Origin of the sequence: Paraburkholderia bonniea, assembly GCF_009455625.1 — a bacterium.
Lineage (GTDB): Bacteria > Pseudomonadota > Gammaproteobacteria > Burkholderiales > Burkholderiaceae > Paraburkholderia > Paraburkholderia bonniea.
In genome coordinates this window covers 2,414,627-2,471,959 of record NZ_QPEQ01000001.1, presented here as the reverse complement: position 1 = coordinate 2,471,959, position 57,333 = coordinate 2,414,627, and the positions used below count along the sequence as shown (strand labels likewise).

49 protein-coding genes, 1 other RNA gene and 1 riboswitch (1 of these 51 running past the window's edge) are annotated in these 57,333 nt (G+C 61.2%); of the genes, 26 read left to right on the top strand and 24 right to left on the bottom strand.

The genetic code is table 11. The features are described from left to right. From cysD to GH656_RS10890, 5 genes are all read left to right on the top strand, one after another. Positions 1-447 carry the end of a sulfate adenylyltransferase subunit CysD gene (gene cysD / locus GH656_RS10910; RefSeq protein WP_153075896.1) on the top strand. 552 nt of this gene lie to the left of the window's left edge, so only the last 447 of its 999 coding nucleotides appear in the window; its start codon lies off the left edge, out of view; it ends in the stop codon at positions 445-447. A 45-nt stretch (positions 448-492) separates the two neighbouring features. After that, entirely contained in the window at positions 493-1,809 is a 1,317-nt protein-coding gene (locus GH656_RS10905) for a sulfate adenylyltransferase subunit 1 (RefSeq protein ID WP_153075895.1), read from the top strand. A 118-nt stretch (positions 1,810-1,927) separates the two neighbouring features. Beyond that, entirely contained in the window at positions 1,928-2,695 is a 768-nt protein-coding gene (cobA, locus tag GH656_RS10900) for a uroporphyrinogen-III C-methyltransferase (RefSeq protein WP_153076648.1), read from the top strand. Positions 2,696-3,312: 617 nt separating this feature from the next. Beyond that, positions 3,313-4,617 carry an MASE1 domain-containing protein gene (locus GH656_RS10895; RefSeq protein ID WP_153075894.1) on the top strand — a complete coding sequence of 435 codons (1,305 nt, stop codon included), beginning with the start codon at positions 3,313-3,315 and terminating at the stop codon, positions 4,615-4,617. Then, positions 4,574-5,431, top strand: coding sequence for an alpha/beta hydrolase (locus GH656_RS10890; RefSeq protein WP_246184303.1), 858 nt, complete (start codon positions 4,574-4,576; stop codon positions 5,429-5,431). Before GH656_RS10895 ends, GH656_RS10890 begins: the two co-directional genes overlap by 44 nt. 127 nt (positions 5,432-5,558) lie before the next feature. Here GH656_RS10890 and GH656_RS10885 read toward each other — a convergent pair whose 3' ends face one another. The 3 genes from GH656_RS10885 to lptF are packed head-to-tail and all read right to left on the bottom strand — an operon-like array spanning position 5,559 to position 8,200. After that, positions 5,559-5,930, bottom strand: coding sequence for a sirohydrochlorin chelatase (locus GH656_RS10885; protein ID WP_153076647.1), 372 nt, complete (start codon positions 5,928-5,930; stop codon positions 5,559-5,561). Between the two features lie 17 nt (positions 5,931-5,947). Then, a complete protein-coding gene (lptG, locus tag GH656_RS10880) occupies positions 5,948-7,096 on the bottom strand; it encodes an LPS export ABC transporter permease LptG (protein ID WP_153075893.1) in 1,149 nt (382 codons plus the stop codon). A gap of 3 nt (positions 7,097-7,099) precedes the next feature. Then, the gene (gene lptF / locus GH656_RS10875; protein ID WP_153075892.1) at positions 7,100-8,200 is read right to left on the bottom strand and encodes an LPS export ABC transporter permease LptF; all 1,101 of its coding nucleotides are present in this window, start codon (positions 8,198-8,200) and stop codon (positions 7,100-7,102) included. Between the two features lie 171 nt (positions 8,201-8,371). Between lptF and GH656_RS10870 the strand changes: the two genes are divergently transcribed. From GH656_RS10870 to GH656_RS10860, 3 genes are read left to right on the top strand one after another with little or no spacing between them, the layout of a single operon-like run. Beyond that, positions 8,372-9,883 carry a leucyl aminopeptidase gene (locus tag GH656_RS10870; RefSeq protein ID WP_153075891.1) on the top strand — a complete coding sequence of 504 codons (1,512 nt, stop codon included), beginning with the start codon at positions 8,372-8,374 and terminating at the stop codon, positions 9,881-9,883. Positions 9,884-9,899: 16 nt separating this feature from the next. Further along, positions 9,900-10,334, top strand: a complete 435-nt coding sequence (locus GH656_RS10865) for a DNA polymerase III subunit chi (RefSeq protein WP_153075890.1) — start codon at positions 9,900-9,902, stop codon at positions 10,332-10,334. A gap of 55 nt (positions 10,335-10,389) precedes the next feature. Continuing rightward, positions 10,390-10,869 (top strand): DUF2486 family protein, encoded by a 480-nt coding sequence (locus tag GH656_RS10860; protein ID WP_153075889.1) that lies wholly within the window; start codon positions 10,390-10,392, stop codon positions 10,867-10,869. 33 nt (positions 10,870-10,902) lie between these two features. Here the strand turns inward: GH656_RS10860 and GH656_RS10855 are convergent, their stop codons facing one another. Together GH656_RS10855 and ilvD are read right to left on the bottom strand one after the other, a co-directional pair. Beyond that, complete coding sequence (locus tag GH656_RS10855; protein ID WP_153075888.1) at positions 10,903-11,232, bottom strand: c-type cytochrome; 330 nt, start codon at positions 11,230-11,232, stop codon at positions 10,903-10,905. 149 nt (positions 11,233-11,381) lie between these two features. Continuing rightward, positions 11,382-13,055, bottom strand: coding sequence for a dihydroxy-acid dehydratase (gene ilvD / locus GH656_RS10850; protein WP_153075887.1), 1,674 nt, complete (start codon positions 13,053-13,055; stop codon positions 11,382-11,384). Between the two features lie 147 nt (positions 13,056-13,202). On the opposite strand from ilvD, the gene GH656_RS10845 reads away from it, so the two are divergent. Both GH656_RS10845 and lgt read left to right on the top strand, forming a co-directional pair. Further along, positions 13,203-14,156, top strand: coding sequence for a LysR family transcriptional regulator (locus tag GH656_RS10845; RefSeq protein WP_425495879.1), 954 nt, complete (start codon positions 13,203-13,205; stop codon positions 14,154-14,156). A gap of 63 nt (positions 14,157-14,219) precedes the next feature. Then, entirely contained in the window at positions 14,220-15,122 is a 903-nt protein-coding gene (gene lgt / locus GH656_RS10840; RefSeq protein WP_153075885.1) for a prolipoprotein diacylglyceryl transferase, read from the top strand. Positions 15,123-15,296: 174 nt separating this feature from the next. Here lgt and GH656_RS10835 read toward each other — a convergent pair whose 3' ends face one another. From GH656_RS10835 to GH656_RS10815, 5 genes are all read right to left on the bottom strand, one after another. Beyond that, positions 15,297-16,025 (bottom strand): SIMPL domain-containing protein, encoded by a 729-nt coding sequence (locus GH656_RS10835; protein ID WP_153075884.1) that lies wholly within the window; start codon positions 16,023-16,025, stop codon positions 15,297-15,299. A gap of 157 nt (positions 16,026-16,182) precedes the next feature. Beyond that, positions 16,183-16,650: an EVE domain-containing protein gene (locus tag GH656_RS10830; protein WP_153076646.1), complete on the bottom strand. Its 468-nt coding sequence runs from the start codon at positions 16,648-16,650 to the stop codon at positions 16,183-16,185. 107 nt (positions 16,651-16,757) lie between these two features. Then, positions 16,758-16,938, bottom strand: a non-coding RNA gene (gene ssrS, locus GH656_RS10825) — 6S RNA. Between the two features lie 86 nt (positions 16,939-17,024). After that, entirely contained in the window at positions 17,025-17,339 is a 315-nt protein-coding gene (locus GH656_RS10820) for a cell division protein ZapA (protein ID WP_153075883.1), read from the bottom strand. Next, the gene (locus GH656_RS10815; RefSeq protein WP_153075882.1) at positions 17,336-17,698 is read right to left on the bottom strand and encodes a DNA topoisomerase IV subunit A family protein; all 363 of its coding nucleotides are present in this window, start codon (positions 17,696-17,698) and stop codon (positions 17,336-17,338) included. The genes GH656_RS10820 and GH656_RS10815 overlap by 4 nt, the downstream gene beginning before the upstream one ends. Before the next feature lie 177 nt (positions 17,699-17,875). Then, a riboswitch (cobalamin riboswitch) is annotated at positions 17,876-18,138 on the top strand. 110 nt (positions 18,139-18,248) lie between these two features. On the opposite strand from GH656_RS10815, the gene GH656_RS10810 reads away from it, so the two are divergent. From GH656_RS10810 to cobC, 6 genes are all read left to right on the top strand, one after another. Then, entirely contained in the window at positions 18,249-20,195 is a 1,947-nt protein-coding gene (locus GH656_RS10810) for a TonB-dependent receptor plug domain-containing protein (protein WP_153075881.1), read from the top strand. A gap of 83 nt (positions 20,196-20,278) precedes the next feature. Continuing rightward, positions 20,279-21,325 carry a FecCD family ABC transporter permease gene (locus tag GH656_RS10805; protein ID WP_153075880.1) on the top strand — a complete coding sequence of 349 codons (1,047 nt, stop codon included), beginning with the start codon at positions 20,279-20,281 and terminating at the stop codon, positions 21,323-21,325. Continuing rightward, positions 21,322-22,221: an ABC transporter ATP-binding protein gene (locus GH656_RS10800; RefSeq protein ID WP_153075879.1), complete on the top strand. Its 900-nt coding sequence runs from the start codon at positions 21,322-21,324 to the stop codon at positions 22,219-22,221. The genes GH656_RS10805 and GH656_RS10800 overlap by 4 nt, the downstream gene beginning before the upstream one ends. A 363-nt stretch (positions 22,222-22,584) precedes the next feature. After that, a complete protein-coding gene (cobT, locus tag GH656_RS10795) occupies positions 22,585-23,700 on the top strand; it encodes a nicotinate-nucleotide--dimethylbenzimidazole phosphoribosyltransferase (RefSeq protein ID WP_153075878.1) in 1,116 nt (371 codons plus the stop codon). Between the two features lie 34 nt (positions 23,701-23,734). Continuing rightward, complete coding sequence (locus GH656_RS10790) at positions 23,735-24,523, top strand: adenosylcobinamide-GDP ribazoletransferase (RefSeq protein ID WP_174769786.1); 789 nt, start codon at positions 23,735-23,737, stop codon at positions 24,521-24,523. Further along, positions 24,508-25,113: an alpha-ribazole phosphatase gene (gene cobC, locus GH656_RS10785; RefSeq protein ID WP_153075877.1), complete on the top strand. Its 606-nt coding sequence runs from the start codon at positions 24,508-24,510 to the stop codon at positions 25,111-25,113. The genes GH656_RS10790 and cobC overlap by 16 nt, the downstream gene beginning before the upstream one ends. Positions 25,114-25,335: 222 nt before the next feature. Here the strand turns inward: cobC and GH656_RS10780 are convergent, their stop codons facing one another. Together GH656_RS10780 and cobU are read right to left on the bottom strand one after the other, a co-directional pair. Further along, on the bottom strand, positions 25,336-26,280 hold the full coding sequence (locus GH656_RS10780; protein WP_153076644.1) for a cobalamin-binding protein: 945 nt from the start codon (positions 26,278-26,280) through the stop codon (positions 25,336-25,338). Between the two features lie 88 nt (positions 26,281-26,368). Next, entirely contained in the window at positions 26,369-26,935 is a 567-nt protein-coding gene (gene cobU / locus GH656_RS10775; protein WP_153075876.1) for a bifunctional adenosylcobinamide kinase/adenosylcobinamide-phosphate guanylyltransferase, read from the bottom strand. Between the two features lie 325 nt (positions 26,936-27,260). Between cobU and GH656_RS10770 the strand changes: the two genes are divergently transcribed. Beyond that, positions 27,261-28,466, top strand: coding sequence for a hypothetical protein (locus GH656_RS10770; protein ID WP_153075875.1), 1,206 nt, complete (start codon positions 27,261-27,263; stop codon positions 28,464-28,466). Between the two features lie 438 nt (positions 28,467-28,904). Next, positions 28,905-29,531: a ParA family protein gene (locus GH656_RS10765; protein WP_153075874.1), complete on the top strand. Its 627-nt coding sequence runs from the start codon at positions 28,905-28,907 to the stop codon at positions 29,529-29,531. A gap of 196 nt (positions 29,532-29,727) precedes the next feature. On the opposite strand, the gene panD is transcribed toward GH656_RS10765, so the two are convergent. The 4 genes from panD to GH656_RS10745 form a co-directional block, all read right to left on the bottom strand. Next, positions 29,728-30,114: an aspartate 1-decarboxylase gene (gene panD / locus GH656_RS10760; protein WP_153075873.1), complete on the bottom strand. Its 387-nt coding sequence runs from the start codon at positions 30,112-30,114 to the stop codon at positions 29,728-29,730. 60 nt (positions 30,115-30,174) lie between these two features. Further along, positions 30,175-31,008, bottom strand: coding sequence for a pantoate--beta-alanine ligase (panC, locus tag GH656_RS10755; RefSeq protein WP_153075872.1), 834 nt, complete (start codon positions 31,006-31,008; stop codon positions 30,175-30,177). 240 nt (positions 31,009-31,248) lie between these two features. Continuing rightward, positions 31,249-32,133, bottom strand: coding sequence for a segregation and condensation protein A (locus GH656_RS10750; RefSeq protein ID WP_153075871.1), 885 nt, complete (start codon positions 32,131-32,133; stop codon positions 31,249-31,251). A gap of 2 nt (positions 32,134-32,135) precedes the next feature. Continuing rightward, on the bottom strand, positions 32,136-32,321 hold the full coding sequence (locus GH656_RS10745) for a DUF3460 family protein (protein ID WP_153075870.1): 186 nt from the start codon (positions 32,319-32,321) through the stop codon (positions 32,136-32,138). Between the two features lie 367 nt (positions 32,322-32,688). Here GH656_RS10745 and GH656_RS10740 point away from each other — a divergent pair, with 367 nt between their 5' ends. Further along, the gene (locus tag GH656_RS10740) at positions 32,689-34,485 is read left to right on the top strand and encodes an autotransporter assembly complex protein TamA (RefSeq protein WP_425495878.1); all 1,797 of its coding nucleotides are present in this window, start codon (positions 32,689-32,691) and stop codon (positions 34,483-34,485) included. A 56-nt stretch (positions 34,486-34,541) separates the two neighbouring features. Beyond that, on the top strand, positions 34,542-38,738 hold the full coding sequence (locus tag GH656_RS10735; protein WP_153075869.1) for a translocation/assembly module TamB domain-containing protein: 4,197 nt from the start codon (positions 34,542-34,544) through the stop codon (positions 38,736-38,738). Between the two features lie 89 nt (positions 38,739-38,827). Here GH656_RS10735 and GH656_RS10730 read toward each other — a convergent pair whose 3' ends face one another. The 3 genes from GH656_RS10730 to GH656_RS10720 all read right to left on the bottom strand — a co-directional run bounded on the left by GH656_RS10730 (position 38,828) and on the right by GH656_RS10720 (position 43,256). Next, positions 38,828-39,325, bottom strand: a complete 498-nt coding sequence (locus tag GH656_RS10730) for a hypothetical protein (protein ID WP_153075868.1) — start codon at positions 39,323-39,325, stop codon at positions 38,828-38,830. A 633-nt stretch (positions 39,326-39,958) separates the two neighbouring features. Then, positions 39,959-42,127, bottom strand: coding sequence for a methionine--tRNA ligase (metG, locus tag GH656_RS10725; protein ID WP_153075867.1), 2,169 nt, complete (start codon positions 42,125-42,127; stop codon positions 39,959-39,961). A 481-nt stretch (positions 42,128-42,608) separates the two neighbouring features. After that, positions 42,609-43,256, bottom strand: a complete 648-nt coding sequence (locus GH656_RS10720) for a YiaD family glycine zipper/OmpA-like lipoprotein (protein WP_153075866.1) — start codon at positions 43,254-43,256, stop codon at positions 42,609-42,611. 302 nt (positions 43,257-43,558) lie between these two features. On the opposite strand from GH656_RS10720, the gene apbC reads away from it, so the two are divergent. From apbC to GH656_RS10695, 5 genes are all read left to right on the top strand, one after another. Beyond that, positions 43,559-44,650, top strand: coding sequence for an iron-sulfur cluster carrier protein ApbC (gene apbC, locus GH656_RS10715; RefSeq protein ID WP_153075865.1), 1,092 nt, complete (start codon positions 43,559-43,561; stop codon positions 44,648-44,650). Positions 44,651-44,770: 120 nt separating this feature from the next. Then, positions 44,771-45,304 (top strand): superoxide dismutase family protein, encoded by a 534-nt coding sequence (locus tag GH656_RS10710; RefSeq protein WP_153075864.1) that lies wholly within the window; start codon positions 44,771-44,773, stop codon positions 45,302-45,304. Positions 45,305-45,478: 174 nt separating this feature from the next. Beyond that, a complete protein-coding gene (gene dcd, locus GH656_RS10705) occupies positions 45,479-46,048 on the top strand; it encodes a dCTP deaminase (RefSeq protein WP_153075863.1) in 570 nt (189 codons plus the stop codon). A gap of 107 nt (positions 46,049-46,155) precedes the next feature. Then, positions 46,156-48,438 (top strand): arginine/lysine/ornithine decarboxylase, encoded by a 2,283-nt coding sequence (locus tag GH656_RS10700; RefSeq protein ID WP_153075862.1) that lies wholly within the window; start codon positions 46,156-46,158, stop codon positions 48,436-48,438. Positions 48,439-48,446: 8 nt separating this feature from the next. After that, positions 48,447-49,136, top strand: coding sequence for a lysozyme inhibitor LprI family protein (locus GH656_RS10695; protein WP_246184247.1), 690 nt, complete (start codon positions 48,447-48,449; stop codon positions 49,134-49,136). 145 nt (positions 49,137-49,281) lie between these two features. On the opposite strand, the gene fumC is transcribed toward GH656_RS10695, so the two are convergent. From fumC to GH656_RS10670, 5 genes are all read right to left on the bottom strand, one after another. Further along, positions 49,282-50,700, bottom strand: coding sequence for a class II fumarate hydratase (gene fumC / locus GH656_RS10690; RefSeq protein ID WP_153075861.1), 1,419 nt, complete (start codon positions 50,698-50,700; stop codon positions 49,282-49,284). A 50-nt stretch (positions 50,701-50,750) separates the two neighbouring features. Then, positions 50,751-52,406, bottom strand: coding sequence for a phospholipase D family protein (locus GH656_RS10685; protein ID WP_153075860.1), 1,656 nt, complete (start codon positions 52,404-52,406; stop codon positions 50,751-50,753). A gap of 271 nt (positions 52,407-52,677) precedes the next feature. Next, a complete protein-coding gene (panS, locus tag GH656_RS10680) occupies positions 52,678-53,649 on the bottom strand; it encodes a ketopantoate/pantoate/pantothenate transporter PanS (RefSeq protein WP_153075859.1) in 972 nt (323 codons plus the stop codon). Positions 53,650-54,226: 577 nt separating this feature from the next. Next, positions 54,227-55,612: an MATE family efflux transporter gene (locus tag GH656_RS10675; RefSeq protein WP_153075858.1), complete on the bottom strand. Its 1,386-nt coding sequence runs from the start codon at positions 55,610-55,612 to the stop codon at positions 54,227-54,229. Between the two features lie 555 nt (positions 55,613-56,167). After that, complete coding sequence (locus tag GH656_RS10670) at positions 56,168-56,398, bottom strand: RNA-binding S4 domain-containing protein (protein ID WP_153075857.1); 231 nt, start codon at positions 56,396-56,398, stop codon at positions 56,168-56,170. A 299-nt stretch (positions 56,399-56,697) separates the two neighbouring features. On the opposite strand from GH656_RS10670, the gene GH656_RS10665 reads away from it, so the two are divergent. Beyond that, positions 56,698-57,075 (top strand): hypothetical protein, encoded by a 378-nt coding sequence (locus GH656_RS10665; protein WP_153075856.1) that lies wholly within the window; start codon positions 56,698-56,700, stop codon positions 57,073-57,075. Positions 57,076-57,333: the final 258 nt, after the last annotated feature.

Below are 57,333 nucleotides of genomic sequence, written 5' to 3'. Positions count from 1 at the left end.
TTCGGCCAATGGGATCCGAAGGCCCAGCGCCCGGAACTCTGGAGCCTGTATAACGCCCGCCTGCATAGCGGTGAGCATCTGCGCGTATTCCCGATTTCGAACTGGACCGAACTCGACGTCTGGCAATACATCGCGCGCGAGCAACTCGAACTGCCGTCGATCTACTACGCGCATCAGCGCGAGATCGTGCGCCGCGACGGCCTGCTGGTGCCGGTGACACCGCTTACCCCGATGCGCCCAGACGAGACCAGCGAAAACGCACGGGTGCGCTTTCGCACCGTGGGCGACATCAGTTGCACCTGCCCCGTTGAAAGCGATGCTGATGATCTCGAGAAGATCATTGCCGAAACCGCCGTGACCGAAATAACCGAGCGCGGCGCGACCCGGATGGACGATCAGGCTTCCGAAGCAGCGATGGAACAGCGCAAAAAGCAGGGCTATTTCTAGGCCTGCCATTCGCCATTCGCTATCCGATATTCGAGGAACAAAATCATGAGCATTCATCAAGCGGAAGATCTCGGCGTGCTGCGCTTCATTACGGCGGGCAGCGTCGACGACGGTAAAAGCACGCTGATTGGCCGTCTGCTGTACGACAGCAAGGCGGTGTTGTCCGACCAGTTATCCGCGCTGTCACGGGTGAAAAACAAGCGCACCGCAGGCGATGAGATTGATCTCTCGCTGCTGACGGATGGCCTTGAAGCTGAGCGTGAGCAGGGCATCACGATTGACGTCGCGTATCGCTATTTCGCCACCGCGCGGCGCAAGTTCATCATTGCCGACACCCCTGGCCACGAGCAGTACACCCGCAACATGGTCACCGGGGCCTCGACCGCGCATGCCGCGATCGTGCTGATCGATGCCACGCGCATTACGTTCGACGCGCAGGGTGCCGCGCAACTGCTGCCGCAAACCAAACGCCATAGCGCGCTGGTCAAGCTGCTGGGCTTGCAACATGTGATCGTTGCGGTCAACAAAATGGATCTGGTCGATTACAGCGAAGCGCGTTTCAACGAAATCCGCGCCGCGTATGTGACGCTGGCCAACCAGCTTGGGCTGGCCGATGTGCGCTTTGTGCCTGTGTCGGCGCTGAAGGGCGACAACATCGTCAAGGGCAGCGAGCGCATGCCGTGGTACGGCGATGCCCCGTTGCTCGACGTGCTTGAAGCGTTGCCCGTTGAATTGCCGACGGGCCAGGCGTTGCGCTTTCCGGTGCAATGGGTCGCGCGCCAGGACGGCAGTCAGGCGGATGATTTTCGCGGCTATATGGGTCGCATCGAGGCGGGCGAGGTGAAACGCGGCGACGCGGTCGTGGTGCTGCCCGCGAACCGGCCCGCGACGATTGCCGAGATCATCGCCCCAGTGCCAGGGGGCACAGCCCAGGTTGAATACGCGTCGGCGGGCCAGACGGTGACGCTGCGGCTGGCGGAAGATGTCGACGTCTCGCGTGGCGATACCTTTGTGCTGGCTACGGATGCTCCCGAGCCGGCGAAGAAGCTCGAAGCCGATCTGTGCTGGTTTGACGAAGCCCCGCTCTCGACGCAGCGCAAATACCTGCTGAAGCAAACCACCAGCACCGTGTTTGCCCGCATCGGCGCGATCCGCGAGGTGCTCGACGTGCATACGCTGTTGCAGGCCACCGACCGCACTGAACTGGCGATGAACGACATTGGCCGCGTCGCGCTGACCTTGCAAAAGCCGCTGGTGTGCGATCTCTATGATTCGCATCCCGGCACCGGCGCGTTCGTGCTGATTGATGAAGCGACGCATCACACGGTGGCGGCGGGTATGATCCGCGCGTTTTCCGCCTGATATTTTTTGCCTTTTGTTGTTCGTCTTTTGCCATTCGTCACCCTGAAGCCTGAGCCCGCGTATGCCCGACACTCTCTCTGAGCACCCCGCTCCCCCCGAACCCATGGCCGCCACGCCGATGGGCAAGGTGTACCTGGTGGGCGCGGGCCCGGGCGCGGCTGATTTGATTACGGTGCGCGGCGCGCGTTTGCTGGCAACGGCCGGGATCGTGCTGCACGATGCGCTGGTCGAGCCCGAGATGCTTGAGCACGCGCCACAGGCACGCAAGGTCGCGGTGGGCAAGCGTTGCGGCCAGCGCTCTACGGCGCAGCAGTTTATTAACCGGCAGATCGTCGATGCCGCGCGGCGGCACGCGGTTGTGGTGCGGTTGAAGGGGGGAGACCCGATGTTGTTTGGCCGTGCGGACGAAGAAATGCGTGCGCTCGAAGCCGCTGGCATTGACTATGAAGTCGTGCCGGGCATCACGGCAGCGCTGGCGGGGGCGGCTTCGCTGCAGCGCTCGCTGACCTTGCGCGGGGTAGCACGCAGCGTCGCGCTGGCAACGCATAGCCGGGCGGCGGATACCGAGGCGATCCGTGAGCAGGTGAAGGCGGATTCGCTGGTGTTTTATATGGGCCGTGACAGCGCGCCCGAAATCGCGCAGCAATTGCTTGACGCGGGGCGGCCCGGCACCACGCCGGTGGCGCTGGTCGAAGCGTGCAGCACGCCACGCGAGCGGACCTTGACCTTGACGCTGGCCGCGCTCGCGGCAGGCGAGGCGCAAACCTGGCTGGACCCGTCCCAGCCAAGCCTGCTGATGATCGGAGAGGCGTTTGCCGAACGGGCGCAGGCTGCGGCTGGCATGACCGTGCAGGCTGGCACAGCGGCGTTACAGCAAGCGGCTTAAGCGCTGCCGGCACAAGCTATCAACGAAGCGTGAGCTGGTGATGGCGGCAGCAAGAGGGCACTAGTCCGTATTAATATCGGGACGGCGCTGGAAACGCATGCGCCGTTCAACCGGCATCAGCCAATCAGATATGCCTTGCGTTCGACGATTCAGTTGGATGGCCCAGCGATGCTGTCCGGGTTGCTTGCTGCTTTCTCCACCGCGACAGGCGATACGAGTCTTGATCCCGCGTAGCTTCAGGTACCGCTGGTAACGGGCAAAGTCATGGTCTTTGTCTGCCGGCAACTTGCATGGATAGGGCGGGGCTGGCTTGGCCTGGCTGTTCAAGCCCGGTACTTGCCGCTATGACATCGTGCGTGGCTTCGAGCGTTAGCGGGTTTTCCTGGGCGTGACATGACGTCGTTGCCGACTTCGTGACCCAACTGCTCTCCGGCAGCGAGGCGAAACGAAGCGAAGCGAGGCACCCGAGCCCGAGCGCAGATATCGACTTTTGCTGGCGTCAGGCAGAACCCGCTAAAGGGCTCATGAGCCGCTAGTGGTTCCGCTTAACTCACCTCGCCGCTCTTTGCGGCGCTTTCGCGCGGTCTATTGCCATGCGCGCATGACGGGAATCTAGAATGCTGCCGACAGTCACTTCACTAGCGAAGTCGAGACTCATCACGCTGCTTTTCTGGGCGCTGTTGTACTTCTTTAGCGGATGTATTTCGCACCAACTCAATGGGCCTGTGCGCGGCAGCGGCTATATCTGGCTGCCTGCGGGCGTGGTGGTGGCGGCCTTCATGTTGCGGCCCGTGCGTCAGTGGCCGCTGGTCAGCGTTGTGTTCCTCGTTGCGCAGCTAGCTTTGAGCGGTGCCGAGCACGGCAACCTCTTCACCGCATTCCTGTTCGCCATCGACGAAATCGGCGCGGCGGCCCTCGCGGTCTGGCTGGTGCAACGTGTGCGCTTTTCGCTCGAAGGCCTGTATTTTCTTCGCTCGGTGATCCTGTCCGGCGCGCTTGCGGGTATGTTGGGTGCGCTCGGCGGCGGGCTCTGGTATGCGCTGGTGAAAGACGAGCCGTTCTGGGATGTCTGGTGGGTGTGGGCCGCGTCGGACTTTGTCGGTGTGATGCTCGTGACACCTGTGCTGGCGTCGTGGTCGCGTTTTCGCGCACATCGCTCGGGCGATCACGAACGCTTTGACATCGTGCTCGGCATCGCGTCGTTCGCGTTGCTCGCTGTGCTCGCCATGCTGATCTTTGCGGGTGATAACGCTGAGCAGTTCGGCATCGGCGTTGGTTTCGCGCTGACCTACATTCCGCTGTTCCTGACAGTAGTCGTGACGGTGCTTCTTGGTGGGCGCACGGGCTCGTTGTCGGTACTCATGCTGGCGGTCATCGTCATTTTGCAGACGGCTCAGGGCGATGGCGTGTTCGCCATGCTCGACGAACATCGTGGCCGTTCTCTGCTGGAGGCCCAGCTCTATCTCGCGGTGGCATCCCTGCTGGTGCTGACCGTGAGCACGCTCAAAACCACGCGCGAACGGATGCATCACCGGGTGGCGATATTGCAGAACAACATGGAGCTCGCGTTAGCGAGCGCCGGGCAACTGGCCTATGTTCTCGATCCGGCGACAGGCCGGATCGAATGGAGTGGCGATGTCCAGCAAGTGTTCGGCCAGGGCACCGATGCCGCGATGCTTGCCAGTGTGCCGCAGGTGCTTGAGCGCCTGCATCCGGACGATCGGGCGGTGCTGCGAGACTGCTGGAGCGCCGCAGCGGTGGACGAGGTTTGCAAAGTGTTGCCGTTGCGCATCGTGCAGCCTGACGGCGGCAGTCGCAGGGTGCTGGATCGCAGCGCGCCGTTACTGGATTCGAACGTTGACGTGGCTGTCGTTGCGGGTGTCTGGCAAGTTGAACGAGCCTGCGCGGACACCGGGGCGTAAGCATGACTGGGCGGACTGGGGTTCTGCTGATTCATGGGCTTGGCGGCACGCAATACGATCTTGGCTCGCTACACAAGGCCGTGCGGCGCGCGGGGGGGAGCCGCATATGGTGACCTTGTCCGGCCACGGCACGCAGCCAGAAGATTTGATCGGAGTGCGTGCAGAAGCATGGCTTGATGCCGTCACCGAGCAATACCGCGAACTGGAAAAACAATACGACACCTTGCATGTCGGAGGCATGTGCATGGGGGCGCTCGTTGCGTTGCTGCTATGTCACCGCGTAGAGCACACACGCGGCAAGCTCGCGCTGCTCGCGGCACCGGTGTTTATCGACGGCTGGTCGACACCGTGGTATCGCATGCTGCGTCATGTGCTGTATCACGTGCCAGGCATGGCAGAGCGGATCAGAGTGGAAGAGGAGGAGCCGTTCGGCCTGAAAAACACGCTCATCCGCGCGATCGTAAAAAAGAAGCTCGAGCGTGGCGATAATTTCCACTATCCGTGGGTGCCGCTGTCCTGCGTGCAGCAAGTGGACCGGATGCGCGACTGGGTGCGCACGGCGGCACCTGCTACACGCTGTCCCACGCTGATCGTGCATGCACGCGAGGACGAACTGACGAGCTTGCGCTCAGCGGAGTTTCTGCAGCGTTCGATGGACGATGCACGCAGTGTGGTGGTCGAGAATAGCTACCACATGATTTGTGCCGACAATGATCGTGATCTGGTTGCGCATCATGTGCTTGAGTTCTTCGGCTTCGATCCCGTTCATGCAGTCAGCCCTGTGGCGAGGCAGCGGGCGCAGTCGGCATTGTGATTGCGCCGCGCCTGGCCGCACCGGATGAGGCTAACCGTGAACTGGGCGCTGTGTCCCGGCCAATGACCAGGCAGCGGATATAAACCCTGGTGCCGATACCAGCACCAATGCGCGTTCAGGTCTGGCGTTAGAGCTGACGCAGGCAATAGCCTGCGAGCGCGTCAAGCACCGCGTCGTCTTCGCCGACGGCCAGCGCGCAATGAATGACCACTGCCGGGTGCGCTAAGCGGCATTGTTCGAGCACGGCGGGCAGATCGCGCCGCACATGCCCGCCTTGGCCGAAAAACACCGGAATCACCGTAATTTCACGGCAACCGTCAGCGACTTGCGCCGCGATAGCGCCAGGCAAGTCCGGCTGCATCAGTTCGAGAAACGCCAGCGAAACCGGCCCGGCATCACCGCGCGCGGCGCGCAGTTTATCCGCGAGCCGGGCAAAAGGTTCAGCCCAGCGTGGCTCGCGGGCACCATGACCAAACAGGACGATGCCGTGTGGCGTGATGGAGTTTGCTGCGGGCGTCAATGCCGGTCTACCCATCTCAGACCGATTAGCCCGAGCGCGAGATAGATCAGCCCAGGGGTTGCCGCCGTGATCGGCGCGGGCCAGGTGTTGAGCGTGCCGATATGCGAGAACAGCGTGTTGATTAACTGAAAACTCATGCCCAGCATGATGCCGCCGAACACTTTCATGCCTACGACGCCCGCGCGCGTATGCAGATAGGCAAACGGCAGCGACAGCACCAGCATCACGAAAACCGCGAACGGATATAGCAGCTTGCGCCAGAGCGCGATTTCGTAGCGCTGGGTGTCCTGGTGGTTTTCGGTCAAATGCTGGATGTAGCGAAACAAGTTGAACATCGACATGCGTTCCGGCGAAACCAGCAGTACCGACAGAATTTGCGGTGTCAGCTCGGAGCGCAGCGAGTATTCGGGCAGCACCACTTGCCGCGCTTGATACACCGGGCTTAGTGCGTCGGTGGGTTTGCCTTGCAGCGGCGCGACGTCAAGCAGTTGCGTATCGGTTACGCCGGTTAGCTGCCAGTGGCCAGGCGGCTGGTACTTGCCGCTGTCGGCGATGCGCACATTCGACAGGCGGAATTGCGCATCGAATTCATAAATACGCACCTTGCTGATGGTCGCATCGGGCCGGAGTTCGCCGACATTGACGAAGCGTGTGACTTGCACGCCATCGGCGCGCGTGCTGAGTGTGTCCTTGACCCAGACTCCGGATTCGAAATTGCCCGACACGGTCGAGCCCATCGCCTCCAGCCGCACCCGCTCGGAAAGCTGGTCGGTGTAGGGCCCGATGACTTCGCCGATCAGATAAGTGAGAAACACCAGCGGAATACCGATTTTGAGCAGCGAGCGCAGCGCCTGGTTGGTGGCGAGACCCGACACGCGAAAAATTGTGTATTCGGAATTGGCCGCCATCTGGGCAAATACATAAATTGCGCTGATGAGCGCGGCGACCGGAATGATTTCGTAAAAACGCGAAGGGGTTTGCAGCGCGACGCGCAATACCGCGTAACCAAAACGGTAATTGCCGTGGCCGACGGAGTTCATCTCGTTGATGAGGTCAAAGAAGAAGAACAGGCCGGAAAACGCAAACAGGATGAACAGAAAGGTCAGATAGATCTGGCGCGCGAAATATTTTTCGTACAGACGCATCGCTCAAGCCTCCCGCGACGCACGCTGAAACAGCGCACGCGAAAAGAGCGGCCGGTTGCGCACCCGCAGCCAGAAAATAAACACCACCACGGCGCTGACGATCAGATGCAGCCCCACCAGCCCGACACCGAACGACAGCCGGCCTTGCTCAATCCACGATTGCACGACATTCAGCAAGTTCGAATAGGTCAGATAGATCAGCACCGCCATCACCAGGTTGATCGTGCGGCTGCGGCGCGGGTTCTGGTGCGCGAGCGGGATGGCCAGCAGCATCAGGTTGATGGCGATGAGCGGCAGGCCGGCGCGCCATGCGAACTCGGCGAGATTGTCGCGGGTTGGATTGCGTAGCAGATCGAGGGTTGAGGTGCCCGTGGTGCTGGGGGCATTGACGACCGGCTGGCTCTGGATTTTCACGCCGTAGCGCTCGAACTCCATGATGCGGAAGTCGGGGTGGCCCGGCTCGCCATCGTAGCGGCGGCCATTTTCGAGCACGACAAAGCGGTCGCCGTTTTTACGGGTTTCGGTATGGCCGTTTTTGGACACGACCAGGTTGACCTTGCCGTGTTCGGTGCTGGTGACGAAGACGTTTTCGACATGTCCCTGGTCGGGCGACATTTTCTCGATGAAGAACACCCGATGGCTGGACGCTGATTCACGAAACTGCCCCGGCGCGAGCAGCGAGACTTCATCGCGTTGCTGAAAGCGCGCGCGGATCAGCTTGCTTTGCTGGTTCGACCAGGGCCAGCCGACGAACACGAAAAATATGATGAGGATGATGAGCGGCGTGGCAAACACGCCGATGGGCTTGATCAGACGCGTCAGGCTGACACCCGAGGCCAGCCAGACAACCATTTCGGAATCTTTGTACCAGCGGGTTAGCACAAAGAGGATGGAGACGAACAGGGTGGCGACCAGCATGATCGCCAGATAGCCGATGACGGTGAGACCAATGAGCACCAGCACATCGCGCGGATCGATTTCACCAGAAGCGGCGAAGCCGACGATGCGGATCATCATGGTGGTGAGCACGAGGGTGAGAAGCACCATGAACACGGCACCAGCCGTGTACGCGAGTTCGCGCTGGAGGGAGCGTTCGAAAATCATTCTGGGTGGAGAGAGGGGCTCGTCTGAAGATGCCTGGAGGCATCTGGAAAGTGTCTGAACGATTGCGCTGGGGCTTGGGCCCACGTGCCGTCCGGGCCGCCGCCGGGGAGAAAAATAGCGGATAATCGCGGCTTTCATTCCAAGCCCAGATCTTATCCGAGGACAAGCGCGATGGACTTTAGCATAAAAGCCTGTGACTGGAACAAAGGCCCGGCAAACGGTTTTAGCACCGCAAAATCCGATTGCATCGTGATTGGTGTGTTCGAGTCGCAGCCGCTCTCCGGCGCTGCACGCGAGATCGACAAGGCTACTCAGGGCCTGCTTAGCCGCATCATCAAAGCAGGCGATATGGACGGTAAAAACGGCAGCACGCTGCTCTTGCACGAGGTGGCTGGCATCGGCGCTGCACGCGTGCTGCTGGTGGGTCTCGGCAAGCAGGCCGCCTTCACCCAGAAAGCCTACGGCGACGCCGTGCGGGCTGCATGGCGCGCGTTGCTGACAACCAAAATCGCCCAGGTGGCCTTCACGCTGGCGCAACTGCCGGTGCAGGAGCGCTCCGCCGACTGGTGTGTGCGCGCAGCCATCATTGCGCTGCGTGACCTGTCGTACAAATTCACCCAGATGAAAAGCCTCGCCGATCACGGCGCACGCGCGCTCAAGCGCGTCGTGTTCAGCGTCGATCTGGCTGACGAAAAGCGTGCCCGCATCGGTGCCAAACATGGCGCGGCGCTGGGCAATGGGATGGACCTCACGCGTGATCTCGGCAATTTGCCAGGCAACGTCTGCACGCCCACTTACCTGGCGAACACGGCTAAAAAGCTCGCAAAAGACTGGGGGCTGAAAGTCGAAGTGCTGGGGCAAAAGCGCCTCGAAGCATTGAAGATGGGGTCGTTTTTGTCCGTGACCCGGGGCTCGGTTGAGCCGCCGCAATTCATCGTGCTGCAGTATCAGGGCGCAGCGGCCAAAGCCGCGCCGGTGGTGCTGGTTGGCAAGGGCATTACGTTCGATAGCGGTGGCATTTCACTCAAGCCTGGCGAAGGCATGGACGAGATGAAGTACGACATGTGCGGTGCCGGTTCGGTGCTGGGCACGTTGCGCGCGGTGGCCGAAATGGGGCTGAAGCTGAATGTTGTCGGCATCATCCCGACTTGCGAGAACATGCCTGCGGGCAATGCCACCAAGCCGGGCGATATCGTGACCAGCATGGCTGGCCTGACGATCGAAGTGCTCAATACCGATGCTGAAGGCCGTTTGATCCTGTGTGATGCGCTGACTTACGCCACGCGCTTCAAGCCTGCCGCCGTGATTGACATCGCCACGCTGACGGGCGCGTGCATCATCGCGCTGGGCCATCACAACAGCGGGCTGTTTTCGAAAGACGATGCGCTCGCGGGCGAATTGCTCGATGCGTCAAAAGAAGCGTGCGATCCGGCATGGCGTTTGCCGCTTGATGACGAATATCAGGAACAGCTCAAGTCGAATTTCGCCGATCTGGCGAATATCGGCGGCCGTCCGGCTGGTAGCGTGACGGCGGCGTGCTTCCTGTCGCGTTTCACTGAAGCCTATCCATGGGCTCACCTCGACATCGCGGGCACCGCATGGAAGAGCGGTGCGGCCAAGGGTGCGACGGGCCGTCCGGTGCCGTTGCTGGCGCAGTTTCTGATCGACCGCGCCGGACAATGACGCAGCGGAGCCAGGTGTGACGCGAATCGACTTTCATTCCAATGTGGGCGATGCGCTGCTGTATGCCTGCCGTCTGGTGCGCAAGGCGTATCAGGCGGGCCAGCCTCTGGTCGTGCTGGCCGAAGGCCCGCGGCTGCGGGCTTTCGATGAGCAGTTGTGGACCTTCGCGCCACTCGATTTCGTGCCGCATTGCATGGCAGACAGCCCGCTGGCGGCGCACACGCCGGTGGTGCTGGCTGAACAGCTTGATGGCGCGCCGCAATACCCCATCTTGCTGAACCTCGGTGCTAGCGTGCCGCTCCAGTTCGCGCGCTTTGAGCGCTTGCTGGAAGTGGTGGGCAATGCCCCCGACGAGCTTGCCGCTGGCCGCGACCGTTATCGTTTTTATCGTGACCGGGGCTATGTGCTGAACAATTACAAACAGGGTAATCAGGCCTCAGCGCACGCGTAGGCTGGTGCGCTGAGTTCGCTTATCGGCTCGTCCGATTCATCGACGGAGTTTATTTGTGTCTGATTCGACTGCTTCTTCTTTTGATTCTTCTATTCCGGTTCTGACCGACGTGCTGGTTGCAGGCGCTCCCGAGCGCCATGTTGCCGGAGCCAGTGCCAGTGCTAGCGTTGCGAGCCCCCGAGCCACTGAGCCCGCCGGGCTAGAGCAGAATGCCGCCGCTGGTTTGGCTGCCGAGGCGTTTGAAGTGCCTGAAGCATTGATTTCTCCTTCCGACGATCTCTATCTCGCGCTGAATGCTGATTTGCTGGCTGAGCGTCTGAAAGGCCGTTGCGTGAGTTATCTGACCGGGGAGGGGCGCAGCCTGGTCGAAACGCGTTGCCGTGATGCGCTGCAAGGCCAGATGACGTGGCTCGTTAATCAGGTCACGCGTGAAGTGGCGCTGTCGCTTGAAGCGCAGATGGGGAACTGGGTGCGTGAGGCGGTGCGGGAAGAGCTGGGTTTGCGTGCGGCTGAAACGCCTGGCGGCCGGGGTTGAGCGTCTGGCGGCGTGGGCATTTGTTTCTGTGTTTCAGCGCTTTAGCGTCATGATCCAGCTAGCCAGCGTGGCGGCCTGTTCTGGCGTGAGCTGTGTGTTTGCGGGCATGGGCACGGGGCCCCAGACCCCTGAGCTGCCCTCGATGATCTTGTGTGCCAGATAGCCTGGCGCGTCGTCACGCGCGGCATATTTTTGCGCTATTTCACGCAGTGATGGGCCCATCGAGACCCGTTCGACCGTATGACAACTCATGCAGTTTTGCTGCTGGGCGAGCGGCAGGCCTTGTGCCACAGCAGCCCTTATTACAGCGTCTGGCAGTAAAACACTCGCCAGCGTGAGCGCAGCAAACAACATTGATTTCATTGTGCTTCCCCGCCGTGGCACAGGCCCGGCTTAACATCGGCGCATTATAAAAGCAAAGGGAACCCGCTCTGGATAATTCAGCGGGTTCCCCTTTTATTTTGGGCCGTTCTGGCCCGTGCTGCCGGGGCCTTCAGCCCGTGAGCGACGCGCTAGCCGGTGACCGCCCCTTTGTGGGCTGGCAGCGCCAGCGCGGCGTACTTGGCGAGCACGCCACGCGTGTAACGTGGTGCGGGCGCTTTCCAGGCTGCGCGGCGGCGTTCCAGCTCGGCCGGATCGACGTTCAGTTGCAGCAGCAACTGGTGCGCATCAATCGTGATCGAGTCGCCTTCGTGGATCAGCGCAATCGTGCCGCCGATAAACGCTTCCGGTGCGACGTGACCGACCACCATGCCCCATGTTCCGCCCGAGAAGCGGCCATCGGTAATCAGCCCGACAGTTTCGCCCAGACCTTTGCCGATGATGGCCGAGGTGGGGGCGAGCATTTCTGGCATGCCCGGGCCGCCCTTCGGCCCGAGATAGCGCAGCACGATCACATCGCCTGCCTGGATTTTGTCGGCGAGGATCGCTTCGAGGGCGCTTTGTTCGTCGTCGAAAACCCGGGCTGGCCCGGTGATGACCGGGTTTTTCAGGCCAGTGATCTTGGCGACCGCGCCATCAGGTGCCAGATTGCCCTTCAGGATGGCCAGGTGGCCTTCCTTGTAAAGCGCTTGAGCAATCGGGAAGATCACTTGCTGATCGGCACGCGGCACCGATGGCACATCTTTGAGTTCTTCGGCCAGGGTTTTGCCAGTGATGGTGATGCATTCGCCATGCAGCAGGCCTGCGTCGAGCAAAATCTTCATGACCTGCGGCACGCCGCCTGCCCGGTGCAGATCGGTGGCGACAAACTGGCCTGACGGCTTGAGATTGCAAATCACCGGCACGCGCCTGCGGATACGCTCGAAGTCGTCAATCGACCATTCGACTTCGGCCGCATGCGCGATGGCCAGGTAGTGCAGCACGGCATTGGTGGAGCCGCCGGTGGCCATGATGACCGCGACCGCGTTTTCAATCGACTGCCGGGTGATGATGTCGCGCGGCTTCAGGTCGCGCTTCACTGCTTCGACCAGCACCCGGGCCGATTCAGCGGCCGAGGCGACTTTTTCGTCGTCCGGGTTGGCCATCGTCGATGAGTACAGCAGCGACATGCCGAGCGCCTCGAACGAGGAGCTCATGGTGTTGGCGGTATACATGCCGCCACATGAGCCTGTTGAAGGACAGGCATTTTTTTCGACCCCTTCAAAATCTTCCTGTGACATCCGGCCTGCGGTGAATTCGCCCACCGCCTCGAACGAGGACACGATGGTCAGATCGACGCCTTTCCAGTTGCCGGGGCGGATCGTGCCGCCATAAACATAGATGCCAGGCACATTCATGCGCGCCAGGCCGATCATGCCGCCGGGCATGTTCTTGTCGCAGCCGCCGATCACGACGACGCCATCCATCCACTGGCCCTGCACGCAGGTTTCAATGCTGTCGGCGATGACTTCGCGCGACACCAGCGAATACTTCATGCCTTCGGTACCCATCGACATGCCATCGGAGATGGTCGGGGTGCCGAAAATCTGCGGGTTGGCGTCCGCGCCCTTGACCGCTGCCACGGCGGCATCGGCTAGCCGTTGCAGGCCCGCGTTGCACGGCGTGATGGTGGAGTGGCCGTTGGCGATGCCGATCATTGGTTTATCGAAATCGTCTTTTTCGTAGCCGAGGGCGTAGTACATCGAACGGTTCGGCGAACGGGCCACGCCTTGCGTGATGTTTTTGGAACGGCGGTTATACGGCATGGGGGAACTCCATCCAGATTATTTTTGGTGAAAACGTATTGGGGGCGGCTTGAAGCGAGTTCAGACGCGCCGCGCAAGCATGCAGTGTCTCTATTTGCGTGTCCAATATATTATTTATGGCTTATTAGGTCGCAAAATATATCAATGATGCCAACTTTGACTACCACCCCTGATTTACGCCAGCTTCGTTATTTTGTTGCGGTGGCGGAAGAAAAGCATTTCGGCCGGGCGGCGGCGCGTTTGTCGATGACGCAGCCGCCGTTGTCGCAGGCGATCCGCGCGCTGGAGGAGACCTTGGGCGTGACGCTCTTTGCCCGCACCAAGCGCTCGGTTGAACTGACGGCGGTGGGGGCTGATTTGCTGCCGGAAGTGCAGCGGCTGCTGGCTAGCGCCGAGGCGTTGCGGCCGCTGGCTCAAAGTCTGGCGCATGGCGAAGCGGGGCGGTTGTCGCTGGCGTTTGTTTCGACCGCCGATTACGGGCTGCTGCCGTTACTGCTGAGTGACTTCGGGGCGCGCTATCCTGGCGTGCGCCTGCAACTGGCGGAAGCCACCAGCGATGTGCAAATTGATGAGCTGATCGCGGGCCGGATTGATGCGGGCCTGGTGATTGCCCCGCTGCCGCCGCGTCATGCCGCGCAACTGTCGTGGCTGGCGCTCGCGCGGGAGCCGCTGGTGATCGCGTTGTCGCTGGAACATGCCACGCGCCTGGGGCTTGCAGGACCTGCCGGGGCTGAGTGGCACGAAACCCCGGTCAGCTTGCGCGACGTCGCCGACATGCCGTTGGTGATCTTCCCCAGACGTTTGGCCCCAGGCTTTTATGACATCATCATGGATTGCTACGGCGTCGCAGGCCTGACGCCCCGCATTGGCCAGGAAGCGATTCAGATGCAAACCATCGTCAGTCTTGTCTCAGCGGGCATGGGCGTCGCGCTGGTGCCGCAATCGCTGCGCAACCTGCGCCGCACCGGGGTGGTGTACCGGCCGCTGAGCGAATCCGTTCCCGCGATCGAAACCGGGCTAGTCTGGCGCACCGCACACGTGAGCCCGGTGCTGGCCGGTTTCATCAAGATCGTGCAAGCTCACGCGGGCCGTATGGCTTGAGCCGGCGCAGGATCTGAGCCCGCGCATCTGCGCTATCGAACCCCTAACCTTTCCCATTCCACGATGCTCATTCATCCCAATTTCGATCCCATTGCCATTCATCTAGGGCCGCTGGCCGTGCGCTGGTATGGCTTGATGTATCTGGTGGCCTTTATTTCGGCGATTGTCGTCGCGCGCTTGCGGCTGCGCTTGCCGTTTGTGGCGGCGCAAGGCTGGACCCGCAAGGATATCGACGACATGCTGTTTTACGGCGTGCTCGGGACGGTGCTGGGTGGCCGGCTGGGCTATGTCCTGTTTTACAAAGCGAGTTATTACTTCGCTCATCCGCTCGATATTCTCAAGGTCTGGGAAGGCGGCATGTCGTTTCATGGTGGCTTTCTGGGGGTGACGCTGGCGATGGTGCTGTTTGCCCGTCAGCGTCAGCGCACCTGGCTGCAGGTGACCGATTTTGTCGCGCCGATGGTGCCGGCCGGGCTGGCTGCGGGGCGGCTAGGCAACTTTATCAACGGCGAGTTATGGGGCCGTGTGACCGATCCCGCTGCGCCTTGGGCCATGCTCTTTCCGAGCGCCGCTCAGGAAGACGCGGGCTGGCTTGCCAGCCATCCGCAGTTGGCTACGCAATGGAATCTCGGCGCGGTATTTGAGCAATATCATTTGCTGCCGCGCCATCCGTCGCAACTGTATGAGATCGCGCTTGAGGGGGTGGTGCTGTTTCTCGTGCTGTGGTTTTTCTCGCGCAAGCCGCGCCCGGTAGGGGCGATTTCGGCGGTGTTTCTGATTGGCTATGGCCTGGCGCGTTTCACGGTCGAATTCGCCCGGGAGCCAGACGATTTTCTTGGCTTGCTTGCGCTGGGGTTTTCGATGGGACAGTGGCTGTCGTTGCCGATGATCCTGGCGGGCATCTTGATGCTGCTTTGGGCTTACCGGCGCGGCAGGCAAACCCCTGGCGCTGTGACGCCAGGCTGAGCGGCTTGATGGGTGCGCAATGTGCTGTCCGGAGTGGCGGCGTATTGCGTTGCACTGCAGCGCGCTGCATCAAGGCAAAACGCCACGGTCATTTGAATATGACCGTGGCGTTTTTTTGCGCCTTGACCGGAAGGGCGGAATGGGCTGTGTGCGAGCCGGTTCCGCAATCCGGGCTTACTTCATCTGGACGGAACCGGACACGTTGACGGTGACGGTTGTCGTGCCACCTTCAATCGGTACCGGTGCGGATTTGGCGCTGTCGCTCATCATGCGGGCGCTCATCATCATCATCGGACGTGGCGAGATGCCGTTATGTCCGAGATTCACTTCGCGGATGGAGAAGCCGCTGTAACCGAAGGCTTCAGCGGCTGCGCCCGCTTGCTGGCGGAACGAGGCGATGGCCTGGCCGGTCAGCTTTTGCTCGGCGGCGCGCTGGGCTTCAGGCGAGAGCGAGAACTGGACGTCGCTGACTTGCATCACTGAACCCATCTGGCCCGCGAGCTTTGATGCTGCGGCGAAGTCGTGCGATTCGAGCACGACTTCGGTGCGGCCGCGCCAGGCGGAGATACGGCCATCGCGGTCGGTTGACGGGCCAATCGAGAACGCGCCGGTGCGTGCAGTGACGCCTGCGACGCCCTTGGTTTTTTGCAATGCGGCGTCAGCGCGCTGGTTGAGCGAGGTGGTCAGCGTGGAGGGGTCTTTGGCTTCCTGTTCGTAGAACAGGGTGATGTGAACGACATCCTGTGGAACTTCAGTGCTGGCCTGGGCATTCAGCGACAGCACGCCAGCTGGTTGAGCTTGCGCCGCGCTTTGCGCCTGGGCGGTGGCGGGAACGAGTGCCAGCGCGAGCGGGGCAGCAGAAGCGATGGCAAGTGCGAAGGCGAGTGCAGTTTTTCTGGTCATTCTTGAGTTCCTTGCGTGAACGGTGGTGGGCGCGGTGGCGAATTAATCCGTGCCATGCGCTGTCCGTGCCATGCGACACCGGAGCGGCGCATATGGTACCTGATGGCGTGGCTGGCGCTTTGCATTGGGGCCGTTTCAGCTCCTGCCCTGGGACGCATCAAGCGGGAGAGACAAGTTGTCCGGTAATGAAGCGCCATTCGGTGGCCGTGACCGGTGTGATCGACAGCCGGTTGCCTTTGGCTAGCACTTGCATGTGTGCGAGCGCGGGATGTTCGCGCAGCGTGGCCAGCGGGATCAGGGTGATTTTTTGTTTAAACACGACATCGACCAGTTGCCAGCGCGGCGTTTGCTGGGTTGCTTTGGGATCGAAGTAAGGGCTTTGCGGATCGAACTGGGTGGGGTCGGGATAGGCCGTTGATGCGACTTCCGCGAGCCCGGCGATACCCGGCGCGGGGCAACTGGAGTGATAGAACAGCACGCCGTCGCCGATTTTCATGGTGTCGCGCATGAAATTGCGCGCCTGATAGTTGCGCACGCCAGTCCAGGGCAGCGTTTGCTGAGGCGCTTGTGCGAGATGGTCGATGCTTGCTTCGTCCGGTTCGGACTTCATTAGCCAGTAGCGCATGAGTCGGAGTGAACGTTGAGTTGGCAAACGGCCGGTGGTGTGGCCGGGCGTGGGTGAGGTGCTGCCGAAAAAAAGCGGCACCGGGGAATGCCCGGTGCCGCTGGAATTAAGTCCCCGCCATAGCCGCTAGGCCGGCATCCTGAACCAGGGTTCAGAATTGGTCGCAGTTAGTAACACTTCGGGTACATCAGACAGAGTGACGCGCACACCAGTGCTACAAATTTCCACAACCGTGCACAAGGCATTGGTTCAAGGAATATATGACCTTGGCGAACCAGGCAGGGAAGCTAACTAAACAAGCTGGCTAAATTCAGCCAGCCTGATAAAACAACACAACGCAGAAAAACAGGACTTGTTTGCTGCGTTGTTTTTATTTACTGCGCCCGGTACTGCTCAATAACTGTGCCGAGCTGTTCGTTCATCTGCTGCATTGTACGCCGGATTTCTTCGGCGGGAAAAGATTCTCCGTGACGCACGCTGGCTTGCAGCCGGATTAATTCCGAGGCCAGTGAGAGCGCTGCCATCACGGCCACACGGTCGGTGCCACGCACTGTGCTGTGACTGCGGATTTTCGTCATTTCCGCGTCAACTCGCGCCACGGCTTCCAGCAGCGCCGCTTCGGTTTCGGGGGAGCAGGCGAGGCGGTAGGGCTGGTCGAGAATGGAGACTTCGATCTGCTTGGTGGTCATGACTGCGCTCCGGAACGGGGGTTGCTGGCGGAATCATCGGGCTGGTTTTTCTGCTGGGATGGGGCGAGCAGATCCAGCTGATGGTCGGTGCCGGAGGTGTTTTTGCTGTGAGGCAGTTTTTCAAGGATGGCGTTGAGCCGGACCTGGGCATCGTCGATTTTCGCTGACAGCGTGTCGCGTTCAGCCTGCAAGGTGTCGCGTTCGGCCCTGATCTGCTCGAGTTCGGCTCGTGCGGCGACGCATTCGGCCTGCTTGTGGGCAAGCTGGGCTTCGAGGGCGACGCGCGCTTCATGGTGCTGCCGGCTGATCGAGATCAGCCGGCCAATATTCTGGGAAAGTGTTTCGAGTTCGGTGAGCATCTGCTGCGTCCTCTATAGACGGCGCATTTTAGCGCGGAATACAGAAGGGTCTTAAAGAGTCTGGTTTCGAGACGTAACAAAACGCAATCAGCGACGCACGTTAGCGGTGAAATCGCCCTTGATGAGGCCATTTTGGCTGCGATTCTGGCCTTTCTTGACGGGTTTCATGAGCGCTCCTACACTTGCGGCACTTTTGGTGCCCGCGCAGGCTTTTCCATAGCGTGCGCAGTTAAACGGGAAGCAGGGAGCGAAGTCCGCCCGGACGAGCCAACCTGCGCTGCCCCCGCAACGGTAAGCGACCGCATTTCGATGCAGATTGACCTGATACGCGTGTCCTGTTTCTGGACGCGCGAGTGCGCCACTGTGCAGGCAGCATGCTGCGCGGGAAGGTGGGTCGATCAGTCGCCAGCCCGGATACCGGCCAGAGTGAGAGGGTGTGTTGAGGTTGCCGCATATGGCCTGCATGGCCCGCGCGCTTCCGGCTGCGCCCTTTGTTACGCAATGGCCTGCGGGGAGCAGGCCGCGCATGCTATCCACAGGAAACCATCTGATGTCCACCTCCATCGCCCGCGCGATGCTGTGCTCGTTCGCCTGCTTGCCACTCGCCGCGCTGGCTCAAGCCGCTGACGTTGTTCCCGCTGTTGTTCCCACCGCTGTTCCCGTTATCCCTGATGCGGCATCGACCTCGACCTCGGCAACTGCCGTGGCGAGTGCGCGGCCAGTGGTGCCGGAGACCGAGTCGCTTGCGCCGATTGTGGTGACTGCCGGACGCGCGCCGCAGCGTCTGGCCGAAGCTATTCCGCAAACCACGCTGTTCGACCGTCAGGCGATTGCCGATACGAGCGCACGTGATTTGCCCGGTCTGCTCGAACTTGCTCCTGGAGCGCAAATCGTGCGCAATGGCGGTCCGGGTGCGCCTGCGAGCCTGTTTTTGCGCGGTGCTTCGTCAACTCAGTCGCTGGTGCTGATTGATGGTGTCCGGGTTGATTCGGTGAGCTTGGGGGGAGCGCAACTGGCGCAGATTCCGCTCGATCAGGTTGATCGTGTCGAGGTAGTCAATGGCAACGTGTCGGCGTTGTATGGCTCAGGGGCGATTGGCGGTGTGGTGCAGGTGTTCACCAAAGATGGCGGGAATCATCCGCCGCGGTTTAATTTCGCGCTGGAGTACGGCAGCTATCACACGCAGCGTCAGCAAGCGGGGGTGAGCGGGGCGCTGGATAGCGAGGGCAAAACCACGTTTAGTCTGTCGTTGGCACGGGCTAAGGACGATGGGTTTTCGTCGATCAATCCGGCGCTGGCACCCAACGCCAATCCCAACGCGAACGGTTACTTGAACGAAAGCATGACGGCGATGCTCAAGCATAAGTTCAATGACCAGTGGGACGCAGGGCTGCGGTATTTTCAGTCGAATGGCAACGACAGCTATGACAATCCATTCGGCATGCCAGGGGATCTGAACAATATCTATAGCAAGGTGCAGCAGATGTCGGCGTTTGCCAATGGGCGGCTGACCGACTGGTGGAGCACGCATTTCGTTGTCGCGGCAGGTAATGACCGCAGTCAGAATGCACTCAACGATGTTTATAGCTGGCAGTACAACACCAATAACCATCAATACACGTGGCAAAACGATTTTGTGCTGGCGCCGCAGCAAAAAATTCAGGTGGGTTACGAGCGTCTTGACCAGAGCCTTGAATCGAACCAGTACAGCGCGCCAGACCGGCATGTCAATTCAGGCTTTATCGGCTATACCGGGCGCTTTGGCGGTAGCCAGTTTCAGGCGAATCTGCGGCGTGACCAGTATTCCGATTTTGGCGGTGCCAATAGCTACTACCTGGGCTATGGCTACGATTTCAATGAAAACTGGAAGGTCACAGCGAGCTGGTCGAATGCGTTTCGCGCGCCGAGTTTCAACGATCTGTATTTCCCCTATAGCGGCAATGCGCTGCTTCAGCCTGAGCGCAGCCATTCGGTCGAGGCGGGCGTGCAATACACGTCGGATGCAGTAGGGGTGGTACGGCTCACGGCGTTTCAGACGCGCTATTCGAATCTGATTGATTACGCTCAGACCAGCCCGGGCGTGTTTGTCGCACAAAACATTGGCCGGGCCAAGGTGCAGGGTCTTGAAGGTGCATGGAGTGGGCGTTTGGGTAAGACCGATGTGCGCGCGGCATTGACGTTCCAGAACCCGGTCGATGAAGACACGCACATGGATCTGAATCGACGGGCCCGGCATTTCGCTTCGCTGTCGGCTAACCGGTCGATTTCAGGCTGGCGAGTGGGGGGCGAGTGGCTGCTCAGCGGCGAGCGGAACGACAGCGGGAATGCGCTGAGCGGCTACGGCATCGTGAACCTGTCGGCGCGCTACAACTTCACGAAGGCGTGGTACGTTGCCGCGCAAATCCAGAACCTCTTCAATAAAGACTATGAACTGGCTTACACGTACAACACGCCAGGGCGTGGCGCGTACTTCACGCTGGGCTGGCAGCAGCAATGACAGGCGTGGCAGGTGTAACAAGCGTGGCAAGCGTGCGTCTTGCGGCTGCGATGCGTATCAGCCGCGCGATGGGCTGAAGCCGTATGTCTGAGCCCCGAACCGTACTGGCACGTGGCATGAACGCGCAGCGGGCGCGCTGGGTCTGGTGCGCGCTTGGCGCGCTGGCGGGTGGGGTGCTGCTGGTGTCGCTGGTGGTAGGGAGTGTGGGGTTGGCACCTGGGAGGATGCTGGCGGTGCTGCTGTCGGTCGCCGGGCCGGAGGGGCAGCAAGGTGATCTGGCGCGCGACATCATCCTGACGCTGCGTTTGCCGCGTGCGCTGGCGGGTTTTGGCTGCGGCGCGCTGTTGGCGCTGGCGGGGGCGCTGCTGCAAGTGCTGTTGCGTAATCCGCTGGCCGAGCCGTATGTGCTGGGGGTTTCGGGTGGCGCGGCGAGTTTCGCGCTGCTGGCGATGATGGGCGGCGCGGCGTGGTGGCTGGTGAATCTCAGTGCGTTTGCCGGTGCGCTGGTGTCGATTGTGCTGGTGCTCGGGCTGGCTCGCCGTGCGTTATGGCGAGGTGAGGCGCAAGAGGCTTCGCCGCGTCTTTTGCTGACGGGGGTGGTGGTGGCGGCAGGCTGGGGCGCGTTGATTACCTTGCTGCTGACTCTCGCGCCGGACAGCCGTTTGCGCGGCATGTTGTTCTGGCTGACGGGTGACCTGAACACCGGCGGCACTCCCTGGGTAGCGCTGGCTGCATTGCTGGCAGCGCTGGTGCTGATCGTGCCGGTTGCCGCGCAGTTGAATGTGCTGCTGCGCGGTGATTTTGCCGCCCAGGCGCTTGGGGTTCCGGTCAGGCGTTTGCGTTTGCGGGTTTATCTGGTGGCGTCGCTGGCGGCCGCGGCTGCGGTGACGACGGGCGGCACGATTGGCTTTGTCGGGCTGGTGGTGCCGCATCTGCTGCGGCTGCTGTTAGGCAATGACCAGCGGATGTTGCTGCCTGCGGCGGCCCTGGGCGGGGGCATGGTGGTGATGGCGGCTGACCTGGTGGCGCGCACACTCATCGCTCCCGCGCAATTGCCGGTGGGCGTGATTACCGCGCTGGCTGGGGTGCCGCTGTTTCTCTGGATGCTGTTACGCAGGCGGCACGGATGACATTTCTTTCTGGCTGGTTTGCTGTGGCATCAACTGCGTCGTCTGTTGCGTCATCTACGGCGTCGCCTGCTGCACCGCTGGCGGGATTGGCGGCGACTGCGGCGCTGGAGGTACGGGATCTGACACTGCGCGCGGGTGAACGCACGTTGCTTGAGCGCTTTAGCCAAACCTTTGAGGCGGGGCAGATCTGGTGCATCGCGGGTCCGAATGGTGCGGGCAAGACAACGCTGCTGGCAACCCTGGCTGGTTTGCTGGCACCGGCGGCAGGTCAGCTCGAACTGGATCGTGTGGCGCTGGCGCGCTGGCCTGCGGCAGCGCTGGCCCGGCGGCGCGCGCTGATGCCGCAAAGTGCGCACGATGCGTTCAGCATGAGCGTGCTGGAGAGCGTGTTGCTCAACCGCTTTCCGCATCTGGCGGGCTGGGGCTGGGAGCAGCCCGCCGACCATCAGGCGGCGCACGCGGCGCTGGCCACGCTCGGGTTGACGGAGCTGGCCGCGCGCGATGTGTGTTCACTGTCTGGCGGTGAGCGGCAGCGGGCCGCACTCGCAGGGGTGCTGTGCCAGGGCGCGCCGTTGCTGCTGCTGGACGAACCGCTGGCGCATCTCGACTTGCATCACCAGATCGCTTGCCTTGAGGCGCTGTGCGGATGGGTCCGTGAAGCGGGACGAAGCGTCATGTTTTCGTGCCATGACCTGAACCTTGCGCGCCGTTTTGCCACTCATGCAGTGCTGCTCGATGGCGTGGGCACGGCCCATGCTGGGCGAGTGCAGCAGGTGCTGACTCCCGAGCGGGCCAGCCGCGCCTTCGGTTATCCGCTGGTGCTGATCCGCGAAGGCGGTCATGAGGCGCTGGTGCCGGTTTTGCGTGCTGGGGGTGGCGGGGTGCCAGTTGGGTGAGGCTTTGTGAGGGGGCGTGAGGCGTATGAAGCTTGTAAGGCGCATAAAGCTCATGGGGCGCATAGGCTCTCATAGGTCCGCATAGGTTGGTAAGGAACTGAAGTTCGTGAGGCTTAGAAGTCCATGAAGCCGGTAAGGCGCATGAAGCCCATGAGGCTCGTGAGGCGTATGAGGCGTATGAGGTTCGTAAAGCGTACGAATCCCATAAAACCCATAAAACCCATAAAACGACGAAGACCCATGAACCACGCGTCACCACCGCCACTAGCCATACCCGCCATACCGCAGTGCTAAGCCGATATCACTTTGCTCGCCGCGCATGAATTGCTACTGCGCCGATTTCTTCTTTTCCTCCGGACTGCCATGAATTTTTCCTCCGCTCTGCCCCTTGTCGAGCCGCTGGACCAGAGCTTGCGTGCCGAGCTGCAACACCGGATTGATAACAAGACCAAGCCGCCGGGCAGCCTCGGACGGCTGGAAACTCTCGCGCGCCAGATGGGCCTGATTCAGCGCAGTCTTCAGCCGGTCATCGTGCGGCCGCTGATGATCGTGTTCGCGGGCGATCACGGCATTGCCAGCGAGGACGTGAGCTCGTATCCCCAGGCCGTAACCGCGCAAATGGTGGCGAATTTTCTCTCCGGAGGCGCGGCGATCAATGTGCTGAGCCGGGTCAATGACGTGCTGCTCGAAGTCGTGAATGCGGGAGTCGCCACGCCGCTTGCGGCGGCAGAAGGGCTGATCAATATCCCGCTGGCACCTGGCACGCGCAACTTCGCCCATGAGCGGGCGATGACACGCGACCAGGCGCTGGCGGCGCTGGCAGCCGGTGCGGCACGGGTTCGGCATCACGCCGCGCTGGGCACGAATGTGATCGGCCTAGGGGAGATGGGGATTGCGAATACATCGGCGGCAGCGTGTCTGATGAGCCGTTTGTGCGGCGTGTCGATTGACGAATGCGTGGGCCGGGGCACCGGGCTCGATAACGCGGGGCTAGCAAAAAAGCGCAATGTGCTGGCGGCCGCGCTGGCGTTGCATGCGGCTGACGCGGGCTCGCTTGAGTCACCAGAAGCATCGCAGGCACCAGGCCCGCTGGAAGCCTTCGATGCGCTTGAGACCTTCGGTGGCTTTGAAATAGCGATGATGGTTGGCGCGTATCTTGCGGCGGCTGAGGCAGGTATGACGATTCTGGTCGATGGCTTTATCGCGGGCGCGGCGCTGTTGGTGGCCGATGCGCTGGCACCTGCCGTGCGTGAGTACTGTGTGTTCGCGCATGCGTCAAATGAAGCGGGGCACCGGCGCATGCTCGATTACTTCGGCGCGCAGCCGTTGCTGACGCTGGATCTGCGGCTAGGGGAAGGCACCGGGGCAGTGCTGGCGGTACCGCTGCTGCGCGCCGCACTGGCGATGCTCAACGAGATGGCAAGTTTTGCCTCGGCGGGTGTCGCGGGCCGGGAGGTGCAAACCGATGCGTGGAGATGAAGAGCTGCGCGGCACGTGGCGCAGACGAGGGCAGATGCGGTTGCGGTTGTTATTACGGTGGCTACGGCCGTTGCTGATGGAGCTGCGTTACCTGTTGAGCGCGATGGGGTATTTCACGCGGATTCCGGTGCCGCGCTGGGTGGGGTATGAGGCGTATTACCTGAATGCATCGGCGCGGTATTTTCCGCTCGTGGGCGCGCTGGTTGGGGCGCTGGGCGCGGTGGTCTATCTGGGGGCGCTGCGGCTGTGGCCGGCGAACGTGGCGGTGCTGCTGTCACTGGCCGCGACCTTGCTGGTGACCGGCGCGTTTCATGAAGATGGCCTGGCGGATAGCGTCGATGCGTTCGGTGGGGCGTATACCCGTGATGACACGTTGCGCATCATGCACGACTCGCGCATTGGCGCGTTTGGGGCGCTAGCGTTGCTAGTGGTGCTGGGATTGAAGTGGCAGGTGCTAGCGGCGCTGCCGCCTGCGCGTGCCGCGTGGCTGATGATTGGCGCGCACGCCGCGAGCCGGATGGGGGCGATCAGCTATTTGCTGACGCTGGATTACGTCCGTCCCGAGGGGCGGGCCAAGCCGGTGGCGCAGCGTCTGTCGTGGCGCGCGATGGCGTGGGCGGGCAGCACGGGCGGGTTGTGGCTGCTTTGGCCTGACTGGCGCATGGGACTCGTCGCGTTGCTGGTGCTGCTGCTATTGCGCATCGGGCTAGGGCGTTATTTCGTGCGGCGGCTGGGCGGGTATACCGGCGACTGTCTGGGCATGGCGCAGCAGGTGTTCGAGCTGGCGATTTATCTGGTGGGGCTGGCGTGGATCTCATCTTGATGCGGCATCCGCCGCTCTCGGTTGAGGCTGGCGTGTGCTATGGCGGCACCGAGGTGCCGCTGGCCATGTCAGCCGAATCTGGTGCTCACGCGCTGGCGCAGCGGCTAGAGCAGCTTGGCGTGCCGGCAGTGCAGCGGCTGTTGTCGAGCCCGCTGACGCGTTGCGCCACGGTTGCGGCATGGCTGGCGCAGCAGTGGGGTTGCGCGTGGCAGGCCGATGAGCGTTTGCGCGAAATGCATTTCGGTGTCTGGGAGGGGCAGCGCTGGGACGCTATCGCCCGGTCCGAACTGGACGCATGGGCTGTTGATTTCATGACGGCTTGTCCGCATGGCGGCGAAAGTGTGGCGCAGTTTGCTGCGCGGGTAGCACAGTGGCTGGAGGCGTTGCGCCAGCCATTGCAAGAGGCTCAACGAAAGGTCGCGCCAGTGCATGTCGTGACGCATGCGGGGGTGATGCGCGCGGTAGCCGCGCAAGTGCTGGCGCTGCCGCTTGAACGGTGCCTGTCGTGGTCGCTGGAGATGGGCAGCGTGGTCTGGTTGCGCTGGGATGAGGCTACGGGGGATGGCTCGCTGGTGCGCTGGAATGGCTGAGGGATGGTGTTGGGTGGGGTTGGGTGGCTGGTAGTTGGTTATGCGCGGCTGGCTTGTGTTATTTGCCATTTGCGCTATTCGCGCGGACGGCTTGGAGCGGCTGGCGCTAGCGTCGTGTATGCGGTTGGCTTGGTGTGGCTTACGGGATTAGTGGATCAGCGAGACTAGCGGACTAGCGGACTAGCGGACTAGCGAACCAACCAACCCCCTGTTTGGCACAGCTTAGCGCGGCGAAGTAGCCCGCCGGGTCCGCGCGACTTCGATGGCTGCGCACAGTTGCGCAGCCCCTTGCGCGATACGTGGTGCTGGACGGCTGATTAAATCGCCGTCCAGCGTGAACAGGTTGTGCCGTGCCACGGCGGTCATTCTAGGCCACGCCTGCCAGCGTTCCAGCGCTGGTGCAAGCGGACCCGAAGGGCTTGCCCCAGGCGCGGCGGTCACGATGATTTCAGGGTTGGCGGCCAGCACGGCTTCGGTTGAAATCGTCGGCACCTGGACAGGGAGTTGCGCGAATACATTGCGTCCGCCACATAAGTTCATCACGTCATTCACCATGTTCTGGCCGTTGAGCGTCATCAACGGCTGATCCCATACCTGATAGAAAACGCTGACCAGCGGCCGGCCGGCATAACGCGTCCGCAGTTGCGCGATTTGCGCCCGGTAACGTTGAGCCGCAGCATTTGCCGTAGCCTGGGTGCCGAGCAACTGGCCGAATTTTTCCAGCGTGCGGGCGACGTCATCAAGCTGCCGTGGTTCGCTGAAAAACAGTGGAATGTGCAACGCACGCAAGCGCTCGATTGACGGCGAGGCGGTGCCATGCCCCCAGACCACCAGCAAATCCGGCCGCAACGCGATGATGCGTTCGAGATCGAAGGCGTTGTTATCGCCAACCCGGGGCAAGCGCTGGGCGGCTGCGGGGTAGTCGCTGTAGGCGACCGCGCCGACCAGTTGCGCACCGCCGCCCGCGGCGTACAGCAACTCAGTGGCGTGAGGCGCGAGGCTGATGACGCGTCGCGCGGGCGCAGCCAGCGTCACGCTGGCACCGGAGTCGTCGCTCACGTGCAGCGCGGCGCTGGCTGGACGTGGACGTATGAGGTTTCCGGTGGATGCTGTTTCTGCGCGGCTAGTGAGGGGAGCGAAGCCGACGACACATGCCGTCACGAGCATGAGCCAGTGTGTGAGGCGGCCGGGGCGCGTCGGGCGCGTCGCGTGCGTTGTGCTGGTGCGGCAGAGGGGCGGATGCGTGGTTGCTAGGCTAGGCATCAGTGGCGGCTGGGGTGGTTTTCAGCGTGAGTGGCAAGCCCGCAACCATCAGCGTGACCCGGGGGCTCAATGCGGCGATGCGCTGGTTGAGGCGGCCCAGTTCATCAACATACTGGCGCGTGAGCGCACCGGTTGGCACGACGCCCAGACCGATCTCATTGCTGACCACGATGATTTGGCCGGTGGCGTGGAGGAGTGCGGTTTCAAAGGCGACGAGCTGTGCTGGATAGTCAGCGCTGGCATCGGCTGCGGCGTGCTCCGGTGGACAGAGAAAATTCGCCAGCCATAGCGTCAGACAGTCGATCAGCACACAGTGGCCGGGCCCATCGGCTGCCGCCAGTGCGCTGGCGAGCTCGAGCGGGGTTTCACGCAGCAGCCAGTGCGGTGGACGCCGCGCTTGATGATGAGCGACGCGCGCGGCGAACTCGTCATCCGCGATACGGGCAGTGGCAATGTAAGTGACGGTGTGCGCTGGGCCGGCCAGGGCAAGCTGCTCGGCGTACGCGCTCTTGCCGGAGCGCGCACCGCCAAGCACGAAGGTGAGATCGTGAGCGGGCATCGCGTGATTGTAACGGCGGGCCTGGGATGAGTTGGTGTTATCTAGTGCGGGTTTGTTTGTTCGCCCGTTTGCCCGTGAAATCGGCAATGACGTTGGCGGTGCCTCCGCCGCTGATAGAGACGGAAACGCTGAATTTGATGCCGCGGGTGTGCGAGATGAAATAGGTGCAGGCCTAACATCTGCCTGCCTAGCGTCCGCGGTAGCTTCAGCAGTGGCATTTCGTGTGCCCAATGATTAGCCGCACCGGTTTCCGTTTTTTTGCCGGAAGCGTCGAGGAACAAAAATGGTCCGTTGGTTACGAAGGTTGGAAAACTTAACTTAACAAATGAAAATACCAAGTCTGAATCACAATAAATCTGACCCCTCCTCGGCATTCCCAAATGGCAAGGTGACCTTCGCGGAGTCTGGCGAGAATAGGAGTATTGGGGACGATGTCGGGCCCAAGTCTATCCAGGCAGAATTGAGAGAGGGGTGGGCAGAAGCGGAGTGTTTAGCATCTATAGTCCAGACGAAACAGGCAGCGTCGCAGGCCTCGCTAAACGATCAACAAAGCAAGATCGTCATTTCGCTGGATAAAGGCGTTATTAAAGATAATATGGAGTTGTACCGAAGAATATTTAATAATGCAGTGTTGCGAAATAAAATCTCTGGGCACATGAAAGAAGTAGCAGAAGAAGCAGAAGCAGCAGCCAATGAATGCAGAAAAGGTGTTGGTGGAATTTTAAAAAAATATCAAAATATTCGATGGGAAAATCTCCGTGACAAAGATGCCTTGAAGCTTGAATTAAAGAATTTTCTTCTTGGCGCGCACCCAAAAATAGATCGGAAATATATTGACATAACTGGATGTGGGTTGCGCTGGGAAAACGCTTACCACTCGATGCTTGTTGATGTGTTATCTGAAATTCCGACTGATAAAATTCAGTCAATTCGATTGCCTAAATTCAATTTTTCTTCTTTCGAAATTTATATTGATCAAAATGGAGTTGGTCGTCAAGCCCCATGCTGCGTGCGAGAGACAGTGGATAAATTTTTCGCCTCGGATTTTTCTCGTTTAATTGAGAATCTTGATGTTTTCATGGAGGAAGGTGATTTTTATAGAGCACTTCCTGCTATAAACAATATGACTAAACTAAAATCTCTTTCATTATGTGTTTTATATTCACGTGAGCTGGGATATTTAGGCGTGGGAAAAGATTTTGGTATAAAAAATGACTTTTTGAAGAATTTGTCAATTGAAGGCGCCGGTTTCGAAGATTTGGGGCAAATAAAATCACTTCCGCGCGTAACTAATTTCACATATGGCTGCGATAATATTTATAGCTTTTTTGAGGGTCAAGATTGGCAGTCAGAGTTGTTGCGTTTTGGAGTTCTAGTTAAGGCAAAAATAGAAAAAATAGAAATTTTAAAAATTCCCGTGTTCGAAAGTAAATTTTTTTCTATGTTAGGGTTGAACTGGGGGGCGCTTGAAGAATTTTCAGAGCATTTTTTGAAGGAAAGAGGGTTTAAGTTAGCGTTTTTAAAAAAATAGCAGGTGCGACTGCCTTAAAAATAAATGCGTAATGCTCAAGCCGCGATTAGCCAGGCTTTTTCGACAGGTTTGTTTCAATGCGTCGCTCCAGCAAGTGCCGACTCGGGCGGCTAAAACGCGATTTTCTGGCGAGCCCGCAGTGGTGATCCGATGGACGCCGTCTGGCTGCTTGCACAGCACCACGCTCCATACTCAAGACCTTGATCATATTGAGATAAGCCTGTTTTCACCTGTTTTTGTCAAAAATCAGGTGATATTTTCAGATTTCTCCTATTTTTTAAATTACGCGGCCAACAGAGCAGTAATCGGCGATCTGCCGTAGTCTTGCCCAGCGCCCATGCCCATGCCGACGCTTCAGCCAGCATGCCGGGCACTCCCGGAGTCCATGGATTCCACAGATAACGTGGCTGGCAAGCTCGGCCTTCTTCAGGAGCTGGTATGGCGGTGATCGTGGTGGCGAATCCAAAGGGTGGCGTGGGCAAAAGCACGCTTTCGACCAATCTGGCGGGGTATTTCGCTGCGTCGGGCGCGTGGGTCGCGCTAGCGGACCTAGACCAGCAGCAGTCCGCTCATGACTGGTTGCAGGCTCGGCCGGCGACGTTGCCGGTTATCGAAGCGTGGCGGCTCGATCCCGGCGCGCCTGCGAAACCGCCAGGCGGCTTCGAACAATCCGTCATCGACACGCCGGCTGGGCTGCATGGCGCTCACCTGACGGTGGCGCTCGCGTTGGCTGACAAGGTGATCGTGCCGCTTCAGCCTTCGCTGTTCGATATCCTGGCGACGCAAGCTTTTTTGCAGCGGCTGGCGCAAGAAAAAGCGGTGCGCAAAGGTGCCGTCGATGTGGCGGTGGTAGGGATGCGGGTTGATGCGCGCACCCGCTCGGCGGAGCAACTGCATCGCTTTGCCGAGGGGCTGGCGTTGCCGGTACTGGGCTATCTGCGCGACACGCAAAACTACGTGCAACTGGCCGCGCAGGGCTTGACGCTATGGGATGTGGCACCCGGCCGGGTCGCCAAAGATCTGGAGCAGTGGCAGCCGATCATCGAGTGGGCCAGCCAGCGTTGAAGGTGAAGTTTTGAATGTGAAGCTTTGAAGCCGCCGTAGCGCTAACAGCTGCTGGAGTGCCGTGCTGCCGTGAAGCGGGCGCGTTCTGGTGCCCAGGCACTCCGGCGTCTCGGCACCTTGGCGTCTCAGCACCCCAGCACCCCAGCACCCCAGCACCCCAGCACCCCAGCACCCCAGCGTAAAAACACAGCCGCTTTCAAGACCAGCTTTGCGTTGGCACGTGGTCGCGGCTGCCCTTGATCCGGTTGTTTTCATCGACGAACACTAGCTCAGGCTTCCAGCCCGCGAGGCGCTCTGCCTCATCCACCATGGCGAAGGCCGCGATGATGACCAGGTCGCCCAGCTGTGCCCGCCGCGCTGCCGAGCCATTCAGCGAGATCATGCCGCTGCCGCGTTCTCCCTTGATCGCGTAGGTGGAAAAGCGCTCGCCATTGTTGATGTTCCAGATGTCGATCCGTTCGTTTTCGACGATGTTCGCGGCGTCGAGCAAGTCTTCGTCGATTGCGCATGAGCCTTCGTAATGCAATTCGCAATGTGTGACAGCGGCGCGGTGGATCTTCGATTTCAGCAGATGGCGTTGCATGGTGTGGCTTCCTGTGCGGCGGGTGAGGGGGGCGCTTGAGCGGTTCTGCATCCGCCTGGTTCAGATCTCGAGGTTGTCGATCAGGCGGGTTGCGCCCATTTTGGCGGCGGCGAGCACGACTAGCGGCGAGGTGGTGTCATCGGCGGCGGGGGGCAGCAGATCCGAGCGTTTGCGCACGGCGATGTAGTCGGGCTGCCAGCCACGTGCGCTGAGCGCGCTTTGCGCTTCGCGCTCAAGTGCGCCGAAGTCGCGCCGGCCATCCAGCACGGCAGTGCGCACCCGTTGCAGTGCGGCAGCAAGCTGCGGTGCTTCGGTGCGTTCGTCTGGCTGCAGATAGCGGTTGCGTGAGCTGAGCGCGAGGCCATCAGGGTCACGCACGGTTTCGGCGGCGATGATGTCGGTGGGCAGCGCGAACTGGTGGCACATCTGCCGCACGATCATCAACTGCTGATAGTCCTTTTTGCCAAACACGGCCACTCGTGGTTGCACGCAGGACATCAGCTTCATTACGACTGTGCAGACTCCCTGAAAAAACCCTGGGCGAAATTCGCCTTCGAGAATATCGCCCAGGTCTTGCGGTGGATGTACCCGGTATGCCTGGGGTTCGGGGTACAGATCCGCCTCAGTGGGGGCGAACAGCACATAGACGTTTTCTTTTTGCAGTTTCTCGATATCGGCTTCCAGCGTGCGCGGATATTTGCCGAAATCTTCGTTCGGGCCAAACTGCAGCCGGTTGACGAAGATGCTGGCGACGACCGGGTCGCCGTGCTGGCGCGCGAGGCGCATCAACGACAGATGGCCTTCGTGCAGGTTGCCCATGGTAGGGACGAACGCGGTGCGGTTTTGTCCGCGCAACTGGTCGCGCAATTCGTGGATCGAGCTGATGACTTTCATGTTCGGGCCGGCGTGGTAGAGGGCCAATGGGCCTGTGAGCAGATGGGCGCTTAGGCGCTTAGGTGCGGGACCCGTGCGATTCAGCTAAAGGGCCGGGCAACGTCGCGCGAAATTGTAGAGGCTTTGAAGCTTTGAGGTGGACCTGCTGCGTTGAAGGTTGCGCATGGGTTTGTTCTTGCCGGTTCCTTCCTGCCGCCCCGGGTTGGGTCTGAATGGGACGGCGGGGCGGCAGGGGCCGCCTCAGGCAGGCAGATAGGCCAGCCGCACATAGATTGGCGCAAAGGGTTCGGCCTGGGTGATCTCCAGCAGTGATTCGCGCGATAGCTCCAGCATGGCGATGAAGTTCACGATCACGACGGGCACTCCGCGGGTGACGTCGAACAAATCGGAGAATTCCATGAAGCGCGCATGTTGCAGCTTGCGCAGAATCACGCTCATGTGTTCGCGCACGGATAGCTCTTCGCGGGAAATGTGGTGGTGCTGCACCAGCTTGGCCCGCTTGATGACATCGGCCCATGCTGCGCGCAGGTCGTCGCTATTCACATCAGGAAAACGCGGCGTGATGCTTTGCTCGATATACACGTCGGCGCGCAGAAAATCGCGCCCGAGTTGCGGTAGCCGGTCGAGACGCTGAGCGGCGAGTTTCATCTGTTCATATTCGAGCAGACGGCGTACCAGTTCGGCGCGCGGGTCTTCGGCCTCATCGTCGGCGTCGGTCTTTTTGAGCGGCAGCAGCATGCGCGACTTGATTTCGATCAACATCGCGGCCATCAGCAGGTATTCAGCGGCTAGTTCGAGGTTGGTTTTGCGCAGTTGCTCGACGTAGCCCAGGTATTGCACCGTGACATCCGCCATCGGGATGTCGAGCACGTTGAAGTTTTGCTTGCGGATCAGGTAGAGCAGCAGGTCCAGCGGGCCCTCGAAGGTTTCGAGAAAAATTTCGAGGGCGTCAGGCGGGATGTACAGATCGTGCGGCAGCTTGAACAGCGGCTCGCCATACAGACGGGCGAATGCAATGCCGTCGATGGTGTCGGGCGTTGAATCAGTTTCCGGCGCGGCGAGCGCCGCGTCGGATTCGCCGGCCGTTACCCGGCGGCGGGGACGGCCGCGTTCGGCGCGGGCCATTGCTAGAAGTTCTGGTAGTAGACGTAAGGCGTTTGCTCAACCTTGGACGCCTGTTGCCGGGCGCGTTCGTCGAGATCGGTGGGGGCTTTGTCCCACAACAGGGCGCGGCCTTGCCGTTGCTCGGCTTCAAGAGTGGGCTTTTGCTCTTTGAGCTGGTTCAGGAACTGGGTGATGTCTGATTGATACATGGCGCGGGTCCGCAAAAAAGAAGAAGCGGCGGGCAGGGCACCGCCGCTATAAAGCAGTCGCGGATTTTACCGCATGCGCCTCGCGTTGCCTAAAGTTGCCTGAAACCTGTGCCCCGGTCGGTCCGCCCCGGGTGGAGCGGGTTCACTAGCGAGACCGGCATGAAGTTTGCCGTGTGCATGTCCGCTGTATGCCCGTTGCATCGATGGCCGTAGCCAGGCAGGTGCCTGGCGGCTGTACAGGAGCTGGCGCGTACCTCGGCACGGTATGTGAGTGCGCGCTGATGTGGTCAAATAGCGCGTTTCGGTTTTGCTGGCGCTAACTTCAGCTAGGCCAGCGAAACATTTTCATAACGGCTGGAGGCTCTGTCTGGTGGGATGTGCGATCAAACTCTCGCGCGCACGGCGCGCGACACCCAGTGCTTCGCGGTTCAGACGCAGGCTGCGTGCCTGGCTGACGTGCGGCATCCTGATGCAGGCCTTCGCCGCACATGCGGCCTACAAGGTAGAGATCGAAGCTGAACCGCGCCAGGTGCGCAAGCTGCTCGAATCTCATCTTGATCTCGCCCGCTTCGCCAAACGCGCGGGTGTCAGTGCCGAGCAGTTCGACTTCCTGATTACCGCGACGCCGCAGCAAGTGCGTGATTTGACCGCGACTGAAGGGTATTTTTCGCCTGTGGTGCGCACTGATGTGCAGATGGTGGAGGGCAAGCAGCGGGTCATGGTGAAGGTCGACCCGGGGCCTCGCACGATGGTTTCCTCGGTTGATTTAACGTTCGACGGGCCGGTGCACGGCGAAGATCCCGAACAGGAGAAAGCCACCCGTCTGGCGTTCGATCTGCATGATGGCCAGCCGTTTTCGCAGGCCGCGTGGGAGGCGGCGAAAAACGCGGCGCTCAAGGCGCTGCAGTCGCGCCGCTATCTGGCGGCGAAAATCGTTGATTCGCGCGCGCTGGTCGATCCGCGCACGCGGGCAGCGAAGCTCAGCGTGACCTTCGATAGCGGTCCAACCTTCACCATGGGCAAGCTGGATGTCAGCGGCACGCGGCGCTATCCCGAACAGATCGTGCAGAACGTGAATCCAGTCGGCGTTGGCGCAATCTATGACGTGCAGCGGGTGAACGAGCTCCAGCGTCAGCTGCAAAACACGCCGTATTACGCCAGCGTGGCAATCGATGTCGATAACGATCCTGACAAGCCACACGAAACGCCGCTCCATGTGAAGGTCAGTGAGTACCCGTTTCATAGCGTGCGCGGTGGCGTGGGCTACTCAACCGATAACGGGCCGCATATCCAGGGCTCTTATTCATATCTCGACACGTTCGGCAAGGCCTGGCCGTTTTCGGTTCAGGGGCGTCTCGACCAGATCCAGCAGTACGGCCAGGTGCAGCTTTCGATGCCGCCAGGCCCGCGTGCCTGGACCAATAGCGTGCTGGCGTCCTACACCAGCACCAATGTGTCGGATACGCGTATTTACAGCGCGCGTGGCGGGATTCAACGCACCCGCACTTCGCAGTTCATCGACTACGCTTATTCGCTGCTGTACTACCAGGACCGTCTCGACCAAAACCTCGCCGCGCCGAGCAGCAGCCACGCGCTGGTGCCTGCATGGTCATGGACCCGGCGTAATACCGACGATCCGCTCTTTCCGCATTCCGGCAATCTGATTCACGTCGAAGCGGGCTTTGCAGTGAAAGGCGTGCTGGCGGAACAGAGCTTCGTGCGGGGTTATGCCCGTGGCCAGCAATATTTGCCGGTTGGCACGCGTGACTTGGTGCTGTTGCGTGCGGAGCTGGGTGGGGTGTTCAGTGGCGGCGGGTCAAGCGGCATTCCGGCTTCGCTGCTGTTTCGCGCGGGCGGTTCGAACTCAGTGCGCGGCTACAGCTTCCAGAGCATTGGGAATAACGTCGGCGGCTCGATCTTGCCGACCAAATATCTGCTGACCGGGACCGCCGAGTATCAGCACTGGTTCACGCATAACTGGGGCGCGGCGGCGTTTTTCGATATCGGTACCGCCACCGACACCTGGAGCGAAAAGGTGTTCTACCCAGGCGCGGGTGTGGGCGCGCGCTGGCGCAGCCCGGTCGGGCCGGTCAACGTTGATCTGGCTTATGGCATCCGCAATCGCAGCGTGCGTCCTTATCTGACGCTTGGCATCGCCTTCTAGACGCAGCGGCTTGTGCCCGTGATCCCGTATTCCGTATTTTTGCCCTGGTATTCAGCATGACAACCGATGTCCCCGTGAGCCCCAGCCCGTCTACGCCAGACCAGCCACCGCCGCCACCACCGTCGTTTGCACGGCGCTGGTGGCGGCGGCTGTGGCGCACGTGCGCCTGGACGGTGGGCGTGCTGGTGCTGCTGGTGGCCTTGCTGGTGGGCGCGTTGTGCGGTGCGGTATGGACCGAGCGTGGCACCAGCTATGCGTGGCAGACCGTGGTGGGCATGTTCTTTGGGCGGTTGACCGGCACGCTGGAGGGCGGCACGCTGGCGAGCGGCATCCGGCTGCGGCAGATCGAATGGCGCAGCCCCGATGCCAACGGGCTGGCGTTCAAGATCGACCACATCACCGGGCGCTGGACGCTGAGCCGCAAGCCGTGGCGTTTAGCGATTGAGTCTTTGCACGTCGGGACGATTGATCTGCGCCCTGGCGCGCCTGAACCCGAGAGCAGCACGCCGCTGACACTGCCGCAGGATCTGCGTTTGCCGCTGCAACTGCTGGTGCGCGATCTGCGGGTCGAGAAATTACGCCTGCATGAAGGCACGACGACGACCGAATACGTCCGTCTGAAGTTTTATGGCCGCAGCGATGGGCGTCATCACGAAGCGTCGCTTGAGCGGCTCGATACGCCGTTTGGCGCGGTGAATCTCACGGCGAAGCTCGATGGCGTCCGGCCGTTTGCGCTGAGCGGCACGCTGGGCTACGCCGGCAAGCTGAGCAACGAAGCGGTTCAGGTGCAAGGGCAGCTGTCAGGTTCGCTGGAGCAACTGATTGCTGAGCTGGATGCGAGCGGCATGAAACTCGCGGGCCATGCGCGGATCGAAGCGACGCCGTTCGGCGCGGTGCCGTTACAGCGCGCGACGCTGGCGTTCGATCACGTGAATCCGCAGGCCTTTGCCGAGGGCGCGCCGCAAGCGGACCTGACGCTGCGTGCCGAATTAAAGCCCGCGCCTGTTAGCGCCGCAGCGCGAGCGCATGACAGCAAGGCGGCGGATACCAGCAGCACCAAACGTCCCGCCAGACAAACCACCCGCCATGCGCAAGCGGCGGCAGCTACACCCGCGGCGGGTTTCGCGGTCAGCGGTACGGTCTCGGTGGTCAACGCCAAACCGGGGGCGCTTGACCAGAACCTGCTGCCATTGATCGACGCTCGCACGGAGGTGTATCTCGACGCGCACACCCAGCGCATCTCGAACCTCAATGTGCGCCTGGTCAAGCGCGCGACGCTCAGCGGGGGCGGCGCGCTGGCTGGCAAGCATGGCCAGTTCGATCTGAAAGTCGCGGGGCTCGACCTGAATGCGCTCGAAGCCAGTCTGCGTCCCACGCAACTGGCCGGGCCCATTGCCATTCGTCTGAACGGTGACGAGCAGCACCTGACGCTCGATCTGGCCGATCCAGCCACTGCGTTGCGCGCCCAGGCGAGCGCGCGCTTCAATCCGGCCCGGATCAATCTGGAGCGGGTGAATGTCAGCGCGGGTCAGGGGAGCGTGGCGCTCACCGGCGTGCTGAATCACGATGCGCGTTCGTCTTACGCGCTAAAGGCGGCGCTGACGGATTTCAACCCGTTGCTGCTGATGGCGCAAACCGCTGCCACTCGGGCATCGCCCGCACCTGCATCCGCATCCGCACCCAGATCCGCCGCTGGCACTCAATCCGCCCCAGCTTCTGCCAGGGCAAAGGCCCGCACGGCGGCAGCGCAGCGCCCACCCGCGGCAGCACCCAGACGCAAAATCGAAGCCCGCGTAAATGGCACGCTGAATGTGGCGGGCACGCTCGCGCCGCAGCTCACCGCGCAGGCTGATTTCAAACTGGGCGAGAGTGTCTATGACGGTCTGCCACTCACTGGCAGCGGCACGGTGCAGGTGGCAGGGACACGGCTCTTGCCGAGTCACGCGGCACTGTCGGTGGCGGGCAATCAGGTGAATCTGCAAGGCAGCTTTGGCGCACGCGGCGACCGTCTGCGTTTTCGCGTCGATGCACCCCAGCTCGAACGGCTGGGCTTTGGCCTCACGGGTGTGCTGGCGGCCGATGGCGATGTGACGGGCAGCCTCGCTCATCCCGATCTGGTGCTGAACTACAACGCGCAAAACGTCGCGTTTGGTGCGAACCGGATCGGTGCGGCCAAAGGTCATGCCGAGTTGCGCGATGGCCCGAACGGTGCGCTGGTTTTTAGCACCGACGCGAGTGGCCTCAGCGCCGAAGGCATCGAAGTGCCGAGCCTCACGGCGCGTCTGCGTGGCACACGGGCGAATCACACGCTCGAAGCCTCCGCGTTAGGCAAGTTCTACGGCCGCAAGCTGGATTTGGCGCTGGCAGCTAACGGTCATCTGAACGACAGCCCGGAGGGCATGCGCTGGAACGGCACTGTTTCGCGTCTGCAAAATCGCGGCACACCCGAGCTGAATCTGGAAGCCCCGCTGGCGCTCAGCGCGCAGGCAAACCGCGTGACGCTGGGCGCGACCCGGCTGAGCTTCGAAGGCGCGCTGCTCAATCTGAAATCGTTTGTGTTCGATCACGGCCAGATTCGCTCGGCGGGAACCTTGAGCAGCGTTGCGCTGGCGCGCCTGCTGGCATTGCAAGCAGAGATCAGCGGTACGCCTTCGCCGCTGAAAACGGATCTGGTGTTCGACGGCGACTGGGATTTCAACCTGGGCAAGAGCGCGAGCGGTCATCTCCAGATCAAGCGGCGCGAGGGCGATGCGACCGTTGAGGTGGGCCGAGGCATTGCTTCGCTGGGCATCACGGCGCTTGCCGCGCGCGCGGAGTTTTCTGGCGGCAACCGCCTGAACGCGACGCTGCATGGGCAAGCCAGCCGTCTGGGCGTGCTCGATGTGAACGCCCAGACCACGCTCGCGCTGCGCGACGGCCTGCTGACACTGAGCGAAGAAGCGCCCGTCAGCGGCAAGGTAGTGGCAGACCTGCCTTCGCTCAAGACGACTGGTGGACTGTTTGGCCCGAGCTATTTGCTGGACGGCCGGCTGTCGCTCAAGCTCACGCTCGCCGGCACCATGGCGCAGCCCCGGTTGTCAGGCGCGCTGACGGGCGATGGCTTGTCAGCGACGCTGGTCGATCAGGGCGTGCAGTTGAAAGACGGCGTCGTCCGGATTGGGCTGCTGGAAAACAAGGTGGATTTTCAGCAGGTCGAATTTCACGGCGCGAGTGGCACGCTGCGCGCCAAGGGCCAGGTGCGTCTGGGTGACACGGACCCGGATCTGAACGCCAGCATCGTCGCTGACAAACTGGAGCTGTTTGCTGCCCCCGACCGTCAACTGTCGCTCTCGGGCAGCGCGAGTGTTACCAGTGCGGGCTCGCAAGGCGGGATGGCGATCAATGGCAAGTTCACCGTCGATCACGCGCTCTTCGATATGCCTGAAGAGGCCGCGCCCAAACTAGGTGACGACGTGGTGATCGTGCGTGCCGACGGTACGGTGCGCGGCGAGAAGCTGCCGAAGCTGACCAACTCGGATCGGCCCGCCAGCCCGTTTGCTCCGCGCGCGAATATTGATCTCAATCTCGGGGAAAATTTCCGCTTCCGTGGCCAGGGCGCGGATCTTGGCCTGCGCGGCACGATTACCGCGATGAGCGCGCCGAACCAGCCGTTGCGCGCAGTGGGCAATGTGCGTGTGACGCAAGGCTCGACCTACACTTCGTTCGGCCGCAAGCTCGCCATCGAGAACGGGTTTTTCACCTTTAACGGGCCAGTGGCTAACCCCGGCATCAATATCCTGGCGATGCGGCGCAACCAGCAGGTCGAGGCTGGTGTGCAGGTGACGGGCACGGTTCAGTCACCGACGGCCAAGCTGGTTTCCGAGCCAAACGTGGCGGATAACGAAAAGCTCTCGTGGCTGCTTTTTGGCCATGGCACGGATCAGGGCAACAGCCTCGGACAACAGAGCGCGATGACCACCGCATTGGCGCTGCTGGGCAGCGCGGGTGGCAAGCGGATCGCGCAGACGTTCGGGCTGGATGAGTTTTCGATTGGCCGCAGCGACGTGGGCCTGACTGACCCGCAAGTGGTGATGGTGTCGAAAGCGATCAACGAATGGCTGGTGATTGGCTACGAGCAGGGTTTGCAGTCAGCCAGTAATGCGATCAAGGCGACGGTCAACCTGACACGGTACTGGTCCGTCGCGGCCTACGGCGGGACTTTCCAGGGGGTGGACCTGCTGTATACGCGGCGTTTTGACCGCTGGCAGTGGTGAGCGGGGGCGGGTGCTGTAACGGGCCTTGCTGGTTGTGCCTGTGTGACGGGCAGCCAGCAAGGTGCTTGGCAATAGCCACGCCCCGGGCCTTAGTCAGGCTGCTTCATATTCACTGGTTTTGTGTGTGCGTTAAGGAATTCCTTAAGCGGCAAGGGCTTTGAGTCACCGAACAATTCTTTTTGCAGGCTGGCGATGTCCGGCGCTATCGATTTTTCGAATGAAGGACGTTCCGTGCCTATTTCTATACATTGCTGATGCGGCACGACACGTGAAGTTATTGGCAGTTGATTAATTGCTACGCCCCTAATAGAGGGGGAAGCCGGGGTGCTGCTGAATTTCCTATATTCCCAGGCCTGTGACGATGTAGATGTGGATATCAATTCGGGGCTCGAAGGCACGGAGAATAACCTGAGTTCGCATAATTCATGCGGATTATTTTTAATTTTCTGAAAAATATCAGGTGATGCCAGAGGTGTTGAGTTAATAGGCGTTGCATCAAGCGGTGTTGAATCAAGCGGTGTTGAATCAGAAGTGCCGGTGAATAGGTTGGCATACGCTGTTCTAGATGCTGAGGATAGTTGGTTCATGTTTCACCATTTCGATAATAAAATTAAATGCATTGGTTGATAGTTTTGCGTCGCGCTGGTTATCTTTCAAATTTTCTCCGCGAACACACCATGTTCTTTCGCTATTGCAGCAGGGAAATTCCGGAATAGACGATTGAAGTCTTGCAGCAAGTATGGAAGTGGCAAGCTGGTTCACAATATCGTGCTTAAAAGCTTATCTGATGCCAAAACTCCATTTGGCACCGGGTTTAATTTGACGGGTTTGCAAGAATTAAATCCTCCGGTTTATCCCGTCATACTCCGGGAAAGACTGCTGAAAGATAAATTAATCATCTTTCTGCCTCATAAATTTTCTGAATTTTGATGCGGAATGAATGGTGCTGTCAAGCGCAAATATCAGATTAAAAAATAACTGCTTAAGCAGTTTGTTTGCGCGTTTTTAAATCATTACGTTTCGAATTTGAAATTGATGCTGAAATTATCGTTCCCTGTTTTTTTAGCGCCATTTATTAACTGGAATGCAGCACATGTTCTCAGTGACGCTTTTCTGGGAATCGTTCCCAATTTTTTGCTGTTTCGCTGTAAACGACACAGGCACCCCGTGGGGTGCCTGTGTCGCCAGCTATACCGTGCTAGCCAGCAGTGTTACCCGTGTTACTTCACCCGCATGCCGGGCTTGGCACCGCTATCGGGCTCCAGCACATAAATGCCTGGTTCGGCTTTTTCGTTAGTGGCGGATGCCGCTAGCACCATCCCTTCTGAGATGCCGAATTTCATCTTGCGCGGTGCCAGATTGGCCACCATCACCGTCAGCTTGCCGACCAGTTGCTCAGGCTGATACGCCGACTTGATGCCCGAGAACACATTGCGAGTGGTTTCTTCGCCGACGTCGAGCGTGAGCTGCAGTAGCTTGTCCGAGCCTTCCACCGCACTGCAGGCGACGATCTTTGCAATGCGCAGGTCGATTTTGGCGAAGTCGTCGATCGAGATCATGCCGGGAGGCGCTTCAGCGGTTTGGGCTGCGCTGCCGGCTTTGGCCTTGGCTTTAGCGGGTGCAGCGGTGGCAGCAGCGATGGCGGCTGTGCCACACGTAGCGGCTGCGGGATTCTCGCTGGCTTGCAGCGATTCGCGGTTGGCCGCCAGCAACGCATCAATCTGCTTTTGCTCGACACGCGTCATCAAATGCTTGTACGCATTGACCGGCTGCGCGGAGCTGAGCGGCACGGCGGCATCAGCCCATTGCAGCGGGGCAATGCCCAAAAAGCCTTCCACCGCTTGCGCCAGCGCGGGCAGCACCGGCTTGAGCGCGAGCGTCAGCAGACGGAAGGCTTCGATGCTGACGCTGCAGGTTTCGTGCAATGCGACTGCGTTAGCGCTGTCTTTAGCTTGATCCCACGGCTTGGCACTATCGACGAAGGCATTCACAGCATCTGCCAGCTCCATGGTCTGGCGCAGCGCGCGGTTGTACTCACGCGCTTCATACAGCGCGGCAATGTTCGGGATCGCGGCGCGCAACGTAACCAGCAGCGGGTGCTGCATCGCGCTGTCCTGCACTCGGCCTTCGAAGCGCTTGAACAAAAAGCCCGCCGTGCGGCTGGCGATATTCACGTACTTGCCCACCAGATCGCTATTCACGCGCGCCTGGAAGTCGTCGAGATTCAGATCGAGGTCTTCCATCGTGCTGTTGAGCTTGGCCGCGAAGTAGTAGCGCAGCCATTCGGGGTTGAGCCCGGTTTCGATCATGCTTTGCGCGGTGATAAAGGTGCCGCGCGATTTCGACATCTTCACGCCATCGACGGTCAGAAAGCCGTGCGCGAACACATTGGTGGGCGTGCGATGGCCAGAGAATTCGAGCATCGCGGGCCAGAACAGCGTGTGGAAATACAGGATGTCTTTGCCGATGAAATGGTATTGCTCAGCCGTCGAGCCCTTGCGCACCCATGCGTCGAAATCAATCCCGCGTTGCGCGGCCAGGTGCTTGAAGCTGGCGTAATAGCCGACGGGAGCATCGAGCCAGACATAAAAATATTTGCCGGGCGCGTCAGGAATTTCGAAGCCGAAATACGGCGCATCGCGTGAGATATCCCAGTCGGCCAGCTTGGCTTCGCCTACGCCGCCAAGCCACTCGCGCATCTTGTTGGTGGCTTCTGGCTGTGCCAGCCCACCGACCCAGCCGCGCAGGAAATTTTCGCAGCGAGGGTCTGACAGGCGGAAGAAATAATGCGTCGAGGTTTTGCGCACGGGAGTCGCGCCTGACACCACCGAGTAAGGCTTGACCAGATCGGTGGGCTGATAGGCCGCACCGCACGCTTCACAGTTGTCGCCGTATTGATCTTTGGCACCGCACTTCGGGCATTCACCCTTGATGAAGCGGTCTGGCAGAAACATTTCGCGTACTGGATCGTAGGCCTGCTCAATGTCACGGGCTTCGATCAGGCCCGCATCTTTGAGCGCGCGATAAAACGTTTCGGCGAGCACGCGGTTTTCATCGGAATCGGTGGTGTAGTAGTTGTCGAACGAAATGCCGAAGTGATCGAAATCGCGTTTGTGCTCCTGCCACACTCGCTCGATCAGTGCTTTGGGCGTGATCCCTTCTTTTTCCGCGCGCAGCATGATGGGCGTGCCGTGCGTATCGTCCGCGCCGACGTAATAAACCTCGTGGCCATGCATGCGCAGGGCTCGGGCCCAAATATCGGTCTGGATGTATTCGACCAGATGGCCAATATGAATTTGTCCGTTGGCGTAAGGCAGTGCTGACGTGACAAGAATCTGGCGGCGGCCGGTTGGCGCGCCTGCGGACGGATCGGTGGCGGGTGCTGACATAGGGCTTTTCTGAAGGGGGGAGATGCGCGGGGCGCGGGATGCGGCGAATGAAATACGAAAGGCCGATTCTAGCAGGGCTCTAACAGCGTGAGACGGCGGCGCGGGCTGGCTGGACACGCGTGGAGAGCGGTTTTTAGCGGCGACTCTGAGGTGTGGTTGGGTACCAGTGCCGCGTATTAGGGACAGTGGGGGAGAGCGAGGGGAGAGTGAAGAACAGCGCAGATGAGTGAGTGGCAATAAGCCCATGCAGGCCCATGCAGGCAAAAAAAACCGGGGCGCTATCGAGCCCCGGAGCAACAACGACAAGAGGAGAATGGTGCCGCAGTGGCCTTGCCAGCTGCGTACCGTAAAGAAAGACCGTGAATTTCCGGCGGAGTTCGAAAAATTTTCGGCCTTTTTTACGGTGCTGTGACTCCGCTTGCTGTGTTGCTGTCCTGGGCGCTGCGCTCAATATGCTCAGCGCGCTCAGGACAGCGTTGCTTTACTGCGCGCGCTGCGTGGCGCGCAGGAACACTTCGACCCGGCGGTTTTGTGCGCGGCCGGCTTCAGTGCTGTTGTCTGCCACCGGCTGGGTCTGGCCAACGCCTTGGGCCGACAGGCGTTGCGCTGCGATGCCGCGTTGCGCGAGGTAGTTCGTCACACTTTGCGCGCGGTTGACTGACAGCGTCTGGTTATGCGCGGGCTGGCCGGTGCTGTCGGTATGGCCTACCACCTGGGCGGTCACTTCCGGGTTTTGCACCAGCGTTTGCGCTACCTGGTCGAGCACTGGGGCAAAGCTTGGCTTGATGGCGTAGCTGTCGGTATCGAAGGTGACCGAGCTCGGGATGTTCAGCTTGAGCGAGCCATCCGGTTGTTCGGTGATCTGTGTGCCCGTGCCCGCTGTTGCGCCCGAGAGCTTGTTGCGGATTGCTTGCCAGTTATAGCCGGTGATGCCGCCAGCGGCTGCGCCCACGCCTGCGCCGATGGCAGCACCCTTGCCGCCGCCGATCAGCGCGCCGATGCCAGCGCCCAGCCCCGCTCCCACGCCCGTGCCCACTGCGGTGTTGGTGCCTTGCGGGTTGGCACAGCCAGCCAGCACTGCGCCTGCGATAACGAATACCGACAGACGAGTTGCAATTGTTGCGTTCATTCTGTTTCCTCTCTAGTTAAAAGTATGGATGGCGGCCTTGGCCCAGCCTCTTGCCGCGATGGGCACAAGAGGGGCTGACAGGTGTTCCGCCGTGGCCCAGCGCCAGCTACTACAATAGCGGCCGAAGTATGCAGCAAGACGGCCCGGGAGGTGTCCGGGGCCGTCTTGCTGTGGCTTTTGCCGCGGGCAAAACCTGCTCGCCCAGCACCTGTATGCCATGCCGTGCAGCTAGTTTCCTAGTGCCGCTGGCATTCGGGTGTCCGATTCTGCCACGCCACACGCGTTTTCCCCAGGGAGTTTTAATGAGCATTGACCGGGCTTTGATTGACGCGGCCCTAGCGACGGCTGTCGACCCGAATACCGGCCAGCCGTTTGCCGCCGCGAAGAATTTTCGCAATCTGACGTTGGGCGATAACGGCATCGTGAGCGTTGATCTGGTGCTGGGATATCCGGCTCAAACCCAGTTTGCTGCGCTGCAAGCGCTCGTCGTTGACGCGTTGCGGACGGTGCCAGGTGTGACCGGTGTGCAGGTGCAGGTGTCACAGAAAATCGCCGCGCATGCGGTTCAGCGCGGCGTGCAGTTGCTACCCAATGTAAAGAACATCGTCGCGGTGGCCTCCGGCAAAGGCGGTGTTGGCAAAAGCACCACGGCCGTCAATCTCGCGCTGGCGCTGGCGAGCGAGGGCGCGGCGGTCGGCATTCTGGATGCCGATATTTATGGCCCCTCGCTGCCGATGATGCTGGGCATCGAAGGCCGTCCTGAATCACCTGACGGCAAGTCGATGAATCCGATGAGCGGCCATGGCTTGCAGGCCAACTCGATTGGTTTTCTGGTTGAGCAGGACAACCCAATGGTCTGGCGTGGCCCGATGGCCACTTCAGCGCTCGAACAGCTATTGCGTCAGACCAACTGGCACGAGCTCGATTATCTGATCGTGGATATGCCGCCAGGCACCGGAGATATCCAGTTGACGCTCTCGCAGCGTGTGCCCGTGACCGGCGCGGTCATTGTCACGACGCCGCAGGATATTGCGCTGCTTGATGCCCGCAAGGGGCTCAAGATGTTTGAGAAAGTTGGGATTCCGATCCTTGGCATTGTCGAAAACATGAGCATGCATATCTGTTCGAACTGTGGCCACGAAGAGCCGGTGTTCGGCGCGGGCGGCGGCGCGCGGATGGCGCAGGATTACGGCGTGGAAGTGCTGGGCAGCTTGCCGCTCGATCGTGGAATCCGCGAGCAGGCCGATTCTGGCCGGCCTACCGTGGTGGCGGACCCGCACGGACGGATTGCGGATATTTACCGGACGATTGCGCGACGCGTGGCCGTGCAGATTGCCGAGCGCGCCCGTGACATGACTTCGAAGTTTCCCAGCATCGTGGTGCAAAACACCTGAGATGCATAAGCACAGGCTGTTTCAACGCGATAAAAGCCGTCTGGGTGGCTGTATCATGGCGGCTTCATCAGGTCTGGCGCGGTGGCCGCAGGGGCGGCTCCGGGCTGGCAAGAGGATCGCATGAGAAACCAATTCGATGCCCGGGCTGTATCCGGGCTCCTTGTCATTGCCGCCAGCGTGCTCTTGCTGGATGGCTGCACGACATTTCTGAAACCCCAGGAAAAGCGGGCGGATGCCCAGTTACTCTCGACCGTCGGTAACACGGCGCGCGGCACGGTGACGTTTATCGAGCGCTCGGACGGGGTGCAGGTGACCTACAACGTTGCGGGCCTGCCCGCCAATAGCGATCACGCGCTGCAGGTGCATGAGCGCGGTGATTGCAATGCCACCGATGGCTCCAGCGCGGGCGCGGTGTTTGCGCCCACGGCTGAGCGCCTGCGCGCCGGAGCGCGGGTCGAAGGTGATCTGGGCAATATTCACGCGGATGCCAATGGGGTGGCGGCAGGCTTTATCGTCGCGCCGGATGTCTCGCTGGATGGCGTGCGCTCCGTGCTGCAACGCTCAGTACTGATTCATCACGACGCGACCGATCCTTATGCCTGGCCGCCGCATGGTGCGGGGGCGGCGCTGGCGTGCGGTGTGATTCGCCAGTAATGGCAGTGAGGGGGCATGCCGGGAGGTCGCCAGACGCCCACCGGGGGATCACGTAAAATTAGCGCCTTTCGCCCAGCGTGGTTGTTGCCGGTGCGTTATCCGCTGCCGCTGCAGCGCCGGTTCAGCCCGCTGTTCAGCTTTCTTCCTCGCGCTTTTCGCGCAACGCATTTAGACATGACTATCAAATCCGACAAGTGGATCCGGCGCATGGCCGCCGAGCAGCAAATGATCGAGCCGTTCGCGCCCGCTCAGGTCCGGGTAGCGGAGGATGGCCGCAAGATCGTCAGCTATGGCACCTCCAGCTACGGCTACGACATCCGCTGTGCAGACGAATTCAAGATCTTTACCAATATCAACTCGACCATCGTCGACCCGAAAAACTTCGACGAAAAATCGTTTGTCGATTTCAAGGGTGACGTCTGCATCATTCCGCCCAATTCCTTCGCGCTGGCGCGCACGGTCGAATACTTCCGCATTCCGCGCAGTGTGCTGACCGTCTGCCTGGGTAAATCCACCTATGCGCGCTGCGGCATCATCGTCAACGTCACGCCGTTTGAACCCGAGTGGGAAGGCTACGTGACGCTCGAATTCTCGAATACCACGCCGCTGCCAGCCAAGATTTACGCCAATGAAGGCGTGGCTCAGGTGCTGTTTTTTGAAAGCGACGAAGTGTGTGAAGTGTCCTATGCCGACCGTGGCGGTAAATACCAGGGCCAGCATGGCGTGACGTTGCCCCGGGCTTGAGCGGCACGGCGCAGCGCGCGCGAAGACTGACTGCCAGACCTCGAACGGGGCTGGCCAAATAACCGCTGAATTTCACGAGACAGCGGTTGTTTTTTTGGAGAAGCACAATGAAGTTTCGTTTTCCTGTCGTCATCATCGACGAAGATTTTCGCTCCGAGAATATCTCGGGTTCCGGCATTCGCGCGCTCGCCGAGGCTATCGAGAAAGAAGGTGTGGAAGTGCTCGGGTTGACGAGCTATGGCGACCTGACTTCGTTTGCGCAGCAGTCAAGCCGCGCGTCGTGCTTCATCCTGTCGCTCGATGACGATGAGGTGCTGCCCTACATCAGCGCGGTGGCCGAAGGCGAGACGCCGGAGCTGGCTGCCGCGATCATCGCGCTGCGGGCGTTTGTCGCGGAAGTGCGGCGGCGCAATGCGGATATCCCGATCTTCCTGTACGGCGAAACGCGCACCTCGCGGCATTTGCCAAACGACATCCTGCGTGAGCTGCATGGCTTCATTCATATGTTCGAAGACACGCCGGAGTTCGTCGCGCGTCACATCATCCGCGAGGCGAAGGTGTATCTCGATTCGCTCGCGCCGCCGTTTTTCAAGGAGCTGGTGCAGTACGCCGAAGAGGGTTCTTACTCGTGGCATTGCCCGGGGCATTCGGGGGGCGTGGCATTTTTGAAGAGCCCGCTGGGGCAGATGTTCCATCAGTTCTTCGGCGAGAACATGCTGCGCGCCGATGTCTGCAATGCGGTCGATGAACTGGGCCAGTTGCTCGACCACACCGGGCCCGTGGCGGCATCGGAGCGCAACGCGGCACGTATTTTCAATGCCGATCACCTGTTTTTTGTCACGAACGGCACGTCGACATCGAACAAGATCGTCTGGCATGCGACCGTCGCGCCTGGCGACATCGTGCTGGTGGACCGCAACTGTCACAAGTCGATCCTGCATGCGATCACGATGACCGGCTCGATCCCGGTGTTTTTGACGCCCACGCGTAATAATTTCGGCATCATCGGCCCGATTCCGCGCGACGAATTCAAGCCTGAAAACATCCGCAAGAAAATCGAAGCCAATCCGTTCGCGCGCGAGGCGCTGGCACAAAACCCCAACCTCAAGCCGCGCATTCTGACCATTACGCAAAGCACTTACGACGGCGTGGTCTACAACGTCGAAATGATCAAGGACTTGCTGGGCGACCTGCTCGACACGCTGCATTTCGACGAAGCGTGGCTGCCGCATGCCGAGTTCCATCCGTTTTACCAGGACATGCACGCGATTGGCGCGGGCCGTCCGCGCACCGGCGCGCTGGTGTTTGCGACCCACTCGACGCACAAGCTGCTGGCCGGTATTTCGCAGGCCTCGCAAATCGTTGTGCAGGACTCCGAGAACAGGGTGTTCGATCGCCATCGTTTCAATGAGGCGTATCTGATGCATACCTCCACCAGCCCGCAGTACGCGATCATCGCGTCGTGCGACGTCGCCGCCGCCATGATGGAGCCGCCTGGCGGCACGGCGCTGGTCGAAGAATCCATTGCCGAAGCATTAGATTTCCGCCGGGCCATGCGCAAGGTCGATGCCGAATATGGCGACGAATGGTTCTTCAAGGTCTGGGGCCCAGACGAACTCACCGAAGAGGGCATCGGCTCGCGCGAAGACTGGATCTTGCGCCCGAATGACCACTGGCACGGTTTTGGCGCGCTGGCCGAGGGTTTCAATATGCTCGACCCGATCAAGGCGACGATCGTCACGCCGGGTCTGGATATGGACGGCGGCTTTGGTGAAACCGGCATTCCGGCGGCGATCGTCACGAAGTATCTGGCGGAGCACGGGATCATCGTGGAGAAAACCGGGCTGTACTCGTTTTTCATCATGTTCACGATTGGCATCACCAAAGGGCGCTGGAACTCGATGGTGACCGAGCTGCAGCAGTTCAAGGACGACTACGACAACAACCAGCCGTTGTGGCGCGTGCTGCCCGATTTCGTGGCCCAGCATCCGGCTTATGAGCGGGTGGGTTTGCGCGATCTGTGCGCGCAGATTCATAGCGTCTATCGTGCCAACGACATCGCCCGCATGACGACCGAGATGTATCTCTCCAGCATGGAGCCCGCGATGAAACCGTCGGATGCCTTTGCCAAGCTGGCGCACCGCGAGATCGACCGGGTGCCGATTGATGAGCTTGAAGGCCGCGTGACCTCGATTTTGCTGACGCCGTATCCGCCAGGCATTCCGCTGCTGATTCCCGGTGAGCGTTTTAACCGGACCATCGTCAACTACTTGCGTTTCGCGCGCGAGTTTAATGAGAGCTTCCCCGGGTTCCATACGGATATCCACGGGCTGGTGGCCGAGCGGGTTGATGGCCGGGTCGAATACTTTGTCGATTGTGTGCGGCTCTGATGCAGCGCATGACCTGGAGCCGCGTTGCGATGCTGCTGGTGCCGCTGCTGGCATGGGCGGCGCTGCTCAGCCCGGGTGCCGCCCGGGCTGAAGTTGCGGCTGCTGACCCGATTGATAGCGCGATGCGGGCTTGTCTCGCGCGTGCGGACCGCTCCTCGACCATGGGGCAGGTGCAGTGCATGGAGATGGCGCAGGCGGGCTGGCAGACGGCGCTCGATCAGGCGCACCAGCAATTGCTGGCGAAGCTGCCTGCCACCCGGCGGCGCGGCTGGGACGAGAGCCAGCGGCGCTGGCAGGCCTGGCGTGACGCCGAAACCCCGATGCTGGGCGCGGTGTTCGCTACGACCCAGGGCACGGTGTACCGGCTGCAGGCGGCGGACATGCAGTTGCAACCGGTGCGTGAGCGGGCGCTGCTGTTGCGCCGCGCGGCGCTGGCCAGCGACACCCGGCCGCGCTATCGCGCGTGTTCGGCGGATGCGAGTTGCAGGCGTGCGAGCGCGGACGTCAAACGCAGCTTGCACAAACTGCGCCTGGAATTGCCTGCGGCCTCGCGTCCGGTGCTGGACCGGGCCCAGCGGGCATGGGCACGGTATCTCGACGTGACGGGAAGACTGGTCGAGCGCGATACCCGCAATGATCTGCTCGGGACGCGTTTGGCGACGCTCAGGCGTTTGCTGGATGCAGTGGGCAATAACTGAACCAGTTCGTGAACGTGAAGCAAGCCTGACAGCCGGTAGCGCAGCGAAAAGGGAGCGGTCCATTCATTCGTTGTGAATGAATGGACCGCTCCCTTTTCTATAACGCCACGTTTTCTTTCCCTTCTAGCGCCTGCTTTACTTCGCGTTACTTCGCCTTGCTGGCGGCGAGCCTTGCATCTCCGACCATCTCGTGCGGCCGGACCCATGCGTCGAACTGCGCCTCCGTCACAAACCCCAGCGCCAGTGCCGCCTGTTTAAGCGTGCTGCCTTGCTTGTGCGCATGCTTGGCGATTTGCGCGGCCTTGTCGTAGCCGATATGCGGGTTGAGCGCGGTCACCAGCATCAACGATTCATTCAGCAGCGTGTCGATGCGCTCCCGGTTCGGTTCAATCCCGATTGCGCAATGGTCATTGAAGCTGCGCGCGCCATCCGCCAGCAGCCGGATAGATTGCAGCACGTTGTGCGCGATCATCGGGCGGAACACGTTCAGCTCGAAGTTGCCGCTGGCCCCGCCAATATTCACCGCGACGTCGTTGCCAAAGACCTGGCAGCACAGCATCGTCAGCGCTTCTGACTGGGTGGGGTTGACCTTGCCTGGCATGATTGAGCTGCCTGGCTCGTTTTCTGGAATGGCGAGCTCACCCAGCCCGCAACGTGGGCCACTGGCGAGCCAGCGGATGTCGTTGGCGATTTTCATCAAACTGGCCGCGACCGTTTTGAGCGCGCCATGGGCGAAAACCAGCGCATCGGCTGCGGCCATCACTTCGAACTTGTTCGGCGCGGAGACAAACGGCAGGCCGCTCAGGCGGCTGAGCGCCGCCGCGACCTGGCTGGCGAACTGCGGATGCGCATTCAGCCCAGTGCCCACGGCCGTGCCGCCCTGAGCCAGTTCATATAGATGCGGCAGCGTCGCTTCGAGGTGACGCATGCCGTGCTCCAGTTGGGCGACATAGCCCGAGAATTCCTGGCCCAGAGTGAGCGGGGTTGCATCCTGCAAATGGGTGCGGCCGATTTTCACGATGTCAGTGAAAGCCTGGGCTTTGCGCGCCAGCGTGTCGCGCAGCAGTGCGAGCGCGGGCAGCAGCGTCGTCACGATGCCTTGCGCGGCGGCGAGATGCATCGCGGTTGGGAACACATCGTTGGAAGACTGGCCGCGATTCACGTCGTCGTTCGGATGCACCCGGCGCGCTTCGCCGCGCACGCCGCCCAGCAACTCGCTGGCGCGGTTCGCCAGCACCTCGTTGAGATTCATGTTGCTCTGCGTGCCAGAGCCGGTTTGCCAGACGGCCAGCGGGAATTCGTCGGGATGCTGGCCAGCGGTGATCTCGTCCGCGGCCTGGATGATGGCCTGCGCTTTGTCAGGGTCGAGTACCCCGAGCGCCTGATTGACCTCAGCGGCGGCCCGCTTGATGAGCGCTAGCGCGTGGATTAATTCGGGTGCTTGCTTCTCGCTGGAGATGCGGAAGTTTTGCAGCGAGCGCTGGGTTTGAGCGCCCCACAAGCGGTGATTCGGCACGGCAATTTCGCCGAATGTGTCGCGTTCCATACGGGTGTCTTGAGTCATGCGTGGGCTCCGGTGAGTGGGTGGAGGGGGCGGGCGGCGTGCGGTGTGCGTTAGAGCTGCGAATTGACCGGTAGCAGCAGGAACAGCCCGGTTAGCAGGTTGCGGTAAAAGCCCGCTTGCGGATCGAGGTTGTAGCGGCGTATCTGGCCGTCTTCTTCGTCGCTCCAGACCAGCGGCGAGCGGGTCGCGCCATGGCGTTGCTGCGCGAGCTCTTCCGGCGTGGCGAGGGTGACGCGATAGCTGACTTCCGGGGCCGTGGCCGCTTCGAACAGGCGCGCGACTTCGGTGGCCAGCACCGGGCTGTGGATCACCAGCACGAGTTCGGTATTCAGATAGGCCGAGCGTGGATCGAGATTCATCGAACCGATCACCAGGATCTCCCGGTCGATCACATAGGTTTTGGCATGCAAGCTGGCGCGAGAACTGGAGCCGGTCATCCTGGCCCGGCCGCGCCGTTGCAGCGGCTTGAATTCGTAGAGTTCGATGCCGCGCTGGAGCAGCGGCACGCGGTAGGGGCTGTAGCCCGCCTGGACCGCGACGGCATCGGTGGCTGCCAGCGAATTCGTCAGGATAGCGACGCGTGCGCCGCGCGCCCTTAGCGCCCCGAGCAGCTCGACGCCTGCGTCGTGCGGGACGAAATACGGCGAGGTGATCAGAAACTCGCGCTGCGCACTTTGCACCAGTTCGGCCAGGCGGTGCATCGGCGGGCTGACGTACTGCGTGTCAGGACGATTGATCTTGTCGGGCGAATCGACTTTGAATTCGGCACGGGCCCACACCAGGCCGAGTTCGTCACGGCTGATCTGCGCCGCGAGCGGGGTGGCGTTCAGCGGCTTGGCGTTATAGGGCTCCGCGTAAAGACGCCAGTGGCGGCGCAGCTCGTCGCGCATCGCGTTGATTTCAGCGGGGCTGAAGTTTTGCCGGTTGAGCGCGCGTAACGGATAAGCGCCGCTGCTGTTCCAGTAGTCGTCAAAGCTGGCTGACACCAGCGCAGTGACCGGCCCTGCCGCCAGGACATCGAGATCGCGGAACTGCAGGGTTTCGCTTGCGCTGAAGTACTGATCCCCCAGATTGCGCCCACCGACAATCGACAACTGGTTGTCCGCGATCATCGCCTTGTTGTGCATCCGGCGCGTGAAGGCGTCGATCTGGGTGAAGAGATTGGTAGTCCGTTCGAGCATGCTGTGCTGCCGGCTGCCAAACGGATTGAAGACACGAATCTCGATGTTGGGATGCGAGTTGAGTGCGGCCATCACGCGGCCGATGTCCTTGAAGTTCAGGTCATCTACCAGCATCCGCACTCGCACGCCCTGATCTGCGGCATACAGCGCGGTGCCGAGCAGCAGCTTGCCGGTGGTGTCTTCGTTGGCGATGTAGTACTGCAAATCGAGCGTCTGGGTCGCGGCACGGGCTAGCGCAATGCGCATCTGCAAGGCTTCGGCACCGTTGGACAGCAAGCGGAAACCCGACTGGGCGGGATGCGCGGCTTCAGGGGCGGAGAGCGCGCGCCCTAATGGCGTGGCGTTCGCGGCGGCAGTGGACAGCGCGTGTGTGACGGAGCGCTCGAAGGCGCTGGCCGGGGGGCGGCTGGCACAGGCGCTCAGCAGCAGCACAAGGGTGCCAAGCCAGATCACGCATGCCGGTGTGAGGTGTTGCTCGGAGGAGCGCACAGCGGCGCGCAGGGTGAAGCAGCGAAACACCGGCATGCGGAAGGTTCTCCTTCAGAAGGGACTTCGGTCGGCCAGAACGCGCCGCCTTGAGGTAACGGTGTGAGGCAGAAGCTGTGGAATCTGTGGCAAGGAAAATCAGGCGCGGTGAGCGGTGGCAACGAGACGAGGCAACGAGCGCCATTCTAAGGTGAATCGGTGCGGCCGGAGTGGCCGCACCGCTGGGGGCCGGTGCAGGTGAGTGGTTAGCGGGGTTCGTGGCTAACGGCTAGCGGCTAACGACGGGCATCCGGTGAGGTCGCCAGTTGCTTTATCCGGCTGGCGTTCGAGAGGAGTCGTTGGCCTTCGCCGCCTCATCTGGCCGGGTTGAACCTTGCGCCGGGCGGCTGGACCAGCGGCTGGCGAGCAGCGAGCCCGACAGGTTGTGCCAGACCGAGAACAATGCGCCAGGCAGGGCGGCGACCGGGGTGAAATACAGCTTGCCGAGCGTGGCGGCGAGGCCGGAATTTTGCATACCGACTTCGATCGCCAGGGTGCGGCAGACCGCTTCGTCGAAGCCAAGCAGACGTCCGCCCCAATAGCCGCTCAGCAGGCCAATGCCGTTATGCAAGATCACGCCGACGGCGACCACCAGACCAACCGAGGCGATGCTCTGCTGCGTGCCGCCCACTACCGCCGAAATAATCAACAGGATTGCCACCATCGAAACCAGTGGCAGTACGGGCTCGATCTTGCGTACCAGGCGGGTAAACAGATGATTGATGACGAGGCCCGCCGCGATGGGCAGCGCCACGATCTGCAGGATGCTCAGCAGCATGCCGCGCACATCGACGGCAATTGACGCATCCACATAGAGCCGCGTCAGCAGCGGCGTAGCGAAGACCCCGACGAGCGTTGAGAGCGCGCTGATCGTGACGGAGAGCGCCACGTCGCCGCGCGCCAGATAGATGATGACGTTGGATGCCGTGCCGCTGGCGACACTGCCGACCAGCACCATGCCAGCGGTGAGTTCAGGCGGCATGCGTAGCGCTTTGGCGATGATCCAGGCAGCGAGCGGCATCACGAGGTAATGCAGCACGATGCCAGCCGCGACGGGCGCGGGCCGGGTAAAGACACGCTGAAAATCAGCGAACGAGAGCGTCACGCCCATCGCCAGCATGATGAGCGTCAGGAGCGTAGTGACATGCGGTGTGATGCCGGTGACCGAACTGGGCGAAAAATACGCGCCAAGCGAAACGAGCACGGCCCACAGCGGAAAAAGACGGGTAACCCGGGCAAGCATGGGGAAAGATCCTTGGAAAAGCGGAGGCGGGAAAAAGCGTGACCGGTGTGGCGCAGAGACGCGGTGACCGGGGGCCAGCGTTTGAGCCAGCGCGCATTCTACCGGGGCACAGCGGGGGAGGGCGCGTGTGCTGGCGCTGCGTTGTTGGCTGTGGCGCGGCGGTGCTGGGAATGGCGGCGAAAGGGGCACGTGGCGCGGGAGATGCGGCGCGATGGCCGTGAGGTAAGCCGCGAGAGATAGGGAAGGCGTAGCGCAATCAGACTGGGCGGGGCCGGGGGTGTTGGCAGCGGTGTGGAGGGTGTCGCTGGGCCGCTGTTGTTGTGCTTGCGATGGCGATGGTAGCGGCCAAGCCAAGGCTCAGGCCAAGGCCCCAAGGCCCCCCAGGCCCCCAGGCCCCCAGGGCCCCAAGGCCCCAAGGCCCCAAGGCCCCAAGGCCCCAAGGCCCCAAGGCCCCCAAGGCCCCAAGGCCCCAAGGCCCCAAGGCCCCAAGGCCCCAAGGCCCCAAGGCCCCCAGGGCCCCAAGGCCCCAAGGCCCAAGGCCCAAGGCGCCCCAAGGCCCAAGCCCCAAGCCCAACCGCTACCCCAACCGCCCCGCTACAACCGGAAGCAGCCGCTGGCTTTTACGATGAAAGCGCACCGTCATCAGCAGCGCGACACTGGCTAAACCAGCCGCCAGCCCCCACCACAGCCCGCGCGGCCCCAAGCCGAAATGAAACGCCAGCAGATAACCGGTGGGAAAGCCGATGCCCCAGTAACCGAGCGTCGCCGCGAGCATCGGCACCCGGGTGTCTTTCAAGCCACGCAGGCAACCCGAGGCGACTGTCTGCACGCCGTCGACGATCTGGAAAATTGCAGCCACGGCTAGCAACGAATTGGCCAGCGCAATCGTGGACGCATTCGACGCTTTGTCAGGATTGAGATAGAGCCCGACGATGGTGTGCGGCGCAACGATCATCACGAAGCCCGAGAGCCCCATGAACGCCACGCCAAGCCCGATGGCGACAAATCCGGCATGGCGCGCCGCCAGAGGCTGGCCCGCGCCGGCCCAGTAGCCCACCCGCACGTTCGCCGCCTGGCCGATGGCGAGCGGCACCATGAAGGCCACTGAGGCGATGTTCAGCACGATCTGGTGGGCGGCGAGCGAGGTTTCGCCTAGCAATCCGACCATCAGGCCAGTGGCGAGAAACAGCAGCGCTTCGACGCCGTAGGTAATAGCGACCGGCCAACCGAGGCTGAACAGCTCGCCCATCATTTGCATGCTGGGCCGTTGCGCCGTGACGTAATGACGATAACGTGGCCGCAGATGCAGCCAGGCCACCAGCACGATCGCCGTGAGCCAGATCGTAATCATCGTGGCCATCGCCGAGCCCAGGAAACCCATGTGCGGCAAGCCGAACTTGCCATGGATCAGGCCATAGTTCAGAAACGCGTTGACCCCGACCCCGGCGAGCGAAACCCACAGCAGGCGCTTTGCCGCCCCAATCGCGGGCAAAAACGAGCGCATCAGGCCAATCCCGATCAGGCTGCCCAGCGTGCCCCAGCGCAGCACAGCGCAGTATTCGCCGATGTTGTGCGCCAGCAGTGGCGGCTCACCCAACGCCAGCAGAATCGGCGTGGCGAAGGACAGCAGTGCGAACGCGGGGATCGACAGCAACACTGACAGCACCAGCCCGGTCCAGTAGATATGCGGCACGCGTCCTTCAGCCTGCGCGCCGCGTGCATGCGAGACCGTGACGCTGACCGAGGTCAACACGCCTTGCAGCAGCGTGACCACGACGAAAAAGAGATTCGCGCTCAGGCCGCCTGCTGCCAGGGCATCAGGGCCGAGTGAGCCGAGCAGGATGGTGTCGGTGACGCCCATGGCCATCTGCGACAGTTGCGCGATGGCCAGCGGCGCTGCGAGCCGCGTGGTGTCGACTGCATGGCGCACATAGGTGGGAGGCCGAGTGAGGGTATGAGACATGCTGGATGCCGGGTAAGGAGAAGTGCAAATCAAAGAGAGAAGGGGCCGTCAGAGGGGGGCGCTGGTAGCGGTGCTGCGTGCGGCCCCTGCCGCACCGCATTCCATCAACGGCGCTGGCAGCGCTTTTTGCTTCGGCGCGGCACTGTCGCTGCATGTGCGGTTGGCCGAAGCGCCGGGTCAAGGCTGCTGAGTCAAACCACCGAGTCAAACCGCTGAGTCAAACCGCTGAGTCAAACCGCTGAGTCAAACCGCTGAGTCAAACCACCGAGTCAAACCGCTGAGTCAAACCGCTGAGTCAAACCGCTGAGTCAAACCGCTGAGCCAAACCGCTGAGCCAAACCGCTGAGTCAAACCGCTGAGCCAAACCGCTGAGCCAAACCGCTGAGCCAAACCGCTGAGTCAAACCGCTGAGTCAAACCGCTGAGTCAAACCGCTGAGTCAAACCGCTGAGTCAAACCGCTGAGTCAAACCGCTGAGTCAAACCGCTGAGTCAAACCACCGAGTCAAACCACCGAGTCAAACCACCGAGTCAAACCGCTGAGCCAAACCACCGAATCAACTGGGCGCTGGGCCTTCCTGAACCGCGATGCGGGTATCGCCCAGCAGCACGACTTGGCCGGTGCGGATCTTGCAGGTTTTACGTCGTTCGGTTTGGCCATCGACCTTGACCTCACCTGCTGCCACCAGCAGCTTGGCTGACCCGCCGCTGTCAGCGAGACCGGTCAGCTTGAGCAGGTTATGTAGTTCGACGTAATCGCCAGTTAGCGTGAAATGAAGGTTAGGCATGGTGTGTTACTGCATGAAAGAAGAGCCGGGAGCGGGTTCGCATCATAAGCCCACGCCTCCTGAATGGCGAGCCTGTGCCGGGTTTGGGGTGAGCTTCAGGCGTTTTTCATCGTGTCAGGAAATGCAACGTTGAGTAACAGATTGGTGCAGACGCTGAACTTCCCGGGCCAATGGCTAGTCTCTACAAGGCCCGTTGCATACCGCAGCGGCCTACATTGACCGGGCGAGGCACGTATGCCTGCATGCGGTAGGTGCCAGATAGTCCGCCCGCGTCCAACAACATACAGAGAGGATTTCCCATGACTCAGATTCGCTCGCTGCTGATTGGCACTGCCCTGACCGTGCTGGCTACCACTGCCGCTTTCGCCCAGACCGCCGCTGCTCCGGACGCAATGGCACCGATGCAGGCTCCTGGCACACCAGGCGTCACCCCCGCGCCACAGCCGCTGACCGCACCAGGCTCAACGGACCCTCTTGTGCAAAAACGCAATGCTGACGCCCAGGCCAACGCGCAATACCGCGCATCAAAGAATGCGTCGAAAGAAAAATACAAGGCGCAGGTGAACAAGGCGAAGAAGCAGCGCAAGACCGAGAAAAAGGCCGCTACAGCTGAGATGAAAGATCAGATGCAGGCACCGGACCAGATGCCTGCTCCGTCAGCGCCTGGCGTGCAATAAGCCGCTGGCCTGGTACTAGGGCGCTCATCCTCACAGAAAGAGCGCCCGCAAAAAATCTGCCCGGGACCGGTGACGGCCCGGGCAGATTTTTGTGCAAGCCGGGCATAGGGTGGAGCAAAAAGCTGAACCGCTGCAGGCTGTGTCGGGCATCGCCACCACGACCCGTTTTCGGGCAAACGCCACACGTATCTGACCGAGGCTCGCTATCAGGCTCCACGCTAGTGCGGATTTGCCGGGGCCAAGGCCGATGCAGTGCGC

What these genes read in the sequence shown, in the direction of transcription:
- cobU (WP_153075876.1), bottom strand. Translation starts at nt 26,935, where the DNA reads ATGCCCGCTCACGATCTCACCTTCGTGCTTGGCGGTGCGCGCTCCGGC.
- panC (WP_153075872.1), bottom strand. Translation starts at nt 31,008, where the DNA reads ATGAAAGTCATCAGCTCGATCCACGAATTGCGCGACCAGTTGCGCGGA.
- apbC (WP_153075865.1), top strand. Translation starts at nt 43,559, where the DNA reads ATGAGCATTGACCGGGCTTTGATTGACGCGGCCCTAGCGACGGCTGTC.
- GH656_RS10870 (WP_153075891.1), top strand. Translation starts at nt 8,372, where the DNA reads ATGGACTTTAGCATAAAAGCCTGTGACTGGAACAAAGGCCCGGCAAAC.
- cobT (WP_153075878.1), top strand. Translation starts at nt 22,585, where the DNA reads ATGAATTTTTCCTCCGCTCTGCCCCTTGTCGAGCCGCTGGACCAGAGC.
- metG (WP_153075867.1), bottom strand. Translation starts at nt 42,127, where the DNA reads ATGTCAGCACCCGCCACCGATCCGTCCGCAGGCGCGCCAACCGGCCGC.
- GH656_RS10770 (WP_153075875.1), top strand. Translation starts at nt 27,261, where the DNA reads ATGAAAATACCAAGTCTGAATCACAATAAATCTGACCCCTCCTCGGCA.
- GH656_RS10750 (WP_153075871.1), bottom strand. Translation starts at nt 32,133, where the DNA reads ATGGCCCGCGCCGAACGCGGCCGTCCCCGCCGCCGGGTAACGGCCGGC.
- GH656_RS10790 (WP_174769786.1), top strand. Translation starts at nt 23,735, where the DNA reads ATGCGGTTGCGGTTGTTATTACGGTGGCTACGGCCGTTGCTGATGGAG.
- GH656_RS10700 (WP_153075862.1), top strand. Translation starts at nt 46,156, where the DNA reads ATGAAGTTTCGTTTTCCTGTCGTCATCATCGACGAAGATTTTCGCTCC.
- GH656_RS10845 (WP_425495879.1), top strand. Translation starts at nt 13,203, where the DNA reads ATGCCAACTTTGACTACCACCCCTGATTTACGCCAGCTTCGTTATTTT.
- GH656_RS10670 (WP_153075857.1), bottom strand. Translation starts at nt 56,398, where the DNA reads ATGCCTAACCTTCATTTCACGCTAACTGGCGATTACGTCGAACTACAT.
- GH656_RS10800 (WP_153075879.1), top strand. Translation starts at nt 21,322, where the DNA reads ATGACATTTCTTTCTGGCTGGTTTGCTGTGGCATCAACTGCGTCGTCT.
- GH656_RS10730 (WP_153075868.1), bottom strand. Translation starts at nt 39,325, where the DNA reads ATGAACCAACTATCCTCAGCATCTAGAACAGCGTATGCCAACCTATTC.
- lptG (WP_153075893.1), bottom strand. Translation starts at nt 7,096, where the DNA reads ATGCGTCTGTACGAAAAATATTTCGCGCGCCAGATCTATCTGACCTTT.
- GH656_RS10745 (WP_153075870.1), bottom strand. Translation starts at nt 32,321, where the DNA reads ATGTATCAATCAGACATCACCCAGTTCCTGAACCAGCTCAAAGAGCAA.
- lptF (WP_153075892.1), bottom strand. Translation starts at nt 8,200, where the DNA reads ATGATTTTCGAACGCTCCCTCCAGCGCGAACTCGCGTACACGGCTGGT.
- GH656_RS10855 (WP_153075888.1), bottom strand. Translation starts at nt 11,232, where the DNA reads ATGAAATCAATGTTGTTTGCTGCGCTCACGCTGGCGAGTGTTTTACTG.
- GH656_RS10805 (WP_153075880.1), top strand. Translation starts at nt 20,279, where the DNA reads ATGTCTGAGCCCCGAACCGTACTGGCACGTGGCATGAACGCGCAGCGG.
- GH656_RS10735 (WP_153075869.1), top strand. Translation starts at nt 34,542, where the DNA reads ATGACAACCGATGTCCCCGTGAGCCCCAGCCCGTCTACGCCAGACCAG.
- cobA (WP_153076648.1), top strand. Translation starts at nt 1,928, where the DNA reads ATGGGCAAGGTGTACCTGGTGGGCGCGGGCCCGGGCGCGGCTGATTTG.
- GH656_RS10810 (WP_153075881.1), top strand. Translation starts at nt 18,249, where the DNA reads ATGTCCACCTCCATCGCCCGCGCGATGCTGTGCTCGTTCGCCTGCTTG.
- GH656_RS10780 (WP_153076644.1), bottom strand. Translation starts at nt 26,280, where the DNA reads ATGCTCGTGACGGCATGTGTCGTCGGCTTCGCTCCCCTCACTAGCCGC.
- GH656_RS10895 (WP_153075894.1), top strand. Translation starts at nt 3,313, where the DNA reads ATGCTGCCGACAGTCACTTCACTAGCGAAGTCGAGACTCATCACGCTG.
- GH656_RS10710 (WP_153075864.1), top strand. Translation starts at nt 44,771, where the DNA reads ATGAGAAACCAATTCGATGCCCGGGCTGTATCCGGGCTCCTTGTCATT.
- panD (WP_153075873.1), bottom strand. Translation starts at nt 30,114, where the DNA reads ATGCAACGCCATCTGCTGAAATCGAAGATCCACCGCGCCGCTGTCACA.
- GH656_RS10695 (WP_246184247.1), top strand. Translation starts at nt 48,447, where the DNA reads ATGACCTGGAGCCGCGTTGCGATGCTGCTGGTGCCGCTGCTGGCATGG.
- ilvD (WP_153075887.1), bottom strand. Translation starts at nt 13,055, where the DNA reads ATGCCGTATAACCGCCGTTCCAAAAACATCACGCAAGGCGTGGCCCGT.
- panS (WP_153075859.1), bottom strand. Translation starts at nt 53,649, where the DNA reads ATGCTTGCCCGGGTTACCCGTCTTTTTCCGCTGTGGGCCGTGCTCGTT.
- GH656_RS10830 (WP_153076646.1), bottom strand. Translation starts at nt 16,650, where the DNA reads ATGCGCTACTGGCTAATGAAGTCCGAACCGGACGAAGCAAGCATCGAC.
- GH656_RS10835 (WP_153075884.1), bottom strand. Translation starts at nt 16,025, where the DNA reads ATGACCAGAAAAACTGCACTCGCCTTCGCACTTGCCATCGCTTCTGCT.
- GH656_RS10815 (WP_153075882.1), bottom strand. Translation starts at nt 17,698, where the DNA reads ATGCTCACCGAACTCGAAACACTTTCCCAGAATATTGGCCGGCTGATC.
- GH656_RS10820 (WP_153075883.1), bottom strand. Translation starts at nt 17,339, where the DNA reads ATGACCACCAAGCAGATCGAAGTCTCCATTCTCGACCAGCCCTACCGC.
- fumC (WP_153075861.1), bottom strand. Translation starts at nt 50,700, where the DNA reads ATGACTCAAGACACCCGTATGGAACGCGACACATTCGGCGAAATTGCC.
- GH656_RS10905 (WP_153075895.1), top strand. Translation starts at nt 493, where the DNA reads ATGAGCATTCATCAAGCGGAAGATCTCGGCGTGCTGCGCTTCATTACG.
- GH656_RS10685 (WP_153075860.1), bottom strand. Translation starts at nt 52,406, where the DNA reads ATGCCGGTGTTTCGCTGCTTCACCCTGCGCGCCGCTGTGCGCTCCTCC.
- dcd (WP_153075863.1), top strand. Translation starts at nt 45,479, where the DNA reads ATGACTATCAAATCCGACAAGTGGATCCGGCGCATGGCCGCCGAGCAG.
- GH656_RS10665 (WP_153075856.1), top strand. Translation starts at nt 56,698, where the DNA reads ATGACTCAGATTCGCTCGCTGCTGATTGGCACTGCCCTGACCGTGCTG.
- lgt (WP_153075885.1), top strand. Translation starts at nt 14,220, where the DNA reads ATGCTCATTCATCCCAATTTCGATCCCATTGCCATTCATCTAGGGCCG.
- GH656_RS10675 (WP_153075858.1), bottom strand. Translation starts at nt 55,612, where the DNA reads ATGTCTCATACCCTCACTCGGCCTCCCACCTATGTGCGCCATGCAGTC.
- GH656_RS10765 (WP_153075874.1), top strand. Translation starts at nt 28,905, where the DNA reads ATGGCGGTGATCGTGGTGGCGAATCCAAAGGGTGGCGTGGGCAAAAGC.
- GH656_RS10720 (WP_153075866.1), bottom strand. Translation starts at nt 43,256, where the DNA reads ATGAACGCAACAATTGCAACTCGTCTGTCGGTATTCGTTATCGCAGGC.